The sequence below is a fragment of the Streptacidiphilus sp. EB129 genome (assembly GCF_041262645.1).
GTDB lineage: Bacteria > Actinomycetota > Actinomycetes > Streptomycetales > Streptomycetaceae > Streptacidiphilus.
In genome coordinates this window covers 341054-398724 of sequence record NZ_JBGCCS010000002.1, presented here as the reverse complement: position 1 = coordinate 398724, position 57671 = coordinate 341054, and the positions used below count along the sequence as shown (strand labels likewise).

The window sequence follows — 57671 nt, the reverse complement described above, 5'->3', positions numbered from 1 at the left end:
CGCGGCGCCGCAGGCCAAACCGCTGCCGCAGGCCAAGTCGCTGGCCCAGTCCAGAGCGCTCCCGCAGGCCGGGCCGCCCGCGCCGGCCGGCACCCGCCCCGGGGTCGGCGGACACATCGCCACCGCGCGCGGGGCGGCCGTGGTGGTCCGCGAGCTGCCGCACGCCTCGGTACGGCTGGCCCGCTGCTGCACCCCGGTCCCGCCGGACCCGCTGCTCGGCTTCGCGGTCCGGGGCGGCGGCCTGGTCGCGGTGCACCGCAGGGACTGCCCGACCGGCGGCGGGATGACCCGGGGCGGGCGGGCGCCGGTCGAGGTGGCCTGGGCCAAGGACGTCCAGCCGCTGGGCTACCTGGTCACCGTCCGGGCCGACGCGCTCAGCCGGCCCAGGCTGCTGGCGGATCTCACCGCGGCGATGTCCGCGATGGGCGTCGACATCGTCTCCGCCTCGGTGGACCCGCCGCAGGAGCTCCGGGTCCGGCACAGCTACACCGTGGAACTGCCCGAGCCCGGCGTCCTGCCCGAGCTGATGCGGGCCATGCTGCGGGTGGCCGGCGTCTACGACGTGTACCGGGCCGGCCCGCAGAACACGGGACAGGAAAGTCACGGCGCCGACGGGTACCGCCCCGACGGGCCGGGCAGAGGAAAAGGGGAGGACTGCTCCGTGGCGCCCGTGCGACCATCGACCTCGGGACGGCGCGGACCGGGAATCACCGGACGGCCTGCGGCGTTCTCCCTGCAGGGGACGGAACCCTCGTCCTCCGACAGTGCATGATCCAGGTATCACGGCCCTAAGGATGCAATGACCTCCACGTACGACACCCGCGACGCTTCCCGCACTGCGAACAAGCGGGCGGAAGCACTGATGGACGAGGACCTCGCGGGCAGTCTCGGCGAGGGCATGGGCGGGGGCTACCTCGACAACGACTACGACGGCGACCAGTACGACCGCAGTGACCGTGCGGCCCTGCGCCGCGTCTCCGGGCTCTCCACCGAGCTGGAGGACGTCACCGAGGTCGAGTACCGGCAGCTCCGGCTGGAGCGGGTGGTACTGGTCGGCGTCTGGACCGACGGGACGGTCGAGGAGGCGGAGAACTCCCTGGCCGAGCTCGCCGCCCTGGCCGAGACGGCGGGCTCCGAGGTGCTCGACGGTCTGATCCAGCGCCGCGACCGGCCCGACCCGGCCACCTACATCGGCTCCGGCAAGGCCAGGGAACTGCGCGACATCGTGCTGGCCACCGGCGCCGACACGGTGGTCTGCGACGGCGAGCTGAGCCCCGGGCAGCTGATCCACCTGGAGGACGTGGTCAAGGTCAAGGTTGTCGACCGCACCGCGCTGATCCTGGACATCTTCGCCCAGCACGCCAAGTCCCGTGAGGGCAAGGCACAGGTCTCGCTGGCGCAGATGCAGTACATGCTGCCGCGCCTGCGTGGCTGGGGTCAGTCGCTGTCCCGGCAGATGGGTGGCGGTGGCGCCGGCTCCTCGGGCGGCGGGATGGCCACCCGCGGTCCCGGTGAGACCAAGATCGAGACCGACCGCCGGCGGATCCGCGAGAAGATGGCGAAGCTCCGCCGGGAGATCGCGGACATGAAGAAGGGCCGGGACACCAAGCGCCAGGAGCGGCGCCGCAACCAGGTGCCCTCGGTCGCCATCGCCGGCTACACCAACGCCGGCAAGTCCTCGCTGCTCAATCGGCTCACCGGGGCCGGGGTGCTGGTGGAGAACGCCCTGTTCGCCACCCTGGACCCGACGGTCCGGCGCGCGGAGACCCCCGGCGGCCGGGTCTACACCCTGGCCGACACCGTGGGCTTCGTCCGCCACCTGCCGCACCACCTGGTCGAGGCCTTTCGCTCGACCATGGAGGAGGTCGCCGACGCCGACCTGATCCTGCACGTGGTCGACGGCTCGCACCCCGAGCCGGAGGCCCAGCTCGCCGCCGTCCGCGAGGTGATCGTGGAGGTCGACGCGCAGCGGGTGCCGGAGATCGTGGTGATCAACAAGGCCGACGCGGCGGACCCGGACGTGCTGCAGCGGCTGCTCCGCCGCGAGCCGCACGCCATCGTGGTGTCCGCCCGCAGCGGTCAGGGCATGGACGAACTGCTGCGGCTCATCGAGGAGCAGCTGCCCCGGCCCTCGGTCGAGGTGTCGGCGGTGGTCCCGTACACCCGTGGCGACCTGGTCTCCCGGGTGCACCAGGACGGCGAGGTGCTGTCCGAGGAGCACACCGGCGAGGGCACTGTACTGGTGGCACGGGTGCTGCCCGATCTGGCGGCCGAGCTGGCCCGCTTCGCCCAGGCGCCGCTGGTCGCGCAGTTCGGCTGACCCCGGGTCGCGGACGGAAGGCCGGGTGGGACGGCCGGGCAGGAACGGCAGGACAGAAAGCAGCACGGCGGCCGGCGGCCGCCGTGCTGCTTTTGTGCTGCCGACTTTTTTGGGCTCGCGAAGCGTGATTGCCGCGCCTCTGGATCGTTAGTCGGACCGAAGGGGCGTCACCCGAGGGGGTGTGCCGCCCGGTGGCCGGCACCGTCCGTTCAGGTGGTTCCCGGCGCCGAGGGCCTGCCCCGCTCAGCCAGGAGGAACCGTCGCCGTGCCGCTGACCGAGACAGCCCCCGTCCCAGTCGCCGAGCCGCAGGCCATCCTCGGCCGCCAGGCCGCCCGCGAATCCGCCGCCCGGACCTACGCCCGGTCGCTGCCGATCGTGCCGGTCCGGGCCCGGGGGATGACGGTCGAGGGGGCGGACGGCAGACGCTACCTGGACTGCCTGTCCGGTGCGGGGACGCTGGCCCTGGGCCACAACCACCCGGTGGTGCTCCAGGCGATCCGTCAGGTCCTGGACTCCGGGGCCCCGTTGCACGTGCTGGACCTGGCCACACCGGTGAAGGACGAGTTCACCACCGAACTGCTCGGCTCGCTTCCCGAGGAGTTCGCCCGCGACGCCCGGATCCAGTTCTGCGGTCCGGCCGGCACCGACGCGGTCGAGGCGGCCCTGAAGCTGGTGCGCACCGCCACCGGCCGCTCCGGGCTGCTCGCCTTCACCGGCGCCTACCACGGCATGACCGCGGGGGCGCTGGCCGCCGGGGGCGACGTCGCAGTACGGAAGGGACTGGCCGCGAGCGTCCAGCAGCCGGTCCGGCTGCCCTTCCCGTACGACTACCGCTGCCCGTTCGGGGTCGGCGGCCGGGAGGGTGCGCGACTGTCCACGCGGTGGACGACGTCGCTGCTGGACGACCCCAAGGGCGGGGTGGAGCCGCCTGCCGGAATGATCGTCGAGGTGGTGCAGGGGGAGGGCGGGGTGATCCCGGCCCCGGACGACTGGCTGCGGGAGATGCGGGCCGTCACCGCCGCGCGCGGCATCCCGCTGATCGTGGACGAGGTGCAGACCGGGGTCGGCCGGACCGGGGCGTTCTGGGCGATCGAGCACTCCGGGGTGCTCCCGGACGTGCTGGTGGTCTCCAAGGCCGTGGGCGGCAGCCTGCCGCTGGCCGCCATCGTCTACCGGGGCGAGCTGGACGTCTGGGCCCCCGGCGCGCATGCCGGGACCTTCCGGGGCAATCAGCTCGCCATGGCCGCCGGGACCGCGACGCTGCGCTTCGTACGGTCGGAGCGGCTGGCCGAGCGGGCGGCCGAGTCGGGCGCCCGCATGCAGGCCAGGCTGCGTGCGCTGAGCTCTCTGCTGCCGGCCATCGGCGACGTCCGCGGCCGGGGGCTGATGCTGGGCGTCGAACTCGTCGACCCGGAGGCCGAGCCGGACCCGCTCGGCGCCCGCCCGGCCGCCCCGGCGCTCGCCGCCGCCGTACGGGAGGAGGCGCTGCGCCGTGGCCTGATCGTCGAGCTCGGCGGACGTCACGCCGGGGTGGTGCGGCTGCTGCCACCACTGACCATGACCGACGAACAGGCGGAGGCGGTCCTGGAACGGCTCGCCGAGGCCGTCCAGGCCGCCACGGCCGCCGTGCGGTCGGGTGCCGTGCAGTGTGCTGGTGCGCCGTCCGACGGGATGCGGTCCGATGGGATGCGGTCCGGTGCGCCTCAGGGTGGTGCGGCTCAGCGCGGCGCGCCTCAGGCCGGCGCCGTCCGGAACGTCCCCTCCGGGCGGGCGGGGGAGCAGCGATGACCGCCGCCGGGTCGACGCCCCCGCCGCCCGGGTCCGGAGCGATTCCGCCGCTGGCCGGCGGGCTCGCCGGGCCGACCGCGATCGAGCCGCTGCTCGGCACCGTGCTGGCCGCGCTGCGGGCCGGAGCCGCGCGCCGCGACGGGCCGCTGCCCAGGGGCGGGCCGGAGCAGGTGGCGGCGGAGCTGGCCGGGCTGCTCGACCCCGGCCGGCTGCTGCCGGACCGGGGCGACCCCGACGCGTTGCGCCTGCTCACCGAGGCGCTCGCGGCGACCGCGGCCGACCCCGCGGACCCCGCCTGTGCGGCGCATCTGCACGTGCCCCCGCTCGCCGTGGCCGCCGCCGCGGATCTGGCCGTCTCCATGCTCAACCCGTCGCTGGACTCCTGGGATCAGGCGCCCGGTGGCTCCGCCCTGGAACCCGCCGTGCTGCGCACCCTCGCCGAACTGGTCGGACTGCCCGAACCCGGTTCCACGGGAGGGGTGTTCACCACCGGCGGAACCGAGTCCAACCTGATGGCGCTGTTGCTGGCGCGGGACGCCGCACCGCCCGAGGAGTTCGCGGCAGGGCGGCTCACCGTGCACTGCTCCAGCGCCGCGCACTTCTCGGTCGCCCGTGCCGCGGCGATCCTCGGGCTCGGCCCGGACGCCGTCGTCCCGGTGGACACCCTCCCGGACGGACGACTCGACCCGCGTCTGCTGGACTGGGGCCTCGCCGACACCCGCGGCGCCGGGCGGACCCCGGTCTGTGTCGTTGCCACCGCCGGGACCACCGACCTCGGCGTGATCGACCCGCTGCCGGCCATGGCCATCGTCGCGCACCGGCACGGCGTGCGGCTGCACGTGGACGCCGCCTACGGCGGCGGGGCGCTGTTCTCGCGGCGGCTGGCCCCGCTGCTGGACGGCATCGGCAAGGCCGACACGGTCAGCCTGGACCTGCACAAACTGGGCTGGCAGCCGGTCGCCGCCGGGGTGCTGCTGACCCGAACCGCCGCGCTGCTCGACCCGCTGGAGCAGCGGGTCGCCTATCTCAACCCGCAGGACGACGAGGACGCCGGGTACACCTCGCTGCTCGGCCGCTCGCTGCGGACCACCCGCAGGACCGACGCCTTCAAGGTCGCGGTCACCCTGCGCGCCGTCGGCCGGGACGGCCTGGGCGCCATGGTCGACCGCTGCCACCGGCTGGCCCGGTACGCCGCGGCCCGGATCGCGGCCGAGCCGCGGCTGGAGCTCACCGCCGCCCCGGTCCTCACCACCGTGCTGTTCCGCTACCTCCCGACGCTGCGCACCGACGCTCCGGACCAGGTCAACGCGGCCCTGCGGCGACGGCTGCTGGCGGCCGGGGACGCGGTGGTGGGCCGCACGACGGTCGGCGACCGGACCGGCTCGCTGCGGCTCAAGCTCACTCTGCTCAACCCGCACACCACGGAAGCGGACCTCGACCGCCTGCTGGGGCTCGTCCTCGCCGCAGGGGCGGCGGAGGACGCGGCACCCGCCCGGGACCAGGAGAACCACTCGTGAGCACTGCACCCCTCGGCGGGCTGCCCGCACAGGCCCACCCCTGCCACGAGGCCGCCGAGGACGGCGACCCGCTGCTGCATCCGGACGCCGCGGTCGCGGCGGACGCCGCCGGCACGGAGAACCTGCTGCGCTGCTGGGCCCGGGAGACCGGGCTCGGCGAGCCTCCCGGCGGAGTGCTGCGGGTCGCCCTCGGGGACGGACTGCGGCTCACCGTGCCCATCCGCTACTGGTCGCCCAGCGGCTGGCACCGCTTCGGCCGGGCCCGGCTGGTGTCCGGGCCCGGCGACCAGCCGGGGCACCCGGTCGACGCGGTCACCGTCGCCGCGCTGCTCGCCCGGGGCTGCCGCCCCACCTCCCCGGGAGGCCCGGACGGTGCGGCCGCCTCCCCGCGCAACACCGCCGACCTGGCCGGACGGGTCGCCGACTCGGTCCGCCGCACCGCCCGCTTCATCGCCGACCACCGTGCCGACCCCGGAGCGCCCGCCGGCACGCCCTTCCTCGGCACCGAGCAGGCGCTGGTCCTCGGCCATCCGCTGCACCCCACCCCCAAGAGCCGTGAGGGTCTCGGCGACGCCGAGACCGCCCCCTACTCACCGGAACTGCGCGGCGCGCACCAGCTGCACTGGTTCGCCGTCAGCCGGGAGATCGCCGCCGCCGACTCCGCCCTGCCGCAGCAGGCCGCCGCGATCACCGCCGCACTGCGCGGCGCCGACGGTCCACCGCTGCCGCCCGGAACCGTGGCGCTGCCGCTGCACCCCTGGCAGTACCGGGAGCTGACGCACCGTCGTGACATCGTCCGGCTCCTGGACGCCGGACTCCTGCACGACCTGGGCCGGTCCGGACGTCCCTGGCATCCCACCTCGTCGCTGCGGACGGTCTACCGGCCCGGCACGCCCTACATGCTGAAGCTCTCGCTGGGACTGCGGATCACCAACTCGCGCCGGGAGAACCTCCGCAAGGAACTGCACCGCGGCCTGGAGGTGCACCGGCTGCTCAACGCCGGGCTCGGCGACGAGTGGCGGGCCGTCCACCCCGGCTTCGACATCGTCCGCGACCCCGCGTGGATCGGCGCCGACCTGCCCGGCACGGACCCGGCCGCGACCGACTCCCGCGCCAACGGCCTGGACGCGGTCATCCGTCAGAACCCCTTCGGCCCGGACGACCGGGCCCACTGCGTCGCCGGGCTCGTCGCCGAGCGTCCGAGCAGCACCGGGACCGGCGACCCGGCCCGGTCCCGGCTCGGCGACCTCCTGCACGCCCTCGCCACCCGCACCGCCCGTCCCGTCGCCACCGTCGCGGCCGAGTGGTTCCTGCGCTACCTGGACGCCGTCGTGCTGCCGGTGCTCTGGCTGGACGGGAAGGCCGGCATCGCCCTGGAGGCCCACCAGCAGAACACGCTGGTCCTGCTGGACGGCCCGGGCTGGCCGGTGGGCGGTCGCTACCGCGACAACCAGGGCTACTACTTCCGCGACTCCCGCGCGGCGGAGCTGGACGCCCGGCTGCCGGGACTGGGCCGGGCCAGCGGCACCTTCGTCCCGGACGCCGTCGCGGACGAGCGCTTCGGGTACTACCTCGGCATCAATCATCTCCTCGGCCTGATCGGAGCGTTCGGCTCGCAGCGGCTGGCCGACGAGCGGGTGCTGCTCGCCGCGCTGCGCCGGTTCCTCGGCGGCCCGGCCGCCACCGCGACCCGGTCCGCACTGCCCGCACTGCTGCTGGACGCACCGACGCTGCGCTGCAAGGCCAATCTGCTGACCCGGCTGCAGGGCCTCGACGAGCTGGTCGGCCCGGTCGAGAGCCAGTCGGTCTACGTCTCCATCGGCAACCCGCTGGCGGGATCCTCGGTCCACCCGCCCGCCGGTTCGCCTGCGGCGGCCGGGGCGGCGCGCACCGGAGCGGCCACGGAGGCGGCCCGGTGACGCTTCCCCCGCCCCCTTCCGCCGCGGGCGGCCGCAGGCAGACCCTGGAGCTCCGCCTCCCCACCCAGCTCCGGGCCCGTCGCCACGGCGGTGCCGATCTGCTCGACGGGGTGGGCCGGTGGGGCGAGATGGAGACCGCCGCCGGACTGTTCCGGCTGCAGCCGGTGCGCCTGCCCCGTGACCTCCACCTGGTCGCGCTGTGGATGAACGACCCGGTCGTCGCCGCCTTCTGGGAACTGGCCGGACCTCCCGAGCTGACCGAGCACCACCTGCGCACCCAGCTGGACGGCGACGGGCGCAGCGTCCCCTGTCTCGGGCTGCTGGACGGCATCCCGATGAGCTACTGGGAGGTCTACCGTGCCGACCTGGACCCGCTCGCGCGGCACTACCCGGCCCGGCCCCATGACACCGGCCTGCACCTGCTGCTGGGACCGCCGGAATGCCGGGGCCGGGGTATCGGCGGACGGCTGCTGCGGGCCCTGGCGCAGCGCGCGCTGCACGAGCGCCGCAGTGCGCGTCGCATCGTCGCCGAACCGGACACCCGCAATCTCCCGTCGCTGCGCGCCTTCAGCCGCGCCGGATTCCGGCACGACCAGGACCTGGCCCTGCCCGACAAACAGGCCGCGCTGATGGTCTACGACCGTCGCTGAATCCGTCGCCACCGCATCTCACCTGCACTTCGATGCCGAAAGGCAGCCCACCGTGGACCTCACCCCCGACCTGCCCGCCGCCACCGCGTACGACCACGCCCCACGCGACCGCACCCCTGACGACCAGACGCCGTACGATCAGACGCCGTACGACCTCGTCGGCATCGGCATCGGTCCGTTCAACCTCTCCCTCGCCGCGCTCGCCGACGGACAGCCCGAGCTGCGCACCCTCTTCCTGGACGGCAAGCCCGAGTTCCGCTGGCACCCGGGCCTGATGATCGATGGTGCGCGGATGCAGGTCCCCTTCCTGGCCGACCTGGTCTCGCTGGTCGACCCGACCAGCCCCTGGTCCTTCCTGGCCTACCTGCGGGCCCACGACCGGCTGTTCCCCTTCTACTTCGCCGAGCAGTCGCACCTGACCCGCCGTGAGTACCAGCACTACTGCCACTGGGCGGCCCGGTCCCTCCCCAACTGCCGCTTCTCCAGCCCGGTCCAGACCGTCGGCTGGGAGAGCGCCGACGGTCTGTTCCGGGTCGGGCTGCCGGCCGGCCGGAGCCTGCTGGCCCGCAATCTCGTCCTCGGCGTGGGCACGGAACCCGTCGTCCCCACCGCGTTCGCCCAGCTCCACGCGACGGGTGCGGTGCACCACGCCGAGGACTACCTCACGGTGCGCGACACGCTGGCGGCCGCCACTGACATCACCGTCGTCGGCTCCGGCCAGTCCGGCGCCGAGGTCCTCCTCGACCTGCTCCGGCGCCGCGGCGAGGCCACCACGCCGCATCTGCGCTGGATCACCCGGACTCCGGCCCTGGCGCCGATGGAGTACTCCAAACTCGGTCTTGAGCACTTCACCCCCGACTACACCCGCTACTTCCACGCGCTGCCCGAGCAGGTCAGGGACCGTCTGGTGCCGGCCCAGTGGCAGCTCTACAAGGCGGCCAGCGCCGACACCCTGGCGGGCATCCACGAGGCCCTCTACGACCGCACCCTCGGCGGCGCCGCGGCCGGAACCGAGATCCTGCCGGGCACCGAGATCACCGCGGCCGGGACCGGTCCCTGCGGTGGGCTCGAACTCCACTGCCGGCATCCGCAGAGCGGCGCGGTCCACACGGTGCGCACCGACACCGCCGTCCTCGCCACCGGGTACGCCGCCCGCCGCCCGGCGCTGCTGGGCCCGCTGGCCGACCTGGTCGACTGGGACGACCAGGGCCGCTACCGGGTCGACCTGGACTACCGGGTCGGCCTGCGCCCCGACGTCACCGGCTGCCTCTACGTGCAGAACGCCGAACTCCACACCCACGGCGTCGGCACCCCCGACCTGGGCCTGGGCGCGCACCGCGCGGCCACCATCCTCAACGCGGTCGCGGCCCGTACCGTGCACCGACTGCCGCCCCGCACCGCGTGGACCACCTTCGGCGCGCCGCCGCAGCCCTCGGGCGTACCCGTCCCGGTGCCCGCCGGCGCGGGCGGCACCGCCGCGACCCGGGGCTGAGCCCGCCGAGGCCGCATCTGTCGGTGCCGACCTCTACGCTGGGCGAGCCATGACTCAACTTCCCACGCCCAGCGAGGGCGACACCGACACCGTCACGTCCGACGCCTCCGACCAACCCGCGGCGCCCGTGCCCGCGTCCCGGATCGGGGAGCTGCTGCATGCCGCCGTCACCGCCGTCGGCGGTGTGGAGCGGCCCGGACAGGTCGCCATGGCCGAGGCCGTCGCGGCCGCCGTGGACGCGGGCGAGCATCTGCTGGTCCAGGCCGGCACCGGTACCGGAAAGTCCCTCGCCTACCTGGTGCCCGCCCTCGCCCACGGCGACCGGGTCGTCGTCGCCACCGCCACCCTCGCCCTGCAGCGTCAGCTGGTCGAACGCGATCTTCCGCGCACCGTCGACGCGCTGCAGCCGCTGCTGCGCCGCCGTCCGCAGTTCGCGATGCTCAAGGGCCGCTCCAACTACCTGTGCCTGCACCGGGTCCACGAGGGCGCGCCGAGCGACGAGGGCGAGGGGCTGTTCGATCCCGCCGAGGCGCTCGGCGGCCCCAGCAGCAAGCTCGGCAAGGACGTGCTGCGGCTGCGCGACTGGGCCGACGAGACCGAGACCGGGGACCGCGACGACATGTCCCCCGGTGTCTCCGACCGGGCCTGGGCGCAGATGTCGGTCAGCTCCAAGGAGTGCCTCGGTGCGAGCCGCTGCCCCTACGGCGGCGAGTGCTTCGCCGAGGCCGCCAGGGAGCGCGCCAAGCTCGCGGACGTGGTGGTCACCAACCACGCCCTGCTGGCCATCGACGCGCTGGAGGGCGCGCCGGTGCTCCCCGAGCACGAGCTGCTGATCGTGGACGAGGCCCATGAACTGGTCTCCCGGGTCACCGGCATCGCCACCGCCGAACTCACCACCGGCGCGGTCCACCGCGCGGTCAAGCGGGCCGCGAAGCTCGCCAACGAGAAGGCCGTGGACGCGCTGCAGGCCGCCGCCGAGAACTACCACGGGCTGATGGAGCTGGCCCAGCCCGGCCGGGTGGAGGAGCTCCCGGAGAGCATCGAGTACGCCGTCGCAGCGATCAGGGAGGCCTGCCGCACCGTCATCACCTCGCTGGGGGAGGTGCGGGACAAGGGCGTGACCGACGAGGACGCCGTTCGCAAGCAGGCCAGGGCATCGGTGGAGACCGTCCACGAGACCGCGGACCGGCTGCTCGACGGCTCCGTCTACGACGTGGTGTGGATCGAGGACAACGCCCGCTCGGGTCCCGGCGCCGGCTCGCTCCGGGTGGCCCCGCTCAGCGTGTCCGGGCTGCTGCGGGAGAATCTCTACAAGGAGCGCTCGGTCGTCCTCACCTCGGCCACGCTGAAGCTCGGCGGTGACTTCAACGGTGTCGGCCTCTCGCTGGGCCTCGGTCCGGAGGGGCGGCTGACCGCCGACCACCCGCAGGTGACGGCCGCTCCCGGCCGGGACGACGTGGGGGAGTCGCTGGACGAGGCCACCCCGCCCTGGCGGGCCATGGACGTCGGGTCGCCCTTCGACTACCCCCGGCAGGGCATCCTCTACGTGGCCAGGCACCTGCCGCCGCCCGGCCGGGAGCCGGACCGCCCGGCGATGCTGGACGAACTCGCCGAGCTGATCGAGGCGGCCGGCGGGCGCACGCTGGGTCTGTTCTCCTCGATGCGCGCGGCCAAGGCCGCCGCCGAGGCGCTGCGGGACCGGGTGCCCGGACGGATCCTGCTCCAGGGGGAGGACACCCTGGGCGAGCTGATCCGGGACTTCTCCTCCTCCACCGAGGACTGCCTCTTCGGCACACTGTCGCTCTGGCAGGGTGTGGACGTGCCGGGTTCGGCCTGCCAGCTGGTGGTGATGGACAGGATCCCGTTCCCGCGTCCGGACGACCCGCTGATGAGCGCTCGGCAGAAGGCGGTGGAGGAACACGGCGGCAACGGCTTCATGGCCGTGGCGGCCACCCATGCCGCGCTGCTGATGGCCCAGGGCGCGGGCCGGCTGATCCGCGCGGCGGACGACCGCGGCGTGGTGGCGGTCCTGGACTCGCGGCTGGCCACGGCCCGGTACGGCGGTTTCTTCCGCTCGTCCATGCCGGACTTCTGGTACACCACCGACCGCAACCAGGTCCGCCGCTCGCTCGCCGCGATCAACGCCTCCGCGCCGCCCCCCAAGGCCCGCTAAAAGGGGCGCGGGGAACTGCGCTGCCAACCGTCTACGATCTGCATGGTTGGCAGCGCGCGCAGTTGATCAAGCAGAGCCCCGCGCCCCTCAACAACTGCTACAGCCGCCGCAGTACTGCCACGACCTTGCCCAGAATCGTCGCGCTGTCCCCAGGAATCGGCTCGTACGCCGCATTGTGCGGCATCAGCCAGATGTGGCCGTCCTCGCGCTTGAGCCGCTTCACCGTGGCCTCGCCGTCGATCATCGCCGCGACGATGTCGCCGTTCTCGGCGACCGGCTGGCGCCGGACGGTGACCCAGTCGTTGTCGCAGATGGCGGCCTCGATCATCGAGTCGCCGCTCACCTTGAGCACGAACAGCTCCCCGTCGCCGACCAGTTGCCGCGGCAGCGGGAACACGTCCTCCACCGACTGCTCGGCCAGGATCGGCCCACCTGCGGCGATCCGGCCGATCAGTGGGACGTAGGAGGTGGCGGGGCGGCCGCTGGTGTTCTCCGGGACCGGACGGACCACGTCCATCCCCCGCACCTCGTAGGCGCGCGGGCGGTGCGGGTCACGCCGCAGAAATCCCTTGCGCTCCAGTGCCATCAGTTGGTGTGCGACGGAGGAGGTGCTGGAGAGGCCGACCGACTGGCCGATCTCCCGCATGCTCGGCGGGTACCCTCGCCGCTGCACCGAATCGCGGATCACCTCGATGACGCGGCGCTGCCGTTCGGTGAGTCCGGCTTCGTCGGTGCGGATCCCCGGAGGCCGACCGGGAAGGGACCGGGGGGGAATCGTGCCTGCGCGGTCTTCGGCTACTGAGTCGTCGCGAGTGTCCAAGGAGTGTCCCGAGGAGTTCGGTGCGGAGGCGCCGGTCGACTGTCCCGGAACGAATCCGGCGACGGTATTCCTGACGTCTTCCTGGCGGCGGATCTGGGTGGAGTGCTGGGAGCTTTCCTGCACCGGGACGGTGCTGCTTTCTGCGGTGGTCACGGCGGCCCCTCTCGACGGACGTTCTCCCTTGATTAGGCCAACGGTAGGTCCTATCGAAAGGTTGCGCCAAACACACGTTCGAGTGAATTATTGCCCAGGGGCCTGACGTGATCAAGGTTTCAGGTGTATGTCGCTGGACTTCATGCGATCGTTTGTTCGATCAAGAGGGTCTCACGGATCGCTTCGGCATGGGTCGACGACGGGCATTGTGGTCCGGTTCGGCGCCGCTGTCCCGTCGTCGACGCGCCGTCCCGGGCCATCCGGGTGATGTCGGAGCGGATCGCTCCCGTCCGCTCCCGGCTGACCTGCGGTGATCGCTGGGCGTGAGCTGCGGGCTACGACACGCCATGCGCCGAAGCTTGCCGCGCCCACCAGATCTAGTGGTTACATAGGTCCCGACGCCCACAGGTTGTGGTCCCCCCGGGGAAACGATCACTGAGCATCGCCTAGAATCATCACCCGGGAGCACCGCCCGAGGTGTCGAATCAGTGGAAGGGAACGGACATGCACTGCCCCTTCTGCCGGCACCCGGACAGCCGCGTGGTCGACTCGCGCACCACCGACGACGGCACCTCGATCCGGCGCCGCCGCCAGTGCCCCGACTGCAACCGCCGCTTCACCACGGTGGAGACCGCCACGCTGATGGTGGTCAAGCGCAGCGGGGTCACCGAGCCGTTCAGTCGGGACAAGGTGATCAGTGGCGTCCGCAAGGCCTGCCAGGGCCGTCCGGTCGGCGAGGACGCCCTCGCCGTGCTCGGCCAGCGGGTCGAGGAGTGTGTGCGGGCCACCGGTGCCGCCGAGCTCTCCACCCATGACGTCGGTCTGGCCATACTCGGCCCGCTGAAGGAGCTCGACGTGGTGGCCTATCTGCGGTTCGCCTCGGTCTACCGGGCGTACGAATCGCTGGAGGACTTCGAGGCGGCCATCGCGGAGCTCCGCGTGGACCGGCCTCCTGCGGCGGCAGAGGCGGGCGCGGTCGTGCCCGTCCCCCTGCCCGCCCCCGCGTCGCAGTAGCCGCACCGGCGGCTGTGCACGCCCACGACTTTTACGACACGACAGCTGACGCACGACGAGACAGCTGAAGCACCACTTGTGTGATCGCATGAGGGGCCCCGAGCGGCGTTCCCTCCTGCGCGGAATTGATTTGCGGACACGAAGGGCGCCCCCGGGAAGCAGTGGGGCGTTCAGGGCGTTTGCCCAGGAGGAGGCGGCAATGACGGACACCACCAGCGGTACCCGAGCGAACAAGGGCGGTGCGGCCAAGGGCGGCAAGGCCGTGGGCGCCAAGGCGGGTTCGGGTCTCCGGGTCGAGCGCATCTACACCACCCCCGGCGTGCACCCCTACGACGAGGTGACCTGGGAGCGGCGCGACGTCGTCATGACCAACTGGCGCGACGGCTCGGTGAACTTCGAGCAGCGCGGGGTCGAGTTCCCCGACTTCTGGTCGGTCAACGCCACCAACATCGTGACCAGCAAGTACTTCCGCGGCGCACTGGGCACCCCGCAGCGCGAGTGGAGCCTGAAGCAGATCATCGACCGGGTCGTCCTCACCTACCGTGCCGCCGGTGAGAAGCACGGCTACTTCGCCTCCCCGGCCGATGCTGAGATCTTCGAGCACGAGCTGACCCACGCCCTCCTCCACCAGGTGTTCAGCTTCAACTCGCCGGTCTGGTTCAACGTCGGCACGCAGCAGCCGCAGCAGGTCAGCGCCTGCTTCATCCTGGCTGTGGACGACTCCATGGACTCGATCCTGGACTGGTACAAGGAAGAGGGGATGATCTTCAAGGGCGGCTCCGGCGCCGGCCTGAACCTCTCCCGGATCCGCTCCTCCAAGGAACTGCTGACCTCCGGCGGCAACGCCTCAGGCCCCGTCTCCTTCATGCGCGGCGCGGACGCGTCGGCGGGGACGATCAAGTCCGGCGGCGCGACCCGCCGCGCGGCCAAGATGGTCGTGCTGGACGTGGACCACCCGGACGTCGAGGCCTTCATCGAGACCAAGGTGAAGGAGGAGGAGAAGATCCGCGCGCTGCGTGACGCGGGCTTCGACATGGACCTCGGCGGTGACGACATCACCTCGGTCCAGTACCAGAACGCCAACAACTCGGTCCGGGTCTCCGACGAGTTCATGACGGCTGTGGAGAACGGCACCGAGTTCGGCCTGCGGGCCCGGCTCACCGGCGAGGTCATCGAGACCGTCGACGCCAAGAAGCTGTTCCGCAAGATGGCCGAGGCGGCCTGGGCCTGCGCCGACCCCGGCATCCAGTACGACTCCACCATCAACCACTGGCACACCTGCCCGGAGTCGGGCCGGATCAACGCCTCCAACCCCTGCTCCGAGTACATGCACCTGGACAACTCCAGCTGCAACCTGGCCTCGCTGAACCTGATGAAGTTCCTCCGCGACGACGACACCTTCGACGCGGTGACCTTCGCCAAGGTCGTGGAGCTGGTCATCACCGCGATGGACATCTCCATCTGCTTCGCGGACTTCCCGACCCAGAAGATCGGCGAGACCACCCGCGCCTACCGCCAGCTCGGGATCGGCTACGCCAACCTGGGCGCGCTGCTGATGGCGACCGGCCACGCCTACGACTCCGAGGGCGGTCGGGCCCTGGCCGGCTCGATCACCTCGCTGATGACCGGCACCGCCTACCGGCGCGGCGCCGAGCTGGCCGGCATCGTCGGCCCGTACGACGGCTACGCCCGCAACGCCGAGCCGCACCAGCGGGTCATGCGCCAGCACGCGGACGCCAACGCCGCCGCCACCCACGCCGACGACCTGGACAGCCCGATCTGGGCCGCGGCCACCGAGACCTGGCAGGACGTGCTCCGCCTCGGCGCGCAGAACGGTTTCCGCAACGCCCAGGCCAGCGTGCTCGCACCCACCGGCACCATCGGCCTGATGATGGACTGCGACACCACCGGGGTCGAGCCCGACCTCGCCCTGGTCAAGTTCAAGAAGCTGGTCGGCGGCGGCTCGATGCAGATCGTCAACGGCACCGTGCCGCGGGCGCTGCGGCGCGCCGGCTACCAGCCGGAGCAGGTCGAGGCGATCGTCGCGCACATCGCCGAGCACGGCCATGTCGTGGACGCCCCCGGCCTGAAGGCCGAGCACTACGAGATCTTCGACTGCGCCATGGGCGAGCGGGTCATCTCCGCCATGGGCCACGTGCGGATGATGGCGGCGATCCAGCCCTGGATCTCCGGCGCCATCTCCAAGACCGTGAACATGCCGGAGATCGCCACCGTCGAGGAGATCGAGGAGATCTACTTCGAGGCGTGGAAGATGGGCGTCAAGGCGCTCGCGATCTACCGCGACAACTGCAAGGTCGGCCAGCCGCTCTCGGCCAAGACCAAGAACGACGGCAAGGGTGAGGTCGCCGCCGCGGTCGAGGTCCCCGCCGTGGTGGAGAAGGTGGTCGAGTACCGCCCGGTTCGCAAGCGCCTCCCCAAGGGCCGCCCGGGCATCACCACCTCGTTCACCGTGGGCGGCGCCGAGGGCTACATGACCGCCAACTCGTACCCGGACGACGGCCTGGGTGAGGTCTTCCTGAAGATGTCCAAGCAGGGCTCGACCCTCGCGGGCATGATGGACGCCTTCTCCATCGCCGTCTCGGTCGGCATGCAGTACGGCGTGCCGCTGGAGACCTACGTCTCGAAGTTCACCAACATGCGCTTCGAGCCGGCCGGTCTGACCGACGACCCGGACGTGCGGATGGCGCAGTCGATCGTGGACTACATCTTCCGCCGCCTGGCGCTGGACTTCCTCCCGTTCGAGACCCGCTCCGCGCTGGGCATCCACTCCGTCGAGGAGCGCCAGCGCCACCTGGAGACCGGCTCCTACGAGCCGACCGACGAGGACGTGGACGTCGAGGGCCTGGCCCAGTCCGCTCCCCGCGCGGTCGCCGGGCCGCCGCAGGCCGCTCCGGCCCCGGTGCCCGCCCCGGCCGCGGTCCAGCCGCTGCCGACCCCGGTGGTGCACAACTCCACCGAGCTGCTGGAGCTTCAGCAGGGTATCAACTCCGACGCCCCGCTCTGCTTCTCCTGCGGCACCAAGATGCGCCGCGCCGGCAGCTGCTACCTCTGCGAGGGCTGCGGCTCCACCAGCGGCTGCAGCTGACACCCGCAAGGGGGTGGCGCGCAGGGTGTGACCGGTCCTTGATCGGTCGGTGGGGCGGTGGCCGAGGACGAGGCCACCGCCCCACCGCCGTTCGTGCCTCCGGCGACTCCGGTACGTCCGGGTCGGCTGCGGACGAGCGGGTGCCGGACCGGCGGCTAGGGTGGTCGTTATGGCGCGTCCACACCGCATTGTGCTGGTCAGGCACGGGGAATCGCAGGGGAACGTCGACGAGACGATCTACGAGCGGATTCCCGACCACGCGCTGGAGCTGACGGCGCGCGGACGGGAGCAGGCACGGGCCGCCGGGGAGGAACTGCGGCGGTTGTTCGGTGCGGAACCGGTGCAGGCGTATGTCACCCCGTATGTGCGCAATCGGCAGACCTTCGCGCTGCTGGGGCTCAATCCGACCCGCATCCGGGTGATGGAGGAGCCCCGGCTGCGCGAGCAGGACTGGGGCAATCTGCAGGACGCCGAGGACATTCGGCGGCAGCGCAAGGCGCGTGACGCCTACGGGCATTTCTTCTACCGGTTCATCCAGGGTGAGTCGGGCGCCGACGTGTACGACCGGGTGGGTGCGTTCTTCGAGACGCTGCACCGGAATTTCGAACGTCCCGACTATCCGCCGAATGTGCTGCTGGTGACACACGGACTGGCGATGCGGTTGTTCTGCATGCGCTGGTTCCACTGGAGCGTGGAGGAGTTCGAGGCGCTGTCGAATCCCGACAACGGCGAGAGCCGGACCCTGCTGCTGGGCCCGGACGGCCGCTACACGCTGGACCGGCCCTTCGACCGCTGGATCTGAGGACTCCGCAGTACGGCTGCCGACTCACCGGCCAGCGCCGCATCGAGGGCGGCGTCCGCGTCCAGCAGTGGCAGCCGGACCGGACCCGACGGAAGGCCCTGCCGGCGCAGCAGCGCCTTGGCTGTCACGGCACCGGGGGCGGTTCCCATCATTGCGTCGATCAGCGGAAGCAGCCGCTGGTGGCAGCGGAGGGCCGCCCGGGTGTCGCCCGCGGTGTAGGCGTCGAGGACGGCGCGGGTGGCCTGCGGGGCGGTGTTGGCGACCGTGCTGACGGCGCCGACCGCCCCCACGGCGTAGAGGGGGAGATTGAGCTCGTCGCTGCCGGAGTAGTAGTGCAGTCCGGTTCGGGCGATCAGCTGGGCACTGGTGCCCAGGTCGTAGCTGCAGTCCTTGACGGCGACGATCCGCGGGTGGTCGGCGAGGTCGAGCAGGGTGTCGCGGGTGAGGGCGACGCCGGTGCGGCCGGGGATGTCGTAGACCATGACCGGCAGTGAGGTGGCGTCCGCGACGGCGCGGAAGTGCCGGCGGATGCCCTCCTGGCTGGGCTTGCTGTAGTAGGGGGTGACCGCCAGCAGGCCGTGCGCCCCGGCGCGTTCGGCGGCCCGGGCCAGGTCCACGCTGTGGCGGGTGTCGTTGCTGCCGACCGCCGCGGTGACCCGGGCGCGGTCCCCGACGGCTTCGAGCACCGAGCGCAGCAGGGTGTCCTTCTCCGCGTCGCTCAGCGTGGAGCCCTCGCCGGTGGTGCCGCTCAGCACCAGCCCGTCGCAGCCCTGGTCGACCAGATGGGCGGCCAGGGTCTGGGCGCCCGCAGGGTCCAAGCCGCCGTCGGGCCGGAACGGCGTGATCATCGCCGGGCAGATGCGCCCGAAGGGGAGCTGCATGGTGGTCCGTTCGCTGCGGGGTCGGTGGTCGGCGGCGCGCGCCTGTCCAGAATGCGGTGACCCGGCCGTCGGGGACCAGCGCGGATTCCTGAGCCGCACCGTTCAGCATCGGTGAACGATCGCCTGACGACGCTTTCCGTCGGCGAACCGGACGCGCGCTTGTGCGTCCGGCCGGGTCGGCGGCCGGGCGATTGTCAGACCCGGGCGCGACGATGTCGGTATGAGTACCTGGAATGAGACCGAGGTTGCCGCGCCCGAGCTCGCCGCCGCCGTGCGGGGGCGGTTCGAGGCGCACGGGATGGGCCTGATGGCCACGCTGCGGCGGGACGGCTCGCCGCGGATCAGCGGGATCGAGCCGCTGTTCGCGCTGGGGGAGCTGTGGCTGGGCATGATGCCCAACTCGCTCAAGGGCGCGGACCTGCGCCGCGATCCCCGGTTGGCGCTGCACAGCGCCACCGAGGACAAGGACGTCACCCGGGGCGACGCGAAGATCGCCGGCCGGGCGGTGGAGGTGACCGCGGCCGGGGTCAAGCAGGACTACCTGGAGGCGTTGAGTGCCGCGACCGGTTTCGAGCCGGCCGAGTGCGACGTGTTCCGGGTCGAGGTCACCGGGCTCTCGATGATCCAACCGGCGGGTGACCACCTGGACATCCACGCCTGGGTCGAGGGCGGTGAGGCCCGGCTGCTGCAGCGCAGTTGACCGGGCGGCGGCACAGCGGACCGGGTGGCCGTCCCCGGCGGCCTTCCGGCCCGGCGTTCCGACCGCCCTCGCGGTGTGGCCGCCCCCGGCGGACTGGGATAGTGGAGATACCGCAGGTTCCCCTGTGCACCCGCCACTGACACAGCCCGTACGGACGGACCCCCACCATGCCGGTCACACCCCCGACCCACAGCGTCGAACGGTCCCTGCGCAGGGCCGGAGCGGCGGTGGTGGCCGGTGTCGACGAGGTCGGCCGGGGGGCCTGGGCCGGGCCGGTGACGGTCTGCGCGGCGGTGACCGGCCTGCGCCGCCCGCCCGAGGGGCTGACCGACTCCAAGCTGCTCACGGTGCGCCGGCGCACGGCGCTGGCCCCGGTCCTCGCCGACTGGGTCACCGCCTACGCGCTGGGCCACGCGTCCCCGCAGGAATGCGACGACCTGGGCATGACGGCCGCGTTGCGGCTCGCCGCCGTGCGCGCGCTGGAAGCCCTCCCGGAGCGTCCGGACGCGGTCATCCTGGACGGGAAGCACGACTACCTGGGCGGCCCGTGGACGGTGCGGACGGTGATCAAGGGCGACCAGTCCTGCGTCTCCGTCGCCGCCGCCTCGGTGCTGGCCAAGGTGCAGCGGGACGGCCGGATGGCGGAGCTGGGCGAGGACTGCCCGGCGTTCCGCTTCGCGGACAACGCGGGCTACCCCTCGCCGGTGCACCGCGCCGCGCTGGCCGAGTTCGGGCCGACCGGGCATCACCGGCTGTCCTGGTCCTACCTGGAGGACCTGCCCGCGTGGAAGCATCTGCGGACCTCCCGGGTACCGCTGGAGGCGGAGGGTATCGAACAGCTGTCACTGGGCTTCTGACGGCTCGTCGGCAGCTCGGCGGGGGTGGTGACAGCAGAGTCACAGGACCCCCTATCGGCTGTTCGACCGCAGCGAGTAAGCTCTGCAGCGCTGTGCGGTGCCATCCGGTGTGCCGCCAGATTCTGCCGAGGAGCTGGAGATCCACAAGACCGCCCCGGGCCCTCATGTTCCATCCAACGACGAGACGGACGCGACAGGCCGCCCCATGCCTTCCATTCCTTCCCTGCCTTCTGTGACCTCGAACTCCCATGCTGCCGGGGCCGCGCGGCCGATCCCGCGTCCCGGACCGCCTCGCGTTCCCAAGCCGGGTCCCGCCCCGCGTCGCCCGGCTGCCCCGGTCCACCCGCAGCCGGCCGCGGCCGGCGTCGCTGCCGGTCCGGAGATCCAGCGGGTGCCCGCCGTCGCGGCGCAGGCGCTGGGCCGTGCGGACGACACCGTGGACCTGCTGCTCGACGCGGGCCGGGCGCCCGGCCAGATTCTGGTGCTGACCACCGGTGAGCGTCACCCGTGGCAGGTGCACGAGGAGTCGTTCGGGACCGACCACTACTGGGCGCAGCTCGACGACGCCGCCGATGTCTTCTACGCGGACGCCACGCAGTGCCGGCCGGTGCGCCGCGAGGTCGTGGTGCTCGCGGTCAACGGCGGCTCGTCGGCCGTCGCGCAGCAGGCGCTGGCCGCAGCGCTGGAGCGGGCCACGGCGCTGGTCGTGGTGTGCGGTGAGGCCGGCGCGGCCTAGTCGGCGCACCGCGCGGCCCGGGTCAGCGCACCGCGCTCCGGGCGGGTGCCGGAGCCAGGGCCCGGAGCGGCTCGGACGGGCCGAGTTCGGGGTCCGGCAGCGGGCGGAGCGGCAGTGAACTGACGGTCCGTACGGTCTCGGTGGCCCAGGAGCCGGCATGCGGGGTCCGGCCGCTGCGGCGCTCCCCGATCACCTGCCATCCGGCGTCGGTGAGCGTGACGTAGGCGCCGAAGCGCAGCCCGTGCAGCATGCTGGCGTCCCGGAGCGCCCACATCCAGGCGCCGTCCTGCTCGGTCCACTCGGGGCCGCCGCGACGGCACTGCAGCAGCACCGCCGTCCTGGCCGGACGGGCGCGGCGAAGCTCGTGCGGGACGATCCGGCGCAGGTGCGTCAGGATCGCGTTGCGGTACTGCCAGCCGTCCCCGCTGCCCAGCCGCGCCGCGAAGGAGGCGCCCGCCACGATGTGGTCGTCCTGCTCCAGTACCCCGAGGACGGCGGTGCCCGGCTGCGGCCGGTGCACCCGGTGCAGTTCGGTGACCAGTTCGCGCGGCGCGCGCAGCAGCGGCGGCCCCGCCTTGGCCCAGTCCGACGGGTCGATACGGCGGGTGCCCGCGGAGCCGGGGAGGCCCGGGACGTCGGTGTTGCCGGAGCCGTCGGGGAGGTCGAGCAGGCCGTGGGACCGCACCGGGGTGAAAGGGTTCAGCGGGTTCAGCGAGTTCGCGGCCGCACCGGCGCGTGCGCCCGGCATCGCCGGGTGGCGTGCCGCGCCGACGGGCCTGTCGCTGCCGGGGTCGATGCTCAAGGCCCTCCTTCCCCGTGCCCGTGCGGGCACCGTCGCATCCGGTGACAAGGCGCTTCTCCAGGAACGCACCCGACCGGGACACCCGCCAATTCTCACGTCCCGGGCCGAATCGGGCAACGGCCTGCCTGCCCGATACATCCGCCATCGGATGATCTGCCGCCTATATTCCAGCACGGATCCCGATCTTGCTACCGCAGTCGCCGCGCGGAACGCCCGTGGTCGCCGGTGCCGTCACCCCTGTTGCGCAAGTACCAGTGGCAGTACCCCGCCCGCCCCGGCCCGGCGCAGCAGCAGGGCGACCACGGCGATGGTCCACCCGCTGTCGGTGGAGTCGTCGACCAGGAGCACCGGGCCGTCGACGGTGACCAGGGCCCGGGTGAGCTCGTCCGGCAGTACGAAACAGCCGTGCAGCGAGCGCAGCCGCTGGGCGCTGTTGCTCCGCGAACCCGGTGGGCGCTCGCCCGGCGCGTACTCGACGCGACCCAGCAGCGGCAGCCGGCCGACCCGGGCGACGCCCGCGCCCAGGCTCTCCACCAGCTGCGGTCGGGTGCGCGAGGCGATGGTCACCACCCCGGCCGGGCGGGCGGTGCGGCCGCCGCCGTCGGGGCCGGCCCAGCCGCCCGGGCCACGGGCCCAGTCGGCCAGCACGGTGACCACGGCGTCGAGCACCTCGGGCGGGACCGGGCCGTCGGGCGCGCCCGGCGCGAGCAGGCCGCGTAGCCGGGTGCCCCAGCCGATGTCCGAGAGCCGGCCCAGCGCCCGGCCGGGCGCTGCCTGCTCGCCGGGGGCGATCCGGCCCTTGAGGTCGATCCCGGCCGCGGCCAGGGCGGTGGGCCACTGCCGGCGCGGCTCCAGTTCGATGCCGGGGCGTCCCAGCGCCGCCCGCGCGGCGCCGAGGGCCTCGGCGGAGACCTCCGGCGAATGCCGGACGCCGGTGCAGTTGTCGCAGCGCCCGCAGGCGGCCGCCTGCTCGTCGTCGAGCTGGCGGCGCAGGAACTCCATCCGGCAGCCGTCCGTGGCCGCGTACTCGAGCATGGCGCGCTGTTCGACGTCCCGGGTCTCGGCCACCCGCGCATAGCGTTCGGCGTCGTAGGCCCAGGGGCGGCCGGTGGAGATCCAGCCGCCGCGAACCCGGCGCACCGCGCCGTCCACGTCCAGGACCTTCAGCATGGTCTCCAGCCGGGTCCTGCGCAGATCGACCCGGGCCTCCAGAGCCGGGGTCGACAGCGGCAGCGGCAGCCCGTCCGCGTCGGTGTGCCCGGCCAGAGCCGTCAGGGTGGCCCTGACCTGCTCCTCGGGCGGGAAGGCCAGCCCGGAGAAGTAGCGCCAGATGGCCTGGTCCTCGGTCCCCGGCAGCAGCAGCACCTCGGCCCGCTTGATCCCGCGCCCGGCGCGGCCGACCTGCTGGTAGTAGGCGATCGGGGACTGCGGCGAGCCCAGGTGGATCACGAAGCCGAGGTCGGGCTTGTCGAAGCCCATGCCCAGGGCGGAGGTGGCGACGAGGGCCTTGACCCGGTTCGCGAGCAGGTCCGCCTCGGCGCTGCGCCGGTCGACGTCCTCGGTGCGCCCGGAGTAGGAGGCGACCGGGAAGCCGCGCTGCCGCAGGAAAGCGGTCACCTCCTCGGCGGCCGCCACGGTCAGGGTGTAGACGATGCCGGAGCCGGGCAGCTCGGCCAGGTGGTCGGCGAGCCAGCCGAGCCGATGTGCCGGGTCCCCCAGTGTCAGCACGCCCAGGGCGAGGCTCTCCCGGTCCAGCGGGCCGCGCAGCACCAGCGCCGCACCGGGCCTGTCGGCGCCGTCATCACTGCCCCCAACGGCGCTGTCGCCGGTGCCGGTCGTGGCGCTCACCCCGGTGCCCAGCTGCTCGGCGACGTCGGCGGTCACCCGGGCGTTGGCGGTCGCCGTCGTCGCCAGGACCGGGACACCGGCCGGCAGGTCCGCGAGCATGGTGCGCAGCCGCCGGTAGTCGGGGCGGAAGTCGTGGCCCCAGTCGGAGATGCAGTGGGCCTCGTCGACCACCAGCAGCCCGGTGGCGGCGGCGAACCGGGGCAGCACCTGGTCGCGGAAGTCGGGGTTGTTCAGCCGCTCGGGGCTGACCAGCAGGACGTCGACCGCCCCGGCGGCCACCTCGGCCTGGACCGACTCCCACTCGTCGGCGTTCGCGGAGTTGATGGTGCGTGCGGTGATCCCGGCGCGGGCGGCGGAGTCGATCTGGTTGCGCATCAGCGCGAGCAGCGGCGAGACGATGACGGTGGGACCGGCTCCGGCCGCCCGGAGCAGCGCGGTGGCCACGAAGTAGACCGCGGACTTCCCCCATCCGGTGCGCTGCACCACCAGTGCCCGGCGGTGGTCCACCACCAGTGCCTCGATGGCGCGCCACTGGTCCTCGCGCAGCCGCGCGTCGCCGCCGGCCAGCCGACGGAGCACGGCGTCGGCGCGCTCGCGTACGGCCGCGCGGTCGTCGAGGGCCGGGTGGCGCGGGGGAGTGGTCCCCGGGGTGTCGTCCATGCCCCCATTCATAGCCGCTCGGTCCGACAATCCACGAACGGCGAACGGTCCCGCGGGCGGCGAGCGGCGGATTTCACCACCCCGAGTGAGCAGGTTTTCCCCACCCGTCGAGTTGTCCACAGCCTGGCCGTGAAGGCCGTCACGGGCTTGCGGAGGCGGCCATCCTCGTCCCATGAACCAGCACGAGCTCCCTCCTCCCGACTCCTTCGACCACCCGGTGGTGCGGATGAGCACCCCGGCGGACGTCGTCGACGCGCTCCCGTACCTGCTCGGCTTCTTCCCCAGCGACAGCATCGTCGCGCTGGGTCTGCAGGGCCCGCGCCGTCGGCAGGGCGGCACGGTCAGGATCGACATCCCCGAGGCCGAGGCCTGGCCGGCCGCGGCCGAGGAGGTCGCCCGCTTCCTGGTGGCGCTCTCCGAGCACCGCGACCGACGGCCGGACGCGGTGATCCTCTACCTGTGCCGGGATCCCGGGCCCGGCGCGGACGGCCGTGCGGTCACCGAGGAGCTGCGGCCGCTGGCGACGGCGCTGTCCGAGGCGTTCGCCGCGGTCGGCGTCCCGGTGCACGAGTCGCTGTGCGTCTCGGACGGCCGCTGGTGGTCCTTCAGCTGCGGGGACGCTGGCTGCTGCTCCCGCGACGGCACCCCGGTGGCGCGTGAGGGCGTGACCTCGGCCGTGGCCGCGGCCGCCGCCTATGCCGGGATCCAGGTCCGCGGGAGTCTCAAGGAACTGCACGCGGAGCTCGCGCCGGTCGGCGCGGCCACGGCGGAGACCCAGCTGCGCGCGTTCGAGGAGGCCGTGCCCGCCCTGGTCGACGAGCTGTCCCGAAGCGGCGGGAGGGAACGGGTGCTGGAGCGCACCGCCGAACTGGTGGACGCGGCGGTGGCCCGGTTCCGGGCCGGGGCCCAGGAGCTCCCGGCCGCCGAGGCGGCCCGGTTGATCCTGGGGCTGCAGGACCGGCAGGCCAGGGACCGGGCGGCGGAGTGGCTCGATCCGCCCGATGTGGCCCATGCCCAGCAGCTGTGGCGCTTCCTGGCGCGGCGCTGTTCGGCTCCGTTCGACAGTCATGCCGCGGCCCCGCTGTCGCTGCTCGGCTGGACCGCCTGGGTGACCGGCGATCAGGTGACCGCCCGGATCGCCCTCGGGCGGGCGCTGGCGGCGGATCCGGACTACACCTTCGCCCGGCTGCTCCATCAGGCCGTCAACGCGGGCGCGGAACCCGGGTCACTCTGTACCACCCTGCGCGCCGAGCGGCGGGCCCGGCAGCAGCGCGCCGGCCGGCCGGGCGCCCGCCAGGGGGACGGCTGCCGGGAGGACGCGCGCCGGGAGGACGGCTGCCGGAGCCGTCGGCAGGGCGGTCGCCGCGGCGGCCGGGACGGTGGTCCGGAGGGCGACCCGTGCCGCTTGCTGCCCACCCGGCGGCTGCGGCGGAGACGGGCGCATACGGGTGGGGATGTTTATCGTCAGTGAGACGACTATGATCGCGTCCATGTCGCGCTACGATCCGTCGGCCTTCCCTCCCTTCGCGGTCACCGTCGACCTGGTGGTGTTGACCGTTCGGGACCACGCCCTGTGTGCGCTGATGGTGCGCCGGGGCGAGCCGCCGTACCAGGGCTTCTGGGCACTGCCCGGCGGTTTCGTGCGCCCTGACGAGGGCCTGATCGAGGCGGCGGCCCGGGAACTGGCCGAGGAGACCGGACTGCGCACGCACGGCGCCGCCGGCCAGGGCCCCGGGGTTGGGGCACATCTGGAGCAGCTGGCGACCTACGGCGATCCGCAGCGCGACCCGCGGATGCGGGTGGTGAGCGTGGCCCATCTGGCGCTCGCCCCCGACCTGCCCACCCCGCGTCCGGGTGGGGACGTCCGCAGCGCGCGCTGGGCGCCGGTCGAGGAACTGCTCGGCCGGGGCGACGGCGACGGGCTGCTGCTGGCCTTCGACCACACCCGGATCCTCGCGGACGGCGTGGAGCGGGCCCGCTCGAAGATCGAGTACTCCTCGCTGGCCACCGCCTTCTGCCCGGCCGAGTTCACCGTCGGCGAACTGCGGCAGGTCTACGAGTCCGTCTGGGGTGTCTCGCTCGACCCTCGCAACTTCCACCGCAAGGTCACCGGTACTCCCGGGTTCCTGGTGCCGGCCGGTGGGACCACCACCCGTCAGGGCGGCCGTCCCGCGCAGCTCTTCCGGGCCGGCGGGGCGACGGTCCTCAACCCGCCGATGCTGCGGCCTGACGCGCCGTAGAGGGCAATACCACGCACAGTAACTAAGTCGGTCTATCGTGCTGGCTACGGGCGGAGGAAGGCTGCGCACCGGCATCGCGAGGTGAAGCACGATGTTCCAGGCCATCGGACTGACCAAGAGCTACCGCCGGGGACGTCCCCCGGCACTGCTCGACCTCTCTTTCGACGCCCGCGGGGGCCAGGTCACCGCGGTGCTCGGGGCTGAGGGCTCGGGACGGTCCACGCTGCTGCGGCTGGCCCTGGGGCTTGAGCGCGGGCAGGGGGCCGCGCTCTTCGACGGCCGCCCCTACCGGCGGCTTCGGCGGCCGGAGCGCGAGGTCGGGGCGGTGCTGGCGGGCCCCGGGCAGGTCGCCGGGCACCCGGGCCGGCAGGCCAGGGCTCATCTGCGCATGGTCGCCGCCGCGGTCGGCGTACCGGCCAGGCGTGCCGACCAGCTGCTGGAACAGACCCGGCTCGCCCCGGCGGCGAGCCACCGGCTGCGTACCTACTCGCCCGGGATGTGCCGTCGGCTCGCCCTCGCCGAGGCCCTGCTGGGCGATCCGAAGACGCTGCTGCTGGACGAGCCGACGCTGCACCTCTCGCCCAAGAACAGCGAGTGGTTCCACGCCTTCCTCCGCGCCTTCGCGGCGGGCGGCGGAACGGTCCTGATCAGCCTGCGCAGCCCGCAGGAGGCGGCGGTGCTGGCCGACCACGTGGTCACCGTGGAGCTGGGACGGCTGGTCGCGGATCAGCCGGTGACGGAGTTCGTCCGCACCCGGCTGCGGGACGAGGTCTCGGTGTGCGGCCCACAGGTCGGCCGGCTGGCGGACCTGCTCGCCGGGTCCGGAGCTGCGGTCCGCCGGGAGGGCGGGACCCGGATCTCTGTGGCGGGCGCCTCTCGGACCGAGATCGGTGAGCTCGCCTACCGGCACGGCATCCTGCTGCACGAGCTCGCGGACCGCACCGTCGAGGACGCGTCGCCGGGGTTCGCCCGCTGGCAGGCCGCCCCGCAGCCGGCGCGGCAGTCCGCTCCCCAGGCCGCGGCCCGGAGCGCAGCGCGGTCCGGGGCGTCGGCGCACACGGGTCGGCGGTCCGGCCCGCACACCGCCACGCCGGTCGCCGGGCAGATCGGTTCGGCGGAGGAGCCGGTGCCCTCCCTGTTCACCGAGCCCGCCGAGACCGTCGTGCTGCTGACTCCGGGCAGCGCTGTCGCCGCCTCCGTGGTGGGCGGCGGTCCCGCCCGGATGCGCGCCAACGGCAGCCTCAGCTCCGTCAGTGGTCCGCTCTACCGCGACGAGCCGACCGCCCCTCTCGACCGAAGCGAGTAACTCCCGTGCACGCACTCACCTACGAGCGGCGCCGGCTCACCGGTGTCCGCTCCACCTGGCTCGTCCTGCTGGCGGTGCTCGTCGTCGATGCCGGGATCGCGCTGCTGACCGTCCGTCAGCCGGCGCTCGCCGATCCGGTACGGGTGCTCACCGCCGGGGTCCCGCTGCTGCCGCTGCCGATCGCCGCGCTGGGCGCGGGCGCCGTCGGCGCGCTCTCCTACGGACACGAGGTCCGCTACCCGACCCTGCGTCCGCTGTTGCTGCCGGCCCGGCGCAGGTTCCGGCTGCTCTGCGCCAAGCTGGTCGTGGTGGGTGTCTTCTCCGCGCTGCTCGGCGCGCTGACCCTGGCCCTGGATGCCGCGGTGTTCGCGGCGGTACTCCACCGCGGCGTGCCGCTCGCGCCCGCGCTGGGCGGATACCTGGCCCTGGTGGTGGCCGGTGGGCTGACCGGACTGCTGGCCGCGGGCCTGCTGCGCAGCGCGTCGGCCGGGCTGCTGCTCCTGCTGACCGTCCCGGTGCTGGCCGAGCCCGCCGTCAGCGCGCTGCGCAGCAGACGCCTGGTCGGCTCGGGGCCGGCTCTGGCCCGGTGGCACGCGCTGTTCCCGGTCGACAGCCGGCATGCCTGGCTCTACGGGGCGTTCAGCGGACTGCACAGCGGTGTGCCGCTGTCGACGGCGGGGCTGCTGGCCCTGGTGCTGGCCCCGGTGGTGCTGCTGCTCGCGGTGTACCTGCTGGTGCTGCCCCGCCGACGCGGAGTCTGACACTCCGTTGCCGGGAGCCATCCCTGCGTGACCGCGTAGCGGTCACAAAAGCTCCCTTGATTGCCCATAAAGAGCAATAGATGGGGACAAAACGTCAATTGTTCAATGACGGCCGATCACCCTTTCGTGTGCTTTTCACGAAAGTCCTCAAGCTGTGCTCCGCCATGGCCGACAAAGGAGACGTGAGTACCGTTGCGCATCCCCCCATGACCACCGCTCGCCTGGCCGCAGAGACGGCCCGCTCCGGCGCCGGCGAGCTGGACCGCTTCCCGATCGGCGAACGCACCGCCGATCGGGCCTTTCCCGAGCGCGGCGCGCCCGGACCATCGCTGCACTGGGACAGTCCCGAGCCCGAGCTGAGCCGCGCGGGACGCCGGGCCTCGGGCAGCCGAGGCCGGGGGTTGCACGGCCAACTGGTGCAGCAGCTCGGCCAGATGATCGTCTCCGGGGACCTGGGCGCGGACCGCCCGCTGGTGCCCGAGGAGATCGGTCAGCGCTTCGAGGTGTCGCGCACCGTGGTCCGTGAGTCCTTGCGGGTCCTGGAAGCCAAGGGCCTGGTCAGCGCCCGTCCCAACGTCGGCACCCGGGTGCGTCCGGTCGCCGACTGGAACCTGCTGGACCCGGACATCATCGAGTGGCGCGCCTACGGTCCGCAGCGTGACGACCAGCGCCGGGAACTGTTCGAGCTGCGCTGGGCCATTGAGCCCCTCGCCGCGCGGCTCGCCGCGGGCCACGGCCGGGACGAGATCCACCAGCGCATGGTCGACATGACCGAGATCATGGGCCACGCGGTCGGCCAGGGCGACCAGGTCACCTTCAGCCGGGCCGACGCCGAGTTCCACACCCTGCTGCTGGAGCTGGCCGGCAACCGCATGCTGGAGCACCTGGCCGGCATCGTCGGCTCCGCGCTCACCGTCTCGGGAAGCCCGGTCACCGCCTGCGAGCGGCCCTCCGAGCCCTCGGTCGGTCTGCACAGCCGGCTGGTCGAGGCGCTCGGCACCGGAGACGGCACCGCGGCGGAGGCCGCGATGCGTGCCCTGCTCACGGTGCACCCCGAGGTCGACCACGTGGTGCCCGCCCCGCGCGAACACTGAGAACGCCGCGAACGCCGCGAAGGCCAGGAACGCCCGAACGCCCGTACGCCGCGAGCCGCCGCCCCACCCGGGACGGCGGCTCGCGGCGTTCGGGCCCGTGCGTCCGGCCCCGCCACGCCCGCCTCGCCTGCGCCGCGCCCGCCTCGGACGTTGCCCCCTGCCTGCCGCCTCGGACGGGCCCCGACTGCCGTCGCAGGGCCTCTCTCGCCCGCATCCCGCAGTCAGCCTGATGGGGGTGTCCATCACTGGATCAGGCGACTGCCGGAATGCGGGCCCATCCCCGGGCGTTCAGCTGGGTACGACTTTCGGAGGCACTGTGACTTGCGCCACGAAAGGAAGGCGTAACACTTCTCCGCCGCCAGCGATGTCTACGGAGGTAGCGGCACTACGGAAGCCCGCCACCCGCACCATCCTGCGGCTCCACCCTTCACTGCAGTCCAGCTTCAACTCTTCAGAGGTCGGCCCCTCCGGGCCGGATTCTGTCCACTCACGTCCGAGAGGTTGTTCGTGTCGGCCAGCACATCCCGTTCGCTCCCCCCCGAAATCGCAGAGTCCACCGCGTTGATGGCACTCATCGAACAGGGCAAGGCACAGGGGCAGATCGCCGGCGATGACGTGCGCCACGCCTTCGAGGTTGACCAGATCCCGGTCACCAAGTGGAAGAACGTCATGCGAAGCCTCAACCAGGTCCTCGACGAGGAGGGTGTGACGCTGATGGTGAGCGCCGCGGAGTCTTCCGCGCCCAAGCGCCCCCGCAAGAGCGTCGCGGCCAAGAGCACAGCGACGAAGGCGACCGCGACCAAGGCTGTGCCCGCACGCACCGCCTCCGCGGTCACCACGACCCGACCGGCGGCGCCCCGCGTCGCCGCCACGACCACCAAGGCGGCTCCCGTGGTGAGCTCGGCGAGTACGGTCGACGACCTGGACGAGGGGGCGCTCACCGTCGACGTGGCCGCGGCCCCGGCCAAGAAGGCCGTCGCGAAGAAGGCAGTGGCGAAGAAGGCGGCTCCGGCGAAGAAGGCCGTGGCGAAGAAGACCGTCGCCGGCAAGGCGGGGAAGTCCGATGACGAGGCCGGCGCCGAGGACGAGGTGCTGGAGGAAGCCGGGACCGTCAAGGCCGACGGCGAGCCGGCCGAGGGCGAGGAGGAGTCGCAGGGCTTCACCCTCTCCGACGACGACGAGGACGACGCCCCGGCCCAGCAGGTCGCCGTGGCCGGTGCCACCGCCGACCCGGTCAAGGACTACCTCAAGCAGATCGGCAAGGTCCCGCTGCTCAACGCCGAGCAGGAGGTCGAGCTCGCCAAGCGGATCGAGGCCGGTCTCTTCGCCGAGGACAAGCTGGCCGCCGCCGACAAGCTGGCCCCCAAGCTCAAGCGCGAGCTGGAGATCATCGCCGAGGACGGCCGCCGCGCCAAGAACCACCTGCTGGAGGCCAACCTCCGGCTGGTCGTCTCGCTGGCCAAGCGCTACACCGGTCGCGGCATGCTGTTCCTGGACCTGATCCAGGAGGGCAACCTCGGTCTGATCCGTGCGGTCGAGAAGTTCGACTACACCAAGGGCTACAAGTTCTCGACCTACGCGACCTGGTGGATCCGTCAGGCCATCACCCGCGCCATGGCCGACCAGGCCCGCACCATCCGCATCCCGGTGCACATGGTCGAGGTCATCAACAAGCTGGCCCGGGTGCAGCGCCAGATGCTCCAGGACCTGGGCCGCGAGCCCACCCCGGAGGAGCTGGCCAAGGAACTCGACATGACCCCCGAGAAGGTCGTCGAGGTCCAGAAGTACGGCCGCGAGCCCATCTCGCTGCACACCCCCCTGGGTGAGGACGGCGACAGCGAGTTCGGTGACCTGATCGAGGACTCCGAGGCCGTCGTGCCCGCCGACGCGGTCAGCTTCACCCTGCTCCAGGAGCAGCTGCACTCGGTGCTGGACACCCTGAGCGAGCGCGAGGCCGGCGTGGTCTCGATGCGCTTCGGCCTGACGGACGGTCAGCCGAAGACGCTGGACGAGATCGGCAAGGTCTACGGGGTGACCCGTGAGCGGATCCGCCAGATCGAGTCCAAGACCATGTCCAAGCTGCGCCACCCGTCGCGGTCCCAGGTCCTCCGCGACTACCTGGACTAGTCAGGACTGTCCGGCCCGCCCCGTCCGCGGACGGGGCGGTCGCAACCGGCAGGGGCCTTCGCCCCTGCCGGTTTTTGCGTGCCGTCACCCCTCGAAGGGATGTACCCGACGTCGGGGGCGCGTCATCCGACCCCGGAGCGTCGCCATCCGCCTACGCTGAGCGGCGACCATGCGGTGAGACGGAACGGCGAAGGGCAGCGGGTGGCGGTCAACAAGCGTGCGGCGGATGGTGCCGGGACGGCGGGGGAACCGCGCGGGAGGAGGCGCCGGGCCCTGCTGGTCCTGCTCGCCACGCTGCCCGTCGCGGTCGGCAGCCTGCCCGGCCCGGCCTATGCGGCCCTGCGGATCATCGGTGGCGGCGCGACCAGCACCGAGCAGCACCCCTGGATGGTCGCCCTGGCCAGCCGGGCCACCTACGGCGACAGCCGCTCCGGCCAGTTCTGCGGCGGGACCCTGGTCTCCCCGACCAAGGTGGTCACCGCGGCGCACTGCCTCTACGACGAGTCCACCCTGCACCGCTACGACCGGCCGGACCTCAGGGTCCTGGTGGGGCGCAGCGATCTGACCGGATCGGCGGGTTCCGAGGTCCCGGTGTCCAGGGTATGGGTGGACCCGGACTACGACATGAACACCAACATGTGGGACGTGGCGGTGCTCACGCTGGCCGTGCCGCAGCCGGACCGGGCGGTGCTGCCCATGGTCGGGCAGGGGGAGACCGCCCCGTATCTGCCGGGGACCATGGCCACCGTCTACGGCTGGGGGGACATCCACGGCAACGGGGACTATCCGGCGACGCTGCACGCCGTGCAGCTGCCCATGGTCGCCGACGCCACCTGCGCCCAGGACTACACCGGCGCTCCGGACGGCACCTTCAGGGCCGGCGCCATGGTCTGCGCCGGCAATCAGAACACCGGAGGCCGGGACGCCTGCCAGGGCGACAGCGGCGGCCCGCTGGTGGTGGCCGGCCGGCTGGTCGGCCTGGTGTCCTGGGGCACGGGCTGTGCGGAGCCGGGCCACCCGGGGGTGTACTCCCGGCTCGCGGCGATGGCGAACGCGGTGCGCGACCAACTGTGACCCGACGCACAGTGTCGCCCCGGCTCGCCCTGCCCAACTGACGGAGTGTGGGCTGGTGCACTGTGACATACAACACAGCCGCAAGGACACGCAGAAGGCCGGGCGGTGAACCTCTGGTTCGCCGCCCGGCCCGGTGCCGCTCTTCAGCTCGTCATCAGGGCCGCCAGTCGCCCGGCCCGGTTGAGCGCCTCGGCGCTCCTCGCTACTCGTCGCCTGCGAATGCGGGTGCGGCCGTCAGCCGGCCGGTCTCGTCCTGTATCTCAGCTGCGATCTTCTTCAGCTCGGGCTCGAACTTGCGGCCGTGGTGAGCGCAGAAGAGCAGCTCGCCGCCGGATGCCAGCACGACGCGCAGGTAGGCCTGGGCGCCGCACCGGTCGCAGCGGTCTGCTGCGGTCAGCGGGCTCGCGGGGGTCAGAACTGTAGTCACGTCGCCTCTTCTCTAGCTCGACGAGCTGTCGTACCAGGGTCAACATCCAACCAGGCCGAAAACGTTCCCGCTCGCGGCTTTTCTTTTGTGACGCCTCGGGACTGCGGATCGGTCGGTCCGGCTGTTGAGCCGGGTCGTGGGGTGGAGACGGCGGGGACGGCTGTGTCGCTGCCGCTTGGACCGTTGGGGCTGGTGTCCTGGTGGACTTCTTGTTGGATAAGGACGTGCCCCAACTCCGAATGGTTCATGCCTGCTGCCGACTATGGCATCCGCGCCACCCGTCCGAGTTATCGAACGAGCGTACGAGTTGCGCGTAGCATAAGCGGCCAGCAGGTCGGAGCAGAAGCCCCAGCCCACACACCGGTAGCCTGCAACCCGGCAGCATTGACGCCATGGTGCACTGGTCCCCCGACCAGGATCCAGGGAAAGAGCCCGTGTTCGCGCTCCGCGTAGCGCCGGAACGCCCCGAGAACGAGCGAGAACGAGGAGTAGTACGCGCGTGACCGCCGAAACGACCGTGCAGACCGCAGCCCTCCGAGGCGGCGGAGGATCCAGCAACGACGGCTCCAACTACACCGCACGGCACCTCCTTGTCCTCGAAGGACTGGAGGCCGTCCGCAAGCGGCCGGGCATGTACATCGGCTCCACCGACAGCCGCGGCCTGATGCACTGCCTCTGGGAGATCATCGACAACTCCGTCGACGAGGCCCTGGCCGGCTACTGCGACCACATCGAGGTGTTCCTGCACGCGGACAACTCGGTCGAGGTCCGCGACAACGGGCGCGGCATCCCGGTCGACGTCGAGCCCAAGACCGGGCTGTCCGGGGTCGAGGTGGTGATGACCAAGCTGCACGCCGGCGGGAAGTTCGGCGGCGGCTCCTACGCGGCCTCCGGCGGTCTGCACGGTGTCGGCGCCTCCGTGGTCAACGCGCTCTCGGCCCGGCTGGACGTCGAGGTCGACCGGGCCGGCCACACCCACGCCATCAGCTTCCGGCGCGGCGCTCCCGGCGTCTTCGCCGGCGCGGGCGCGGACGGCGACTTCACTCCGGCCAAGGGCACGGAGGGCGGCCTGAGCAAGGTCCGCAAGGCGCCCCGCGGCCGCACCGGTACCCGGATCCGCTACTGGGCGGACCGGCAGATCTTCCTCAGGGAAGCCCGGCTCTCGCTGGAGAACCTGCACGCCCGCGCGCGGCAGACGGCCTTCCTGGTGCCCGGTCTGACCATCGTGGTCCGCGACGACCGCGCCGTGGACGGCGCGCCGACCGACGAGCAGACCTTCCGCTTCGACGGCGGCATCGCCGAGTTCTGCGACTTCCTGGCCCCCGACAAGGCGGTCTGCGACACCCTGCGACTGCAGGGCCAGGGCACCTTCAAGGAGACGGTGCCGGTCCTGGACGAGCTCGGGCACATGACGCCCACCGAGGTCACCCGCGAACTCGGCGTGGACATCGCGCTGCGCTGGGGCACCGGCTACGACACCACGCAGCGCTCCTTCGTCAACATCATCGCCACGCCCAAGGGCGGTACCCACGTCGCCGGGTTCGAGCGCTCGCTGACCAAGACCATCGGCGAGGCTCTGCGCGCGGCCAAGCTGCTGCGGGTCGCCGAGGACGACGTCACCAAGGACGACGCGACCGAGGGCCTGACCGCGGTCATCACCGTCCGGCTGGCCGAGCCGCAGTTCGAGGGCCAGACCAAGGAGGTGCTCGGCACCTCCGCGGCGACCCGGATCGTCGCGGCCGTGGTGGCCAAGGAGCTCAAGGCCTTCCTCACCTCGACCAGGCGCGACGACAAGGCCCAGGCCCGCGCGGTCATGGAGAAGGTGGTCGCGGCCGCGCGCACCCGGGTCGCGGCCCGCCAGCACAAGGACGCCCAGCGCCGGAAGACCGCGCTGGAGACCAGCTCGCTGCCGGCCAAGCTGGCCGACTGCCGCAGCGACGACGTGGACCGCAGCGAGCTGTTCATCGTCGAGGGGGACTCCGCGCTCGGCACTGCCAAGGTCGCCCGCAACTCGGAGTTCCAGGCGCTGCTGCCGATCCGCGGCAAGATCCTCAACGTTCAGAAGGCGTCCGTCTCGGACATGCTGAAGAACACCGAGTGCGCCGCGATCATCCAGGTCATAGGGGCCGGCTCGGGCCGGACCTTCGACATCGACCAGGCCCGCTACGGCAAGATCGTGCTGCTCGCGGACGCCGACGTCGACGGCGCGCACATCCGGACCCTGCTGCTCACCCTGTTCCAGCGCTACATGCGGCCCATGATCGAGGCCGGCCGGGTCTTCTCGGCGGTGCCGCCGCTGCACCGGATCGAGCTGACCAGCCCGCGCAAGGGCCAGGACAAGTACCTGTACACGTACTCCGACAGCGAGCTCCGGAACAGCCTGCTGGAACTGCAGCGCAAGGGGCAGCGCTGGAAGGAGCCGGTGCAGCGCTACAAGGGCCTCGGTGAGATGGACGCCGACCAGCTCGCGGAGACCACCCTGGACCCGCGGCACCGCACCCTGCGCCGGATCAACGTCGGCGACCTGGAAGCCGCCGAGCGGGTCTTCGACCTGTTGATGGGCAACGACGTGGCCCCGCGCAAGGAGTTCATCGTGGACTCGGCCGCGCTGCTGGACCGCTCCCGCATCGACGCCTGACCCAGAACGGCTGACCCAGAAGTGCTGACCCGGGGCTGACCCGCAGCGGTCGCCGAAGGCCCTCCACCTCAGGGTGGAGGGCCTTCTCCATCCGCCGGTCCACCCCGGCTCCGAGGTCGTGAGCTGCGCCGATCCGTACCTTCGGGAGTGCAGAAAGCAGCCGACACCCTTCGGAGCAGGCCATGAACAGCACCGCGAACGTCGCACTGATCGTCGTTGTCGTGATCTACGTCCTTGCCCGGCAGTTGCGGGCCCGGCAGATCACCGGTGACATCCGCCGGATGCTGGTCATCCCCGCCATCCTCGCGGTCATCGGCCTCAGGGACCAGCACCTGCTGGACCACGCCCACCAGACCACCTCGGCGGTACTGCTGGTCATCGGCATCGTGCTGGAGGTCGCCATGGGCTTCGCCTGGGGCTTCACCACCCGGATCTGGCGGGACGCGTCCGGGGCGGTCTGGTCCAAGGGCACCGTGGCCACCGCGGCCGCCTGGATCGGGATGCTGCTGGTCCGGGTGCTGCTCGCGGTGGTCGGGCGCGGCATGGGCATCCCGCTGAGCCAGGGCTCGATCATGCTCTCACTGGCCGCCCTGCTGCTGGTCCGTACCGCCGTGGTCACCTGGCGGGCCCGGGAACTCCAGCCGTCGTACGGTGTCCCTGCCGCAGGCTGACGGGTCGACAGGACCGGCGGGTCGACAGGACAGAAGGAACGTTGTGGACAAGTGGACGGACTGGCCCTCCCGGGAGGCACTCAACCGGGAGGGCCTCGCGCCGGCCCGGCAACGGGTGGGCGCGGCCGCGCGCTACCTCGGCCTCGGCGGGGCGGTGTTCGGCAGCCTCGCCTCGCACCATCCCGAGGGCGTCGCGCTGTGGCTGGTCCTCGCCGCGGCCGTCCTCGGGGTCTTCGGCCTCTGGGGCTTCCTGCACACCGTTCCGGCGATGCGCATGGGTGTCTCACTGGCCTGGCTGACGCTGATCCTGGCCCAGGGCCTGATCGCTGTCGTCAACGGAGTACCGGTGCTCGGGGTGATCTTCCTGTGCGGCATCGCCATGGCCGGCACCCAGCGGATGCCGCTGATCGCCGCCGTTCCGATGACCCTGCTGGCCACGCTGCTGTTCATGCTGCTGGTGCCGCAGCCCGAGTCCTGGGTGGCGAATGTGGCGATCATCTTCGGCCTCGGGGTGATGGGCTATGTGGTGCGACTGGACTGGGAGGGCCGCGCCACCACGCAGCGGCTGCTGGGCCAGGAGCGTGCCGCGCGGGTCGCCGAGGCGGAGTCCGCGGCGCTCGCCGAGCGGGCCAGGATCGCCCGTGAGATCCACGACGTCCTCGCGCACAGTCTGTCCGCCCAGCTGGTCCACCTGGAGGCGGCCCGGCTGATGCTGGACGCCGGCGCGGACCGGGCGCAGCTGCGCGAACGCATCGTCGCCGCCCGCCGGATGGCGCAGGACGGGCTGGCCGAGACCAGGCAGGCGCTGTCCGCGCTGCGCGGCGAGTTCGTTCCGGTCGGCGACTTCCTGGAGGCCGTCGCCAGGAACGAGGGGGCGGAGCTGGTGGTGGTCGGCGAGCCGCGCCCGCTGTCCGCGGAGGCCTCGGTGGCCGTGCGGCGCACCGCGCAGGAGGCGTTCACCAACGTGCGCAAGCACGCCCCCGGCGCTCCCTGTGCGATCCGGCTGTCGTACCTCGACGGTACGGTCGAGCTGGAGGTGCGGAACTCGGCGCCGCCGGGGGCCGTTGCGTCCGAACTCGCGGGCAGTGGCAGCGGCCTGGGGCTGCGGGGGATGCGCGAGCGGGCCGAACTGCTGGGCGGGTCCCTGGTCGCGGGCCCGGACCAGGACGGATTCCTGGTGCGCTTGAGCGTCCCTGCACCGTAGGGCCCGGGCCGCATAGGCTGGCCTGATGAGTGAGGACGCCGTACGGGTGCTGGTGGTGGACGACCAGACGGTCGTGCGCGAGGGGATTGTGATGCTGCTCGGCCTGCTGCCGGGCATCGAGGTGGTCGGCGCCGCCGCCGACGGGGAGGAGGCGGTCGAACTGGCCGCGGCGCGACAGCCGGACGTGGTGCTGATGGATCTGCGGATGCCCCGCTGCGACGGGGTGGAGGCGACCCGGCGGATTCGCGCGGCGCGACCGGAGACGGCGGTCGTGGTGCTGACCACGCACGCCGACGACGACTCGCTCTTCCCCGCGCTGGAGGCGGGTGCGCGCGGCTATCTGACCAAGGACGCCGGTGCGGAGGAGATCGCCCGGGCCATCACCGACGTTCGGGCGGGTGCGGCAGGCCTGTCCCCGCAGATCCAGGCGCGGCTGCTGGAGCGGATCTCCGGCTCCGCTGCCCCGGCCCGGACGCCGGACCCGTCCGCGACGCCGCCGTCCCCGACGCCGCCGGCAAGGACGGCGCCGTCGGCGGCATCGAATCCGGCGCAGTCAGGGGTGCCACTGCCGGACGGGCTGACGGTCCGTGAGGCGGAGGTGCTGTCGCTGATCGCGGACGGACTCTCGAACCAGGAGATCGCAGCGCGGCTGTTCGTCAGCATGGCGACGGTGAAGACGCACATCAACAACCTCTTCGCCAAGACCGGGGTCCGTGACCGGGCCCAGGCGGTCGGCTACGCCTACCGGCACGGACTGTCCGGGGGCAACCAGCAGGGCATCACCTGATGGAGTGAACGTCCGCACACCGGACCACGCGTCTGACGACCGCTCACCATGCTGGATGCGACGGGTGGGGTTGAAGAGGGGGCTCCCGTCACTCCATCGACGCGGGAGCACAGTTGTTGAGACATCGAGAACGCACGGACACGGTCGGCGGGGACGCGGCTGCGCCGCCGGCCGGTCGGGTGGAGGAGGGGGCGCCCGAACGCTTCGACTGGTGGGCCGCCCCGGCCCGGCGCGGAGCGTCGGAGCCGTCACGTACCGAGTCGTTGCAGCCCGAATCGTCGGAGCCTGAATCGTCGCAGCCGGAATCGCCGTACGGAGAGCCGTTGCAGGCCGAGCCGCCCTACGGGGTGCAGGCGGATTCGGCGGAGGGTGGGACTCCGTTCGCGGACTCGCCGCTGACGGTGGCGGTCGCCGAGTGGGTGTCGGGGCTATCCGTGGAGCCGGAGCCGGAGCCGGAGGAGGCGTCCGGGGCGGCGGGGCCGGTGCAGGAGCGGTACTCTTCCGCGCCGCCGACGGCCGCCGCCGAGGTCTACCGGCATGTCCAGGCAGGGGAGGAGTTCCAGGAGATCCGGCGCGAGTACCGCCGCTTCGTCTTCCCCGCCTGTGTGGCCTTTCTGACCTGGTACCTGCTCTACATCGTCGCCGCGGTCACGCTCCCGGGTCTGATGGGCCGACAGGTGGCCGGTCCGCTGAACGTCGCCTGGCTGCTCGGCCTGCTGCAGTTCGCCAGCACCTTCCTGATCACCGTGCTGTACGCGCGGCACGCGCGGGACCGCAGGGACCGGGCCGCGCTCGGCCTCCGCTGGGAGACCCAGGACCGGCTCCGATGACACCCTCCGCAGCTCTGCTGAACGCTCCACCGCTGCACGCCCGACTGCTGAACGCCCGACTGCTGAACGCCCCACTGCTGGAGGCACCTTCGTCGACCGCCCGGTTCACGGCCGCCGCTGTGGACGGTCACCGGAACCTGGCCACCGGTCTGTTCGTCGTGGTCGTGCTGGTGACCCTGGGGATCACCTTCTGGGCCGGGCGTCGCAGCCGCGCGGCCGAGGACTTCTACGCCGGGGGACGTGACTTCAGCCCTCTGCAGAATGGTTTCGCAATCTCCGGCGACTACATGTCGGCGGCCTCGTTCCTCGGCGTCACCGGGCTGATCGCGCTCTACGGATACGACGGCCTGCTCTACACCATCGGGTTCCTGGTGGCCTGGCTGGTGGTGCTGATGCTGGTGGCCGAGCTGGTCCGGAACTGCGGCCGGTACACCCTGGCGGACGTCCTGGCGCAGCGGATGCGGCAACGCCCGGTGCGTGCCGCGGCGGGCGTCTCCTCGGTCGTGGTGTCGCTGTTCTACCTGCTGGCGCAGATGGTGGGCGCCGGCAGCCTGGTGTCGCTGCTGCTCGGGCTGCACTCGGGGCAGGCGCGGGCCTGGGCGATCGTCGGGGTGGGGGCGCTGATGGTGGTCTATGTGACCGTCGGCGGGATGAAGGCCACCACCTGGATCCAGATCGTCAAGTGCGTGCTGCTGATCAGCGGCACGGCCGTGCTCTGCGTGCTGGTGCTGGTGCGCTTCCACGGCGACCTGGGCTCGCTGATGCGTTCCGCGGCGGCCGGCAGCGGCTACGGGGACCGCTATCTCGCGCCCGGCCTCAAGTACGGAGGCAGCGCCACCAACCGGCTGGACTTCGTCAGCCTGGGCCTGGCGCTGGTGCTCGGCACCGGGGGGCTGCCGCACATCCTCGGCCGCTTCTACACCGTGCCCACCGCGCGCGCCGCCCGGCGCTCGGCCATGTGGGCGATCGGACTCGTCGGCTCGTTCTACCTGATGACCATCGTGCTGGGGCTGGGCGCGGCGGCCCTGGTCGGCGCGTCCGCGGTCAAGGCGTCCAACGCCGCGGGCAACACCGCGGTGCCGCTGCTCTCCGAGGTGCTCGGTGGCGGGGCGGGCAGCAACGGGGGAGCGGTGCTGTTCGCGGTGACCTCGGCGGTGGCCTTCGCCACCATCCTGGCCGTCGTCGCCGGCCTCACCCTCGCCTCGTCGGCCTCGTTCGCCCATGACCTGTGGGCCCGGGCGTTCCGCCACCCGGACGAGGAGCCGCCCACCGAGCACGAGGAGGTGGTGGTCGCCAGGATCGCCGCCGTGGTCATCGGTGCCGTGGCCATCGTGCTCAGCCTGTACGCCCAGAAGCTCAACGTGGCGTTCCTGGTCGGCATCTCCTTCGCCGTCGCCGCGTCGGCGAACCTGCCGGCGCTGCTGTTCAACCTCTTCTGGCGGCGCTTCACCACTCGGGGCGCCACCTGGGCGATCTACGGCGGGCTGGTCCCGGCGCTGGTGCTGGTGGTGTTCTCGCCGGTGGTCTCCGGCACTCCGGCCTCGATCGTCACCGGCGTCGACTTCCACTGGTTCCCGCTGGAGAACCCGGGGATCGTCTCCATCCCCTGCGGCTTCTTCTTCGGCTGGCTGGGCACGGTCAGCTCGCGGGAGCGGGCCGATCCGGACGCCTACGCGGAGCTGGAGGTGCGCTCGCTGACCGGGGCCGGCGCGGTGTGACCCGGTGCGCTGTACGACCCGATGCGACCGGAGGAGCGGCGGGCGAGAGCCCGACAGGTGTGCCGACACGCTAATGCCTCCGGGCGCGACGGGGGAGGCGCGCCCGGAGGCATATCCAGGGTAACTCCTGCGGACAGGGTTCCGTGGGCAGTTCAGGTGTGCAGACCGCGTCAGGAACCGGAATTGCGTCACCGCCCTGACGAATGCACTGGTGGGGGCGGTGATGTGGCGTTCACCTCACTGTCACCCGGCAGCCATGGACGCTTCCGTCGGCAGGTGTTGCGGCGGGTGTTGCGGGCCGGGAGTTCTGCTCGTTCTGCGCACCGGGACAGGGGTAGGCAAAGCCATCCTTACCAGGCACAATCTCCGAGACGCGGGCACGGCCAACCGGCCGGCCGCAGACCCGGGAGGAGGCGTTCATGAGGCTGCGCGGCACGCGCCACCGCCTCTCCACCCGGATCCTCGCCGGGCAGCTGGCCATCCTGGGCATCACCAGCGTGATCGGGTTCCTGCTGTTCGCGGTGGCCCAGAGGTCCCAGCTGGACCACGAGTACGAGCAGCGGGCGCTGGCCATCGCCCAGATCACGGCCGCCGAACCGCAGATCCGCAGCGCCATGGAGTACGGCGACTCCGGCGCGGCGGTGCAGAGCGTGGCAAGCCGGGTCAGGCAGTCCTCGGGTGCCCTCTACGTGGTGGTCATCGACCTGCACGGGGTGCGGCACTCGCATCCGGACCCCGCCCTGATCGGCAAGGCGGTCGAGGAGCCGATCGCGGTCCTCGGCGGCCGGACCTACACCGGCATCGACGACGGTGTGACCGGCCGTTCCGCCAACGGCAAGGCCCCGCTCTACGGTCCGTCCGGGGCGCTGGTCGGTGAGGTCTCGGTCGGCATCGCCGAGAAGCACGTGGTGGAGCAGTTGCTGCGGGAGCTGCCCAGCTTCGGCCTGTACGCCTCGATCGCGCTGGCCGTGGGCGCCGTCGCGTCCTATGTGCTGGCTCGCAGGCTCAAGCGCAGTACCTTCGGCCTGGAGCTGGAGGAGATCGCCGGTCTGCTGCAGGACCGCGAGGCGATGCTGCACGGGATCAGGGAGGGCGTGGTCGCGCTCGACCCCCAGGGCAGGATCAGCGTGGTCAACGACGAGGCCAGGCGGCTGCTCGGGCTGGGCACGGCGCTCGGGTCCCGGCTGGACGAGGTGCTGCCGGAGGGCCGTCTGCTGCGGGCCCTGGACGGCAGCCTGGTCGGCGACGACCTCACCGTGCTGACCGACAGCCACTGCCTGGCGGTGAACCGGATGCCGGTGGTGCTGCACGGCCGGGAGCTGGGCGCGGTCGTCACGGTGCGGGACCGCACCGAGCTGATCGGACTGCTGCGCGAGCTGGACTCGGTGCGCGGCCTGACCGACGCGCTGCGGGCGCAGCAGCACGAGTTCGCCAACCGGATGCACACCCTGGCCGGGCTGCTGGAGCTGGGCGAGCAGGAGTCCGCGCTGGAGTACGCCGTCGAACTCGGTTCGGCCGAGCGGCTGCTGGCCGAGTCGGTGCGGACCAGGGTGGGCAACCCGCTGCTGGTCGGCATGATCGTCGCCAAGACCACGGTCGCCGCCGAGCGTGGCGTGCGGCTGGAGCTCACCGAGGACTCGCTGCTCGGCGACCGTCCGGCGCACCTGCGGCGGCTGCTGACGATCGTCGGCAACCTGCTGGACAACGCGGTGGACGCGGCGGCCGGCGGTGACGGTCCCGGGCTGGTCGCGCTGACGCTGCGCGAGGATCCGGCGCGGATCACCGTGCGGGTCGCCGACACCGGCCCCGGCGTGCCCGAGGGCGCCCTTGAGTCGATCTTCGAGGACGGCTGGTCCACCCGCCCGGACCGGGGCACCGCGCGCCGGGGCCTGGGACTGGCGCTGGTGCACCGGCTGGTGCAGCGCAACGGGGGCGCGGTGACGGTCACGGCGGGCCCCGGTGCGGTCTTCGAGGTCCGGCTGCCCCTCCCCGACGTCCGGCCGGTACCGGCCGACGCGGGCTGGCTGACCGGGCTCCCGCCGCTGGTCGGTGCCGCGGACAGGGGCGACCGGTGATCCGTACCCTGGTCGTGGACGACGACTTCCGGGTCAGCAACATCCATGCCGCCTACGTGGGAAAGGTGCCCGGCTTCACCGTGGTCGGTCAGGCGGCGAGCGTCGCCGAGGCGCTGGAGGCGGTCGGGGCCCTGCGCCCGGACCTGCTGCTGCTGGACATCTTCCTGCCCGACGGCAGCAGCCTGGAGCTGCTGCGGCGGCTGATCAGCGAGAGCGAGGCGGCCGGCGGGCGCCCGGACGCGCTGATGATCACTGCGGCCCGGGATGTCGCGACGGTGCGCGAGGCGATGCGGCTGGGCGCCGTCGGCTACCTGGTGAAGCCGTTCGGGTTCACGGCGCTGCAGGAGCGGTTGACGGCCTATCAGGAGCTGCGCAGCCGGATGGAGGCGCTGGGCGAGGCGACCGAGACGGACCAGGCCGAGGTGGACGCGCTGTTCCAGGCGGGACGCCCGGCCCCGTTGCCGGCCCCGCTCCCCGCGAAGGGCCACTCGGCGCCCACCCTGGCGCTGGTCCGCGAGGCCGTCCGGTCGGCGCGGCGGGACCTGTCGGCGGCGGAGGTCGCCGAGCTGACCGGGGTCTCCCGGGCGACGGCGCAGCGCTACCTGTCCTACCTGGTACGGGAGGGCGCCGCCCGGCTCGAACTGCGCTACGGGGCCACCGGCCGCCCCGAGCACCGCTACCGCGACGCCGGCTGAGCCGCGTCCGCTCCGGGTCGTCGAGCGCTGCCCGACGGTGCCGCGGTCACGGCGAAATTCGGTCAGAGCGGGGTGATCACGGTGGCGTCGAAGCGGTCCGGGTGGGTGGGGTCCTTGAGGCAGCTCGCGGCCCGGGCCGGCTCGGCGGCACTGCGCCGGACCTCGACCGCCCAGCGGCGGCCGTCCCCGTGCGTGACCGTCACCGACCACAGGTCGTGGGCGAGCTGCCGCTGGCCGAGGGTCAGCGCCTCGGCGGCGTCCTCACCGGTCAGCATGCGCACCGCCAGTTCGGCGGCCTGGCCCGGCCGGTCCCAGAAGGCGCGGCCCCGGGACCACTCGGGAACCATCCGCCCCTCCCGGGTCGCCTCCAGGATCTCCTTCGCCACCGGAGCGGACATCCGCCCGTAGGCGTAGCCGAAGGGGAGTACCAGCATGGTCGGGGCGAAGCGGTGTCCGCCCAGGTGGGTGACCTCCCAGACCTGGGCCTGGCCGCCGGCGGCCAGTTCGGCGGCGAGCGGCCGGCCCAGCAGGGCGCAGCAGCGGTCGCGCCGGCCGTTGGTGCACACCAGGGCGAGCGGGCCGGCTGTGTGCTCCGCGCCGACGCCGCCGTGGTCACCCGCCCCGAGGGCGTCGAAATCCAGGTCCAGCAGCTCGGCGGGGTCGGCCACGGTGAGCGAGCGCACCCAGGACAGGCCCGGCCGGGTGTGGCCGAGGTAGACCTGGCGGGTCGGGGTGGGCGGGCAGTCGGCATGCCGGCCGGGGCGCCGGATCAGTGCGATGCGCAGGCCGGTGGAGTGGGTGCGGTCCTCCAGGGCCTGGCCGAGGGCCGGGTCGAGGTGGCTCTGCGTCAGCGCCTCCGCACCCCAGGGGCCCGACTGCTCCAGCAGCAGCCAGGTGGCCCCTGGAGCGGCGGTTCCGCTCAGGGGCTCGGTCAGTTCCCTGGAAAGGGCGGTGCAGGTGCTCACGCGAGCAAGGTTAGCCTTACCGGACCCGCAGCGGGTTACGGATCAGCGTCCACTGGTCTCCGGCCGGCCCGCCGTCCAGGCGCATCCGGCACAGCGCCTTCACCGGCAGCGGCTGCTCCAGCAGGGCGCGGCGGTCGCCGTCGGTCAGCACGCCGGCCGCATCGGAGGCGGCGTCGGCGACCGTCGTCCACAGGGCGTCCTCGACGCCCCGGTCGCCGCCGCCGAAGGCGGAGACCAGGCTGCTGAGGGAACCGCCGACCAGCGAGCCGAACAGCTTGCGACGCAGCACCGCCGGATCGTCGTCGAGGATGCGGCTGCCCAGCCGCGCGGTGCCGATCCCGACGGCGGACAGCCGGGCCGGGCTCACCCGGATGTCGGCCAGGTCCCGGTAGACCAGCCGTCGCGGCCGGTCGTCGCGGTCCAGCACCACCAGCAGGTTCTGTCCGTGCGCCTCCAGGGCCACGCCCCAGGCCAGCAGGCGCAGCAGCGGCGGCCAGACCAGCCTGGCCAGCAGGCCCAGCCAGGCCACCCGGTCGCCGGTGCCGGGCAGCGGCGGCACCGCCAGCGCCGCCAGCGGCACCACCCGCTCGTCCGGTCCCGCGTGCAGCTCCGGCGACTCCCGCAGCAGCACCGCCAGATCGGGGCTGAGCGCACCGCCCACCAGGGCGCTCGCCGCGGCCAGGTTGCGGGTGACCGACAGCGCGCCGCCGAGCCGCCCGGTCACCGCCACCAGCAGCTCGGACAGCGTCACGCTGTCCAGCACCGAGCCGCCGGAGATGTCCCGCACCGAGGAGGTCATCCGCAGCGACAGCGCGGTCTTCAGATGCGGGCCGCCGGTTACCGGGGCCAGGGTGCGCACCGCCATCAGCGGCCGGGCGGGCAGCAGCCCGGCCTCGGCCTGCCCGGCCTCGGACAGGCCGAGGCCGGGCAGCACCACCCTGGCCTGCCACGGGTGCACCGGCAGCAGCACCCGGCCCCGGCCGTCCCGCAGGGTGTCCGGCCAGTCGCCGACGACCGCGCAGTGCGTCGCCGGCAGCGCCACCGTCCGAAGGTCCACCACCGGACGGTGCTCCGGGGCATAGGCGAGCTGGTCGGCGACGGTGAAGCCGGGCCGGCTGCGGCAGCACGGGTGGTAGGGATGGCCGTCCACCACGCTCTGCTCGTAGGCGACCAGGTCGCGGCCGGTCCGGGGGGACGCCCCGGCCCGGGACAGTGCCAGCGACGCGACGCTGTGGTCCAGCTCGGCGACCAGACCCGCGCCGCCGGGCAGGGCCAGATCGGCCAGCAGCGCGGCCGGGTGGCTGTACTCGCGGCCGTCCAGACGCAGTGTCAGCTCGTCCTTGGGCGCGCCCACGTCGTAGGCACGCAGGTCCGGTCCGTTCAGGCGGCGGCCGGCGGTGCCGGGCAGGTCCTCGAACCGCAGCGAGCGGTACAGCCGGGCCAGCACGGCGGCCCGTGCCCCCGGCAGCGCCTCCCGGTAGGGCTCGACCAGCGACGGGCGGACTACGTGCAGTTCGGCCTCGAACGATGCCTCCAGCGGACGTGTGTGACCCTGCGGACGGTGGGGGACGCGCCCCCTGGGGCGTGGATCGGAGTGCATGAGGAACGTCATACCCCAGGTTGATGACGGATCATGGCAGCAGGCGTGCCCGTGCGGGCGTGCGGACCGGGACGGCGGCGAGAGGGCGACGGCATGACCAAGCGCGGGGGCGTGACCGAGTGCGAGCAGCAGGCGGATGTCCTGGCGATGACGGGGCTGCTCAACTGCGTCGTCCGCGAGCTGGCGGTGCCCGGGCCGGGGCCGGAGGGGGCGTCCGACGGGTCCTCGCTGCGGCTTCCGGCCTCGGGGCGGACGATCCGGGTCGGGCCGGGGCGCTGGCCGTCCGCGCCCGCGCTGGAGACGCCGCAGGGCCCGCTGCCGCTGACCCTGGCCGGGCTGGTCGACGTCGCCGAGGGTGAGCTGCGGGCGCGGACCGGGGTGGACAACACCACCCTGACCGACGAGATCGCCGACAGCCGCGAGGTGATCGCCGCACTGCTGGCGGCCCGGGAGCGGGCCCGGCCCGCCGCCGACCTCTACCTGCGCTCGGAGCAGGCGCTGGTCGCCGGACACCGCTACCACCCGGCCGCCAAGACCCGGGGCGGTGGCCCGCCGGCCGGCTGGCTGCCGTACGCACCGGAGGCCTACGCGTCCTTCCCGCTCAGGCTGCTCGGTGTGCGGGAGGACCTGCTGGCGGGTGCGGGCGACACCGCCGTGCTGGACGAGCTGTGGGGGGACCGGCCTCCGCAGGGCTACCGGGTGCTGCCCGCGCACCCCTGGCAGCTGGAGCTGATCGCGGAGGACCCGGCCCTGCGGGGGCGGCTGTGGGAGGACGACCGGCTGCTGGACCTCGGCCCGACCAGGGAGCGCGCCTGGGCGACCTCCTCGGTGCGGACGGTCCACCTGCCGGACGCCGACCTGTCGCTGAAGTTCAGCCTGGACGTGCGGATCACCAACGACATCCGCCGGCTCTGGCTGCGCGACCTGCGCTGGCTCGCCCCGGTCGACGAGGTGGTCGGCAAGGCCTTCGCAGACGCCCCGGCCGGGGCGGCCGTGCTGGCCGACCGGGGCCACCGTACCGCCGGTCTCGGAGGTATGGACGGCTACGAGGCGCTGGCGGTGCTGGTGCGCCAGGGCATGGGTGCGGGACCCCGCCCGCAGCTGGCGGCCGGCCTCAGCGAGGGCTACTCGGGCAGCCCGCTGGACGGTCTGACCCCGGCCCGGGCCACCGCCTGGTGGCGCCGCTACCTGGAGCGGGTCGTGCCGCCGGTGCTGCACGCCTACCTGGAGCACGGCGTGGTGCTGGAGTGCCATCTGCAGAACGTCCTGGTCACCATGGACGAGGACGGCCTGCCGGGACGTGCGGTCTTCCGCGACCACGAGGGCGTCAAGCTGCTGGCCCACCGCCATGCCGAGCTGCTGGCGAGTCTCGGCCCGGACCTGCCCACCCCGGCCGTGGACGCCGCGCACGGCTGGCAGCGGCTGGTCTACTGCCTGGTGACGAACCATCTGCTGGAGATCGCCGGGGCGCTGCTGGAACGGCACCCCGCGCTGGCCGCCGACCTGTGGCCGACGGCCCGCGAGCTGTTCGCCCGCTACGCCGACCACGGCGAGGTCCGCGACCTGCTGGCGGCCCCGAGCATCCCGGCCAAGACCAACCTGCTGCTGCGCTGGACCGGGGCGGACGGTGGCGACTCCACGTACGCCCCGCTGGCCAACCCGCTGGCCGCCCCGGCGCGCTGACGCCCGCGAACGGCGCGGTCCCGCAGTCGTCCGGCCGGGGCCGGGGGACTGCGGGACCGTGGTCGGGGGGCGTCGCTGCGGTGGTGCCGTGCGGTCAGGCCGGGCCGGCGACCGCGGCGATGGCCTTGGCCAGCGGGACGCCCGAGCCGTCACGGCGCGGATCGCGGCCGGGGAGTTCGGCCGGGGAGCCGTTGGCGGTCGCCGCCCGGGCCGGGGTGGGGCCGACCCAGGACAGGACCAGGACGTCCTCGCCCTTGAGGAAGCGCTGGCAGCGCACCCCGCCGGTGGCCCGCCCCTTGCGCGGGTACTGGTCGAACGGGGTGGCCTTCGCCGTCCCCAGGCCGAGCCCGTCCAGCGCCTCGGTCCCGCCCGCGACGGTCACCACGACGGCGTCGGCGGCCGGGTCCACCGCATGGAACGACAGCACCCGGGCCCCGGTGGCCAGCTTGATGCCGGCCATGCCTCCGGCCGGCCGGCCCTGCGGCCGGACCTGCCCCGCCTGGAACCTGAGCAACTGGGCATCGGAGGTGATGAACACCAGGTCCTCCTCGCCGGTGGTCAGCTCGACCGCGCCGACCAGCCGGTCGCCGTCCTTGAGGCCGATCACCTCGAACTCGTCCTTGTTCTCCGGCCAGTCCGGGACCACCCGCTTGACCACGCCCTGTTCGGTGCCCAGCGCCAGGCCGGGGGAGGACTCGTCCAGGGTGGTCAGGGCGAGCACCTGCTCGCCCGCGTCCAGCTTGAGGAACTCGGAGACCGGCGCGCCGCCGGACAGGGCGGGCGCGGTGGAGCTCGGCGGCAGCGACGGCAGGTCGATCACCGGCAGCCGCAGCACCCGTCCCAGCGTGGTGACCGCGCCGATGTCCGCCCGCGCGGTCGCCGCGACCGCCGAGACGATGACGTCGTGCCTGGTCCGGCCGGTGTCGGCGTCGACCGCCTGCACCGCGTCGGCGGTCCGGGCCAGCAGCCCGGTCGAGGACAGCAGGACCCGGCAGGGGTCGTCGGCGACCTCCAGCGGCACCGCCGCGGTGGGCACCGCGCCGGCCTCCAGCAGCACCGTGCGCCGTTCGGTCCCGAACTTCTTGGAGACCGCGCCCAGTTCGTCCGAGACCACCTTGCGCAGCACCGTGTCCGATTCGAGGATCTCGGTCAGCGCCTGGATCTCGGTGTGCAGACGGTCCTGCTCCGCCTCCAGTTCGACCTGGTCGAAGCGGGTCAGCCGGCGCAGCGGGGTGTCCAGGATGTAGACGGTCTGCGTCTCCGACAGCGAGAAGCGCTCCATCAGCCGTTCCTTGGCCTGGGCCGTGTTGTCGCTGCCCCGGATCACGGCGATGACCGCGTCGATGTCCAGCAGCGCCACCAGCAGGCCCTCGACCAGGTGCAGCCGCTCCTGACGCTTGCGGCGGCGGAAGTCGGAGCGCCGCCGGACCACTTCGAAGCGGTGGTCGACATAGACCTCCAGCAGCTCCTTGAGGCCCAGCGTCAGCGGCTGGCCGTCCACCAGGGCCACGTTGTTGATGCCGAAGGACTCCTCCATCGGCGTCAACTTGTAGAGCTGCTCCAGCAGCGCCTCGGGGACGAAACCGTTCTTCACCTCGATGACCAGCCGCAGACCGTGGCTGCGGTCGGTCAGGTCCTTGACGTCCGAGACGCCCTGCAGCTTCTTCGCGTTGACCAGGTCCTTGATCTTCGCGATGACCTTCTCGGGGCCGATGTTGTACGGAAGTTCCGTCACCACCAGGCCCTTGCGACGCGGGGTGACGTCCTCCACGGTCACCTTGGCGCGGATCTTGAAGGTGCCCCGGCCGCTCTCGTAGGCGTCCCTGATCCCGCTCAGGCCCACGATCCGCCCGCCGGTCGGCAGGTCGGGCCCGGGGACGAAGCGCATCAGGGTGTCCAGGTCGGCGGCCGGATGCCTGATCAGATGCCGGGCGGCGGCCACCACCTCGGCGAGGTTGTGCGGCGGCATGTTGGTGGCCATCCCGACCGCGATCCCGGTCGCGCCGTTGACCAGGAGGTTCGGGAAGGCGGCGGGCAGAACGCCGGGCTCCTGCTCGCTGCCGTCGTAGTTGGGCGTGAAGTCGACGGTGTCCTCGTCGATCGACTCCACCATCGCCATCGACGCCGAGGTCAGCTTGGACTCGGTGTAACGCATCGCGGCCGGCGGGTCGTCGTTGCCCAGCGAGCCGAAGTTGCCGTGTCCGTCGATCAGCGGGAGCCGCATGGAGAACGGCTGCGCCATCCGCACCAGGGTGTCGTAGATCGACGCGTCACCGTGCGGGTGGAGCCGGCCCATCACCTCGCCGACCACGCGGGCGCTCTTGACGTAGCCGCGTTCCGGACGCAGCCCCATCTCGTTGGCCTGGTAGAGGACCCGGCGGTGGACGGGCTTGAGCCCGTCACGGGCGTCGGGCAGGGCGCGTGAGTAGATGACCGAGTAGGCGTACTCCAGGAAGGAGCCCTGCATCTCGTCCACGACGTCGATGTCGAGGATGCGCTCCTCGAAATCCTCGGGCGGTGGGGTCTGCGAACTGCGGCGGGCCATCGCGGCGGGGCTCCCTTGCCATTTACGTCGGTCATCTTCGGGTACGGGCACCCCATTGTGGACCCTGCCACCGACAACCCCGTGACGCGGCCACGCTCGCAGCGAACAGAAGCACGCCCCGGTACCCCCGTTCGTTGGACCACAATGAGCGGACGCGGCATCCACGCACGGCCCGCGCACCACCCGAGCCACGACTCCAGTACGACGTCACGCACGACCCAGCACGCAGCAGCACCGACCGGAAGGACGACGAGCGGATGGCCCACCCGGCCCCCAGCCCCACCGACGGAACGCCCGCCAGCGCGGGTTTCCGCATCTCCGAGCACACTCTCGACAACGGCCTGCGGGTGGTGCTCTCCGAGGACCACCTGACGCCGGTCGCCGCCGTCTGCCTCTGGTACGACGTCGGCTCCCGCCACGAGGTCAAGGGCCGCACCGGCCTGGCCCACCTGTTCGAGCACCTGATGTTCCAGGGCTCCGCCTCGGTTCCGGGCAACGGCCACTTCGAGCTGGTCCAGGGCGCGGGCGGCTCGCTCAACGGCACCACCAGCTTCGAGCGCACCAACTACTTCGAGACCATGCCGGCCCATCAGGTCGAGCTGGCCCTGTGGCTGGAGGCCGACCGGATGGGCTCGCTGCTCTCCGCGCTCGACCTGACCGGTCTCGACAACCAGCGTGCAGTGGTCAAGAACGAGCGCCGCCAGCGCTACGACAACGTCCCCTACGGGACGGCCTTCGAGCGCCTGGTCGCGATGGCGTTCCCGGACGGCCACCCCTACCACCACACCCCGATCGGGTCGATGGCCGACCTGGACGCGGCGACCCTCGCCGACGCCCAGGACTTCTTCCGCACGTACTACGCGCCGAACAACGCGGTACTGTCCGTCGTCGGCGACATCGACCCGGAGCAGACCCTCGCCTGGATCGAGAAGTACTTCGGCTCGATCCCCGCGCACGACGGCAAGCGCCCGCCGCGCGACGGCAGCCAGGTGGTCCGGGACGGAGTGGCGCCGCTGCGCCAGCACCTGGTCGAGGAGGTCCCGTCGCAGGCGCTGATGGCCACCTACCTGCTGCCGCTGGACGGCACCCGTGAGGCGGACGCGGCCGACCTGGCGCTGACCATCCTCGGGTCGGGCGAGTCCAGCCGGCTCTACAACCGCCTGGTGCGGCGCGACCGCAGCGCGGTCACCGCCGGATTCGGGCTGCTGCGTCTGGCCGGTGCCCCCTCGCTGGGCTGGCTCGACGCCAAGACCTCCGGTGACGCCGCGATCGCCTCGGTCGAGGCCGCCGTCGACGAGGAGCTGGCCCGCTTCGCCGCCGAGGGTCCCACCCCCGAGGAGCTGGAGCGCGCCCAGGCGCAGATCGAGCGCGAGTGGCTCGACCGGCTGGACACCGTCGGTGGCCGGGCCGACGAACTGTGCCGCTACGCGGTGCTGTTCGGTGACCCCAAGCTGCTCGACTCGGCGCTGTCGAAGGTGCTCGACGTCACGGCGGAGGAGGTCAGGGCCGTCGCCGCGCGCTGTCTGACGCCCGGGAACCGCGCGGTGCTCACCTACGAGCCGGCCGCGCCCGACTCCGACACCGAGAACGACGACGCCGCCGCAGACGAGGACGTGAACGCGTGACCATCGCCCCGACCATGACGTTCCACCCCCGCCCGGAGCCGGGCGAGGCCACCCCCTGGGCCTTCCCCGCCCCCACCCGCGGCATCCTGCCCAACGGCCTGACCGTGCTGCGCTGCGACCGCCCCGGCCAGAAGCTGGTCGCCGTCGAACTGCTGCTCGACGCCCCGCTCGCCGCCGAACCCGCGGGCCAGGACGGGGTCGCCACCATCCTCGCGCGCTCCTTCTCCGAGGGCACCGAGAGCCTGAGCGCCGAGGAGTTCGCGGCCGAACTGGAGCGTGCCGGGGCCACCCTGGACGCCCACGCCGACCACACCACGCTGCGGCTCTCGCTGGAGGTCCCGGCCTCGCGCCTGGAGCGCGGCCTCACCCTGCTCGCCGACGCGGTCCGCGCCCCCGCGCTGCCGGCCGACGAGATCGAGCGGGTGGTCGCCAACCGTCTGGACGAGATCGTCCACGAACTCGCCAATCCCTCCCGCCGGGCCGCCTTCGCCCTCTACGGAGACCTGTTCGACGCTGCCGACCGGATCTCCCGTCCCCGCGCCGGGACCGCCGAGACCGTCAAGGGCATCGACCGCGACGCCGTCGCCGCCTTCTACGCGGCACATGTCCGTCCGGCCACCGCCACCGTGGTGATCGTCGGCGACTTCGCCTCCGTCGACTTCGACGCGGTGCTCGCCGCCACCCTCGGCGACTGGACCGGCAGCCCGGCCGAGGCCTCGGTCGCCGCGCCGGTCACCGCCGACGACCAGGGCCGCGTGATCATCGTCGACCGTCCCGGCTCGGTGCAGACCCAGCTGCTCATCGGCCGGATCGGCCCGGACCGGCACGACCCGGCCTGGGCCGCGCAGATCCTCGGCACCTACTGCCTGGGCGGCACCCTCACCTCTCGCCTGGACCGGGTGCTGCGCGAGGAGAAGGGCTACACCTACGGTGTCCGCGCCTTCGCCCAGCCGCTGCGCTCAGCCGCGGACGGCACCGGCAGGGCCATACTGGCGATCTCCGGTTCCGTCGACACCGAGTCCACCGCCCCGGCGCTCGCCGACACCTGGACCATCCTGCGCACCCTCGCGGCGGAGGGTCTGACCGACGAGGAGCGCGACATCGCCGTGCAGAACCTCGTCGGTGTCGCCCCGCTGCGCTACGAGACCGCCTCGGCGGTCTGCTCCACCCTGGCCGACCAGGTGGAGCAGTACCTGCCGGACGACTACCAGGCACAGGTCTACCGCCGCCTGGCGGAGACCACCACGGCCGAGGCCACCGCCGCCGTCGTCGCGGCCTTCCCGCCGGACCGCCTGGTCACCGTGCTGGTGGGGGACGCGTCGGTGATCGCCGCGCCGCTCAAGGACCTCGGCATCGGCGAGGTCACCGTCGTCCACGGCTGACGCCGCGGCAACCCGGCGGGCGGTGCCCCTCTCCGGAGCGGCACCGCCCGCCGGCCGCCGCAGGCCGACCAGCAGCGCGGCCCCCGCGCCCGCCGTGGCGACCAGTGCGGCGGTGCCGAAGACCGCGCCGGCGCCCAGACGGTCCGTCAGCACTCCGGCCGCGCCGGATCCCAGGGCCGCCCCGAGGTTGAAGGCGGTGTTCACCCAGGCCCCGGCCTCGGTGCGGGCACCCGCCGGGACCAGCAGATCGACCAGCAGGTACGCGGTGATCAGCAGGGTGTCCGTGCACGCCCCGGCAACGAACAGCGCCGCCGCCGCGCCCGGCAGCCCCCGCACCAGCGCGGGCACGGCGAAGCAGACCGCTGCCGCCGCGGCGAGCACCCACAACCGCCGCTGCGGTGACGCCCGCCGGCTCCGCCGTCCGTACAGCAGGCCGCCGCCCACCCCGCCGACGGAGAGCAGGCACAGCAGCAGCGGCAGCGTGAGCAGCCCGTACGAGAGCCGGGCCAGCAGGGCGGCGGCGAACGGGGCGCGGGCATGGGGCAGCGAGAGGACAGCGCGATAGCCGACGCTGCCCCCGACGGGGCGTGACATGGGATTCTCCAGATGTACCGCACAGGCGCCACAGCACAGGCGCACGGACAGGACGGATCAACGAGCGCCCGCCGGGCCGGCCTGGTGCGGCGCGGGGCGGCGGGTGCGGGGATCCGACTAGTGCGGTCCGGAGATGTGCATGGGCGCCAGGCTAGTGCTGCGCAGCCGTGAGCGGCCAGCGGTTTTCCGGAGAGAGGTTTCGACCGCTCCGATGTGACGCAGGTCACATCATCCTGTGAAATTTCTGGGGACCATCTCCCCGTTTAGCTGATTGACTCAACGAACCGGGGAGGAAATCCCCGGATCGACTATCCAGGCTCGTAGGTCTGTCCGGACTCGTACAGAGTTCGGGCTCGCAGCGAAAGGAGTGCACCCGTGGTCGCCACGGTCACCAGGGGCGGTACGCCCCGGCTGCGCGCCGATGCCACCCGCAACCGCGAGCGGATCGTCGCCGCGGCGCAGGAGGCGTTCATCGAGCTGGGTGCCGAGGCTCCGCTGGACGAGATCGCGCGCCGCGCGGGCATCGGTAACGCCACCCTCTACCGGCACTTCCCGGACCGTCGTGACCTGGTCCGCAGCGTGGTGCTGGCGGTGCTGAAGACGATGTCGGACGAGGCCGAGGCGATCAGCGCCGCGGCGCCGGACGCGTTCAGCGCTCTGGAGGGCTTCGTCCACGGGGCGGTCGAATGGAAGGTGGGTGCCCTGTGCCCCATGCTCTCTGAATGGATGGACCTGGGGGAGACCGAGATCCTGGCCGCCCGTGACCGCCTCGACGCCATCGTGGGCGCGGTCGTGGAGAGGGCACAAGCCGAGCACAGCCTCCGTACCGACGTCGGCCCCGGCGACATCATGATCATCGTGGCTCATATCGCCCGACCGCTGCCCGACACCAATCCGACCGAGCATCTCTCCTTCGTGCACCGGCACCTGCAGATCGTCCTCGACGGCCTGCGCACGCCGCAGCCGTCCGTTCTGCCGGGGCGGGCCGCGACCCTCGACGACCTGCGCGAGCGATGTGCCTCCGCCGGGGGCTCCAGCGCGGGTGACGACATCACGAAGAACACCATCGTGAAGCACGTAGCAACGAACCACGCAGTGACATCCACGTAGCGAACGCACCGAACCAGGTAGCGAATACACGACGGGCGATGACGCCCCGTCAGCCCTAGCTCCAGTCTGCCCACACAGTCACGGGAACCGCCATGCCCAGAACAGCATCAGCCAGCCCGGCCCTGACCGAGCCGGACCCCCAGCGCTGGAAGGCGCTCATCTTCATCGCCATCGCTCAGCTGATGGTCGTCCTCGACGCCACCGTCGTGAACATCGCCCTGCCGCACGCGCAGCTGGACCTGCACATCTCGGACGCCAACCGGCAGTGGGTCATCACGGCCTACAGCCTCGCGTTCGGCGGACTGCTGCTCTTCGGCGGACGCATATCCGACCTGTGGGGGCGTAAGCGCGCCTTCATCATCGGGCTGGTCGGCTTCGCGGCGGCCTCCGCCCTCGGTGGCGCGGCCGTGAACGAGGGCATGCTGCTCGGCGCCCGCGCGCTGCAGGGCGTCTTCGGCGCACTGCTCGCCCCGGCCGCCCTGTCCCTGCTCGCGGTGACCTTCACCGAGGCCAAGGAGCGTGCGCAGGCATTCGGCATCTTCGGCGCCATCGCCGGCGCCGGCGGCGCCGTCGGTCTGATCCTCGGTGGCGCGCTCACCGAGTACGCCAACTGGCGTTGGGCCCTGTTCGTCAACATCTTCTTCGCGGTGGTCGCCGCGGTCGGCGCGCTGCTGTTCATCAACGAGCGTGAGGGCGAGCGCAACCGCAACCGCCTCGACATCCCCGGTGTGCTGCTCGCCACCACCGGCCTGGTCTCCCTGGTCTACGGCTTCACCAAGGCGTCCACCCCGGGCGACGGCTGGGGCGCGCCCATCACCATCGGCATGTTCGTGGCCTCCGCCGTGCTGCTCGCCGCGTTCGTGCTGGTCGAGAGCAAGGTCAAGGCTCCGCTGCTGCCGCTGCGCGTCATCACCAACCGCAACCGCGGTGGCGTCTACCTGTCGCTGGGTCTCGCCGTGATCGGCATGTTCGGCCTGTTCCTCTTCCTGACCTACTACCTGCAGCAGGTCAAGGGCTACTCCCCGCTGATGACCGGTGTGGCGTTCCTGCCGATGATCGCCGGCATGATCACCGGTTCGACCCAGATCGGCGCCCGCCTGATGAACCGGGTCCCGGCCCGGCTGCTCATGGGCCCCGGCTTCCTGGTCGCGGCGACGGGCATGCTGATTCTGACCCAGCTCAAGGTCGACAGCTCCTACCCGGCGCTGCTGCTCCCCGGCTTCCTGCTGCTGGGCCTCGGCATGGGTACCGCGTTCATGCCCGCCATGAGCCTGGCCACCTACAAGGTGCAGGCGAAGGACGCGGGTGTGGCCTCGGCCATGATCAACACCTCGCAGCAGATCGGCGGCTCCATCGGCACCGCGCTGCTCAGCACCATCGCCGTCAACGCCACCACCAGCTTCCTTCAGTCGCACCACGGAAACCGGGCGCTGCTCGCCGAGGCCCAGGTGCACGGCTACGCCATGGCCATCTGGTTCGCGGTCGGCATCCTGGTGGTCTCCGCGCTGATCGCCTTCACGCTGGTCACCGCCGGGCGCGACGCCGTCGCCCCGCCGGCCGGCGGCGTCGGCGAGGAGATCGGCGAGGACTCGATCCCGGTCATCATTCACTGACGCCAGTCCTGCCGACACTGCGGCCCCGTCCCGGACTTCCGGGACGGGGCCGCAGTGGTTGCGCGGTGGTCAGCCCCCGGCGCTCCGCGGTACGAAGGTCCCGGCCGCGGCGGCGGCCGTCGCGGCGGCGGCGGCCAGGTCCGCGTCGGCCTCGGTGAGCGGGTCGGCCATGATGAAGTGCCGGTAGTAGAGCGGCCCCACCAGCTGCTTGAACAGCACTACCGGGTCGGTTCCGGGGGGCAGTTGGCCGCGCTCGACGGCGCGCCGCACCAACGGGGCGACCTGGGCGATGCGTTCGTCGAAGAAACCGTCGATGAAGGTGCGCACCTCGGCCGAGCTCTGGCCGCCGGAGAGCAGGGTCCTGACCGCCGCGGCGCCGGCCCGGCTGCGCACGGTGGCCAGTACCGCCCGGGCCACCAGCCGGAGTTCGTCCGCGACATCCCCTGAGCCGGCGGAGTCGGTCAGCCCGATCCGGCTGTCCGCCGCGTCCTTGAGGGCCTCTCCGAGCAGTTGGTCCTTGGACCCCCAGCGGCGGTAGACCGTGGTCTTGTGGACGCCCGCCCGCGCGGCGATGCTCTCGACGCTGATGTCGTCGAAGCCGAGCAGGGCCACCTCTTCCAGGGCGGCGTCGAACACGGCCTCACGCACGCGTGCTGTGCGGCCCCCGG

The 57671-nt window shown here is 72.7% G+C and carries 44 protein-coding genes (2 of these 44 running past the window's edge); 35 read left to right on the top strand and 9 right to left on the bottom strand.

The window, feature by feature from the left end:
• From ABH925_RS03970 to ABH925_RS03935, 8 genes are all read left to right on the top strand, one after another.
• Positions 1-772, top strand: partial view of a bifunctional (p)ppGpp synthetase/guanosine-3',5'-bis(diphosphate) 3'-pyrophosphohydrolase gene (locus ABH925_RS03970; protein WP_370145355.1) — the final stretch only. It extends 1670 nt beyond the left edge of the window; 772 of the gene's 2442 nt are visible here — the last part of the coding sequence; its start codon lies off the left edge, out of view; its stop codon occupies positions 770-772.
• 27 nt (positions 773-799) lie between these two features.
• A complete protein-coding gene (gene hflX / locus ABH925_RS03965; RefSeq protein ID WP_370145354.1) occupies positions 800-2320 on the top strand; it encodes a GTPase HflX in 1521 nt (506 codons plus the stop codon).
• 271 nt (positions 2321-2591) lie between these two features.
• Positions 2592-4109 carry a diaminobutyrate--2-oxoglutarate transaminase gene (locus tag ABH925_RS03960; protein WP_370145423.1) on the top strand — a complete coding sequence of 506 codons (1518 nt, stop codon included), beginning with the start codon at positions 2592-2594 and terminating at the stop codon, positions 4107-4109.
• A complete protein-coding gene (locus ABH925_RS03955) occupies positions 4106-5626 on the top strand; it encodes an aspartate aminotransferase family protein (RefSeq protein WP_370145353.1) in 1521 nt (506 codons plus the stop codon). Before ABH925_RS03960 ends, ABH925_RS03955 begins: the two co-directional genes overlap by 4 nt.
• Positions 5623-7545, top strand: a complete 1923-nt coding sequence (locus ABH925_RS03950; RefSeq protein ID WP_370145352.1) for an IucA/IucC family siderophore biosynthesis protein — start codon at positions 5623-5625, stop codon at positions 7543-7545. Before ABH925_RS03955 ends, ABH925_RS03950 begins: the two co-directional genes overlap by 4 nt.
• Positions 7542-8195 carry a GNAT family N-acetyltransferase gene (locus tag ABH925_RS03945; protein ID WP_370145351.1) on the top strand — a complete coding sequence of 218 codons (654 nt, stop codon included), beginning with the start codon at positions 7542-7544 and terminating at the stop codon, positions 8193-8195. The genes ABH925_RS03950 and ABH925_RS03945 overlap by 4 nt, the downstream gene beginning before the upstream one ends.
• Positions 8196-8247: 52 nt before the next feature.
• Positions 8248-9687 (top strand): lysine N(6)-hydroxylase/L-ornithine N(5)-oxygenase family protein, encoded by a 1440-nt coding sequence (locus ABH925_RS03940; protein WP_370145350.1) that lies wholly within the window; start codon positions 8248-8250, stop codon positions 9685-9687.
• Between the two features lie 127 nt (positions 9688-9814).
• On the top strand, positions 9815-11860 hold the full coding sequence (locus ABH925_RS03935) for an ATP-dependent DNA helicase (RefSeq protein ID WP_370145422.1): 2046 nt from the start codon (positions 9815-9817) through the stop codon (positions 11858-11860).
• A gap of 97 nt (positions 11861-11957) precedes the next feature.
• Here ABH925_RS03935 and lexA read toward each other — a convergent pair whose 3' ends face one another.
• Positions 11958-12680: a transcriptional repressor LexA gene (gene lexA, locus ABH925_RS03930; protein WP_370145421.1), complete on the bottom strand. Its 723-nt coding sequence runs from the start codon at positions 12678-12680 to the stop codon at positions 11958-11960.
• A gap of 657 nt (positions 12681-13337) precedes the next feature.
• Between lexA and nrdR the strand changes: the two genes are divergently transcribed.
• The 3 genes from nrdR (at position 13338) to ABH925_RS03915 (ending at position 17755) form a co-directional block, all read left to right on the top strand.
• Positions 13338-13847: a transcriptional regulator NrdR gene (gene nrdR / locus ABH925_RS03925; RefSeq protein ID WP_370145349.1), complete on the top strand. Its 510-nt coding sequence runs from the start codon at positions 13338-13340 to the stop codon at positions 13845-13847.
• Positions 13848-14046: 199 nt separating this feature from the next.
• Positions 14047-16953 (top strand): vitamin B12-dependent ribonucleotide reductase, encoded by a 2907-nt coding sequence (locus ABH925_RS03920; RefSeq protein WP_370145348.1) that lies wholly within the window; start codon positions 14047-14049, stop codon positions 16951-16953.
• Positions 16954-17122: 169 nt separating this feature from the next.
• Entirely contained in the window at positions 17123-17755 is a 633-nt protein-coding gene (locus tag ABH925_RS03915; RefSeq protein WP_370145347.1) for a histidine phosphatase family protein, read from the top strand.
• On the opposite strand, the gene dapA is transcribed toward ABH925_RS03915, so the two are convergent.
• Positions 17719-18636 carry a 4-hydroxy-tetrahydrodipicolinate synthase gene (dapA, locus tag ABH925_RS03910; protein WP_370145346.1) on the bottom strand — a complete coding sequence of 306 codons (918 nt, stop codon included), beginning with the start codon at positions 18634-18636 and terminating at the stop codon, positions 17719-17721. The genes ABH925_RS03915 and dapA overlap by 37 nt on opposite strands.
• 220 nt (positions 18637-18856) lie before the next feature.
• Here dapA and ABH925_RS03905 point away from each other — a divergent pair, with 220 nt between their 5' ends.
• The 3 genes from ABH925_RS03905 to ABH925_RS03895 all read left to right on the top strand — a co-directional run bounded on the left by ABH925_RS03905 (position 18857) and on the right by ABH925_RS03895 (position 20929).
• Positions 18857-19336 (top strand): pyridoxamine 5'-phosphate oxidase family protein, encoded by a 480-nt coding sequence (locus tag ABH925_RS03905; protein ID WP_370145345.1) that lies wholly within the window; start codon positions 18857-18859, stop codon positions 19334-19336.
• A gap of 167 nt (positions 19337-19503) precedes the next feature.
• A complete protein-coding gene (locus ABH925_RS03900) occupies positions 19504-20193 on the top strand; it encodes a ribonuclease HII (RefSeq protein WP_370145344.1) in 690 nt (229 codons plus the stop codon).
• Positions 20194-20425: 232 nt separating this feature from the next.
• Complete coding sequence (locus ABH925_RS03895; protein WP_370145343.1) at positions 20426-20929, top strand: hypothetical protein; 504 nt, start codon at positions 20426-20428, stop codon at positions 20927-20929.
• 22 nt (positions 20930-20951) lie between these two features.
• Here the strand turns inward: ABH925_RS03895 and ABH925_RS03890 are convergent, their stop codons facing one another.
• Together ABH925_RS03890 and ABH925_RS03885 are read right to left on the bottom strand one after the other, a co-directional pair.
• The gene (locus ABH925_RS03890) at positions 20952-21731 is read right to left on the bottom strand and encodes a hypothetical protein (protein WP_370145342.1); all 780 of its coding nucleotides are present in this window, start codon (positions 21729-21731) and stop codon (positions 20952-20954) included.
• Between the two features lie 231 nt (positions 21732-21962).
• Positions 21963-24239 carry an ATP-dependent DNA helicase RecQ gene (locus tag ABH925_RS03885; protein ID WP_370145341.1) on the bottom strand — a complete coding sequence of 759 codons (2277 nt, stop codon included), beginning with the start codon at positions 24237-24239 and terminating at the stop codon, positions 21963-21965.
• 172 nt (positions 24240-24411) lie between these two features.
• Between ABH925_RS03885 and ABH925_RS03880 the strand changes: the two genes are divergently transcribed.
• The 7 genes from ABH925_RS03880 (at position 24412) to ABH925_RS03850 (ending at position 32841) form a co-directional block, all read left to right on the top strand.
• On the top strand, positions 24412-25710 hold the full coding sequence (locus ABH925_RS03880; RefSeq protein WP_370145340.1) for a DUF4192 domain-containing protein: 1299 nt from the start codon (positions 24412-24414) through the stop codon (positions 25708-25710).
• Positions 25711-25729: 19 nt separating this feature from the next.
• Positions 25730-26479 (top strand): NUDIX domain-containing protein, encoded by a 750-nt coding sequence (locus tag ABH925_RS03875; protein WP_370145339.1) that lies wholly within the window; start codon positions 25730-25732, stop codon positions 26477-26479.
• A 91-nt stretch (positions 26480-26570) separates the two neighbouring features.
• On the top strand, positions 26571-27785 hold the full coding sequence (locus ABH925_RS03870) for an ATP-binding cassette domain-containing protein (protein WP_370145338.1): 1215 nt from the start codon (positions 26571-26573) through the stop codon (positions 27783-27785).
• A 5-nt stretch (positions 27786-27790) separates the two neighbouring features.
• Positions 27791-28546, top strand: a complete 756-nt coding sequence (locus ABH925_RS03865) for a hypothetical protein (protein ID WP_370145337.1) — start codon at positions 27791-27793, stop codon at positions 28544-28546.
• A gap of 128 nt (positions 28547-28674) precedes the next feature.
• Positions 28675-29640, top strand: a complete 966-nt coding sequence (locus ABH925_RS03860; protein WP_370145336.1) for a FadR/GntR family transcriptional regulator — start codon at positions 28675-28677, stop codon at positions 29638-29640.
• Between the two features lie 507 nt (positions 29641-30147).
• Complete coding sequence (locus ABH925_RS03855; RefSeq protein WP_370145335.1) at positions 30148-31767, top strand: RNA polymerase sigma factor; 1620 nt, start codon at positions 30148-30150, stop codon at positions 31765-31767.
• 201 nt (positions 31768-31968) lie between these two features.
• Positions 31969-32841: a trypsin-like serine protease gene (locus ABH925_RS03850; RefSeq protein WP_370145334.1), complete on the top strand. Its 873-nt coding sequence runs from the start codon at positions 31969-31971 to the stop codon at positions 32839-32841.
• 202 nt (positions 32842-33043) lie between these two features.
• On the opposite strand, the gene ABH925_RS03845 is transcribed toward ABH925_RS03850, so the two are convergent.
• Positions 33044-33268 (bottom strand): hypothetical protein, encoded by a 225-nt coding sequence (locus ABH925_RS03845; protein WP_370145333.1) that lies wholly within the window; start codon positions 33266-33268, stop codon positions 33044-33046.
• 499 nt (positions 33269-33767) lie between these two features.
• Between ABH925_RS03845 and ABH925_RS03840 the strand changes: the two genes are divergently transcribed.
• The 8 genes from ABH925_RS03840 (at position 33768) to ABH925_RS03805 (ending at position 43886) form a co-directional block, all read left to right on the top strand.
• The gene (locus tag ABH925_RS03840; RefSeq protein WP_370145332.1) at positions 33768-35906 is read left to right on the top strand and encodes a type IIA DNA topoisomerase subunit B; all 2139 of its coding nucleotides are present in this window, start codon (positions 33768-33770) and stop codon (positions 35904-35906) included.
• A gap of 182 nt (positions 35907-36088) precedes the next feature.
• Positions 36089-36577 carry a DUF1453 domain-containing protein gene (locus tag ABH925_RS03835; protein ID WP_370145331.1) on the top strand — a complete coding sequence of 163 codons (489 nt, stop codon included), beginning with the start codon at positions 36089-36091 and terminating at the stop codon, positions 36575-36577.
• A gap of 43 nt (positions 36578-36620) precedes the next feature.
• Positions 36621-37781, top strand: a complete 1161-nt coding sequence (locus tag ABH925_RS03830; RefSeq protein ID WP_370145330.1) for a sensor histidine kinase — start codon at positions 36621-36623, stop codon at positions 37779-37781.
• Between the two features lie 25 nt (positions 37782-37806).
• Positions 37807-38568: a response regulator gene (locus ABH925_RS03825; protein WP_370145329.1), complete on the top strand. Its 762-nt coding sequence runs from the start codon at positions 37807-37809 to the stop codon at positions 38566-38568.
• A gap of 323 nt (positions 38569-38891) precedes the next feature.
• Positions 38892-39398 carry a DUF485 domain-containing protein gene (locus ABH925_RS03820; protein ID WP_370145328.1) on the top strand — a complete coding sequence of 169 codons (507 nt, stop codon included), beginning with the start codon at positions 38892-38894 and terminating at the stop codon, positions 39396-39398.
• Positions 39395-41116, top strand: a complete 1722-nt coding sequence (locus tag ABH925_RS03815) for a cation acetate symporter (protein WP_370145327.1) — start codon at positions 39395-39397, stop codon at positions 41114-41116. The genes ABH925_RS03820 and ABH925_RS03815 overlap by 4 nt, the downstream gene beginning before the upstream one ends.
• Before the next feature lie 419 nt (positions 41117-41535).
• On the top strand, positions 41536-43191 hold the full coding sequence (locus tag ABH925_RS03810; RefSeq protein ID WP_370145326.1) for an ATP-binding protein: 1656 nt from the start codon (positions 41536-41538) through the stop codon (positions 43189-43191).
• A complete protein-coding gene (locus ABH925_RS03805; RefSeq protein WP_370145324.1) occupies positions 43188-43886 on the top strand; it encodes a response regulator in 699 nt (232 codons plus the stop codon). The genes ABH925_RS03810 and ABH925_RS03805 overlap by 4 nt, the downstream gene beginning before the upstream one ends.
• 62 nt (positions 43887-43948) lie before the next feature.
• Here ABH925_RS03805 and ABH925_RS03800 read toward each other — a convergent pair whose 3' ends face one another.
• Together ABH925_RS03800 and ABH925_RS03795 are read right to left on the bottom strand one after the other, a co-directional pair.
• The gene (locus ABH925_RS03800) at positions 43949-44851 is read right to left on the bottom strand and encodes a sucrase ferredoxin (RefSeq protein ID WP_370145322.1); all 903 of its coding nucleotides are present in this window, start codon (positions 44849-44851) and stop codon (positions 43949-43951) included.
• A 16-nt stretch (positions 44852-44867) separates the two neighbouring features.
• The gene (locus ABH925_RS03795) at positions 44868-46451 is read right to left on the bottom strand and encodes an IucA/IucC family protein (RefSeq protein ID WP_370145321.1); all 1584 of its coding nucleotides are present in this window, start codon (positions 46449-46451) and stop codon (positions 44868-44870) included.
• 93 nt (positions 46452-46544) lie between these two features.
• Here ABH925_RS03795 and ABH925_RS03790 point away from each other — a divergent pair, with 93 nt between their 5' ends.
• Entirely contained in the window at positions 46545-48134 is a 1590-nt protein-coding gene (locus tag ABH925_RS03790; protein ID WP_370145319.1) for an IucA/IucC family siderophore biosynthesis protein, read from the top strand.
• Between the two features lie 94 nt (positions 48135-48228).
• Here the strand turns inward: ABH925_RS03790 and ABH925_RS03785 are convergent, their stop codons facing one another.
• A complete protein-coding gene (locus tag ABH925_RS03785) occupies positions 48229-50679 on the bottom strand; it encodes a DNA topoisomerase (ATP-hydrolyzing) subunit A (protein ID WP_370145317.1) in 2451 nt (816 codons plus the stop codon).
• Positions 50680-50936: 257 nt separating this feature from the next.
• Here ABH925_RS03785 and ABH925_RS03780 point away from each other — a divergent pair, with 257 nt between their 5' ends.
• The 5 genes from ABH925_RS03780 (at position 50937) to ABH925_RS03760 (ending at position 57003) form a co-directional block, all read left to right on the top strand.
• On the top strand, positions 50937-52304 hold the full coding sequence (locus ABH925_RS03780) for a M16 family metallopeptidase (protein WP_370145315.1): 1368 nt from the start codon (positions 50937-50939) through the stop codon (positions 52302-52304).
• Positions 52301-53686 carry a M16 family metallopeptidase gene (locus ABH925_RS03775; protein WP_370145313.1) on the top strand — a complete coding sequence of 462 codons (1386 nt, stop codon included), beginning with the start codon at positions 52301-52303 and terminating at the stop codon, positions 53684-53686. The genes ABH925_RS03780 and ABH925_RS03775 overlap by 4 nt, the downstream gene beginning before the upstream one ends.
• Positions 53687-53708: 22 nt before the next feature.
• Positions 53709-54251, top strand: coding sequence for a hypothetical protein (locus ABH925_RS03770; protein WP_370145312.1), 543 nt, complete (start codon positions 53709-53711; stop codon positions 54249-54251).
• Between the two features lie 404 nt (positions 54252-54655).
• On the top strand, positions 54656-55390 hold the full coding sequence (locus ABH925_RS03765) for a TetR/AcrR family transcriptional regulator (RefSeq protein ID WP_370145311.1): 735 nt from the start codon (positions 54656-54658) through the stop codon (positions 55388-55390).
• Positions 55391-55482: 92 nt separating this feature from the next.
• Positions 55483-57003 carry an MFS transporter gene (locus ABH925_RS03760; RefSeq protein ID WP_370145310.1) on the top strand — a complete coding sequence of 507 codons (1521 nt, stop codon included), beginning with the start codon at positions 55483-55485 and terminating at the stop codon, positions 57001-57003.
• Between the two features lie 69 nt (positions 57004-57072).
• On the opposite strand, the gene ABH925_RS03755 is transcribed toward ABH925_RS03760, so the two are convergent.
• Positions 57073-57671, bottom strand: the 3' portion of a protein-coding gene (locus ABH925_RS03755) for a TetR/AcrR family transcriptional regulator (protein WP_370145309.1). The gene runs 43 nt beyond the window's last position; the window shows 599 of its 642 coding nt (coding positions 44-642); its start codon lies beyond the right edge, outside the window; the stop codon is at positions 57073-57075.

What these genes read in the sequence shown, in the direction of transcription:
- ABH925_RS03790 (WP_370145319.1), top strand. Translation starts at nt 46,545, where the DNA reads ATGACCAAGCGCGGGGGCGTGACCGAGTGCGAGCAGCAGGCGGATGTC.
- nrdR (WP_370145349.1), top strand. Translation starts at nt 13,338, where the DNA reads ATGCACTGCCCCTTCTGCCGGCACCCGGACAGCCGCGTGGTCGACTCG.
- ABH925_RS03955 (WP_370145353.1), top strand. Translation starts at nt 4,106, where the DNA reads ATGACCGCCGCCGGGTCGACGCCCCCGCCGCCCGGGTCCGGAGCGATT.
- ABH925_RS03760 (WP_370145310.1), top strand. Translation starts at nt 55,483, where the DNA reads ATGCCCAGAACAGCATCAGCCAGCCCGGCCCTGACCGAGCCGGACCCC.
- ABH925_RS03905 (WP_370145345.1), top strand. Translation starts at nt 18,857, where the DNA reads ATGAGTACCTGGAATGAGACCGAGGTTGCCGCGCCCGAGCTCGCCGCC.
- dapA (WP_370145346.1), bottom strand. Translation starts at nt 18,636, where the DNA reads ATGCAGCTCCCCTTCGGGCGCATCTGCCCGGCGATGATCACGCCGTTC.
- ABH925_RS03785 (WP_370145317.1), bottom strand. Translation starts at nt 50,679, where the DNA reads ATGGCCCGCCGCAGTTCGCAGACCCCACCGCCCGAGGATTTCGAGGAG.
- ABH925_RS03835 (WP_370145331.1), top strand. Translation starts at nt 36,089, where the DNA reads ATGAACAGCACCGCGAACGTCGCACTGATCGTCGTTGTCGTGATCTAC.
- ABH925_RS03875 (WP_370145339.1), top strand. Translation starts at nt 25,730, where the DNA reads ATGTCGCGCTACGATCCGTCGGCCTTCCCTCCCTTCGCGGTCACCGTC.
- ABH925_RS03915 (WP_370145347.1), top strand. Translation starts at nt 17,123, where the DNA reads ATGGCGCGTCCACACCGCATTGTGCTGGTCAGGCACGGGGAATCGCAG.
- ABH925_RS03880 (WP_370145340.1), top strand. Translation starts at nt 24,412, where the DNA reads ATGAACCAGCACGAGCTCCCTCCTCCCGACTCCTTCGACCACCCGGTG.
- ABH925_RS03810 (WP_370145326.1), top strand. Translation starts at nt 41,536, where the DNA reads ATGAGGCTGCGCGGCACGCGCCACCGCCTCTCCACCCGGATCCTCGCC.
- ABH925_RS03825 (WP_370145329.1), top strand. Translation starts at nt 37,807, where the DNA reads ATGAGTGAGGACGCCGTACGGGTGCTGGTGGTGGACGACCAGACGGTC.
- ABH925_RS03885 (WP_370145341.1), bottom strand. Translation starts at nt 24,239, where the DNA reads ATGGACGACACCCCGGGGACCACTCCCCCGCGCCACCCGGCCCTCGAC.
- ABH925_RS03795 (WP_370145321.1), bottom strand. Translation starts at nt 46,451, where the DNA reads ATGCACTCCGATCCACGCCCCAGGGGGCGCGTCCCCCACCGTCCGCAG.
- ABH925_RS03815 (WP_370145327.1), top strand. Translation starts at nt 39,395, where the DNA reads ATGACACCCTCCGCAGCTCTGCTGAACGCTCCACCGCTGCACGCCCGA.
- ABH925_RS03900 (WP_370145344.1), top strand. Translation starts at nt 19,504, where the DNA reads ATGCCGGTCACACCCCCGACCCACAGCGTCGAACGGTCCCTGCGCAGG.
- ABH925_RS03870 (WP_370145338.1), top strand. Translation starts at nt 26,571, where the DNA reads ATGTTCCAGGCCATCGGACTGACCAAGAGCTACCGCCGGGGACGTCCC.
- hflX (WP_370145354.1), top strand. Translation starts at nt 800, where the DNA reads ATGACCTCCACGTACGACACCCGCGACGCTTCCCGCACTGCGAACAAG.
- ABH925_RS03920 (WP_370145348.1), top strand. Translation starts at nt 14,047, where the DNA reads ATGACGGACACCACCAGCGGTACCCGAGCGAACAAGGGCGGTGCGGCC.
- ABH925_RS03780 (WP_370145315.1), top strand. Translation starts at nt 50,937, where the DNA reads ATGGCCCACCCGGCCCCCAGCCCCACCGACGGAACGCCCGCCAGCGCG.